This window comes from Azospirillum sp. SYSU D00513 (genome assembly GCF_017356015.1).
GTDB lineage: Bacteria > Pseudomonadota > Alphaproteobacteria > Azospirillales > Azospirillaceae > Azospirillum.
In genome coordinates this window covers 1-45,444 of record NZ_JAFIQV010000050.1, presented here as the reverse complement: position 1 = coordinate 45,444, position 45,444 = coordinate 1, and the positions used below count along the sequence as shown (strand labels likewise).

The following is a 45,444-nucleotide window of genomic DNA, read 5'->3' as shown; positions in this document are numbered from 1 at the left end:
GCAGTTGCGCTTCACTTCGCTCGCCGTGATCAGCTTACGATGGGACTTGCACCCACAAGAGAACGCCCATGCTGGGCGCACAACGAAAACGGGAGCCCGAAGGCTCCCGTTCCGTAACGTCGCCGCACCCGAAACAGCACCCCGGATCAGGTGTCCAGGAAGCTGCGCAGCTTGCGCGACCGCGAGGGGTGCTTCAGCTTGCGCAGGGCCTTGGCCTCGATCTGGCGGATGCGCTCGCGGGTCACGTTGAACTGCTGGCCGACCTCTTCGAGCGTGTGGTCGGTGTTCATGCCGATGCCGAAGCGCATGCGCAGCACGCGCTCCTCGCGCGGAGTCAGCGAGGCCAGGACGCGGGTGGTCGTCTCGCGCAGGTTCGCCTGGATGGCGGCGTCGAGCGGCAGGACCGCGTTCTTGTCCTCGATGAAATCGCCGAGATGGCTGTCTTCCTCGTCGCCGATCGGCGTTTCGAGGGAGATCGGCTCCTTGGCGATCTTCAGGACCTTGCGGACCTTCTCCAGCGGCATCATCAGCCGCTCCGCCAGCTCTTCCGGGGTCGGCTCGCGGCCGATCTCGTGCAGCATCTGGCGGCTGGTGCGGACCAGCTTGTTGATCGTCTCGATCATATGGACCGGGATGCGGATGGTCCGCGCCTGGTCGGCGATCGAGCGGGTGATGGCCTGGCGGATCCACCAGGTCGCGTAGGTCGAGAACTTGTAGCCGCGCCGGTACTCGAACTTGTCCACGGCCTTCATCAGGCCGATGTTGCCCTCCTGGATCAGGTCCAAGAACTGCAGGCCGCGGTTCGTGTACTTCTTGGCGATGGAGATGACGAGGCGCAGGTTGGCCTCAACCATTTCCTTCTTGGCGCGGCTCGCTTCCTTCTCGCCCTTCTGGACGGTGGAGACGATGCGGCGGAACTCGCCGATGGGCAGGCGGGCCTCGTCCGCGACGCCCGACACGCCCTCGCGGGTCTTGCGCACGTCGTCGCCGTACTTCTCGACGAACTTGCCCCAGGTCTTCGGGTTCAGCCCGCCGACGCGCTCAACCCAGTTCGGGTCCAGCTCATGGCCGAAATAATGGTTCAGGAAGTCCTCGCGCTTGACGCGGCAATCCGTCGCCATGCGCAGAAGCTTGCCCTCGAACCCCGTCAGCCGGCGGTTCAGCGCGTAGAGCTGCTCGACGAGCTGCTCGATGCGCTGGTTGTTCAGCCGCACGGTGTTCATCAGCTCGACCATCTCGGTCTTGAGCTTGTCGTACTTCTTGTCGAGCGCCTTGTCGGTGTCCTCGCCGCGCTGGATCGCGGTCAGGCGGGATTCCTGGAGCTTGTGGAGCTTGTCGTAGGTCGCCTTGATGGTCTCGAAGGTCTCGATGACCTGCGGCTTCAGCGCGGCCTCCATGGCCGAGAGCGACAGGCTGTTCTCGCCGTCCTCGTCGCCTTCCTCCTCGCCCTCGCCCTCGGGGCGCGGCGGGGCCGGCTCGTCGCCTTCCGCGGCCGGGGCCTCGGCTTCCGGCGCCGGGGCGCCCTCGGCCAGCTCCGCCGGGATCTCCTCACCGTCCGGGCCGCCGCCGTAGGTGGCGTCCAGGTCGATGATGTCGCGCAGCAGCATCTTCCCTTCCATGAGGGCGTCGTGCCACTCGAGGATGGCGCGGATGGTCAGGGGCGATTCGCAGATCGCCCCGATCATCATCTCGCGGCCGGCCTCGATGCGCTTGGCGATGGCGATCTCGCCCTCGCGGGACAGCAGCTCGACCGAGCCCATCTCGCGCAGGTACATGCGGACCGGATCGTCGGTACGGCCGATGTCGTCGTCGTCCAGGTTGCCGGACGCCCGTCCCTCGCCGTCGGAACTCGCCTCGGCGTTGGCGGCGTCGTCCTGCTCCTCGGATTCGACGACGTTGATGCCCATCTCCGACAGCATGGCCATCGTGTCTTCGATCTGCTCGGACGAAGACGAATCCTGCGGCAGGGCGGCGTTCAGCTCGTCATAGGTGACGTAGCCGCGCTCCTTGCCGCGGGCGATCATCTTCTTGACGGCAAGCCCCATGCCGTCCATGAGCGGACCGTCACCGGATTCCTCGCGGTTATCCGATACTTCAGCGCTGTTCGCAGCTTTCGTGGCCATGCGATCGATGCCCCCGCATTACCCCATAGAAACAAGAATGGAACGATCCGCCGCGGGCCACGCGCCGTTCGTCCTGTTTATGCCGGTTGGTACCGCCCCGAAACCAAGTGCGGTTCGCGTCCCTGCCCCGCCGGCTTCCGCCCAAACCGGATGTCCGTCGACCGGACCTCCCGCTCAGGCATCGTCGAGGTCATCCTCATCCGTCATACCGGTTCCGGATTTGATGACCTCCTGCCGCAGGGCCAAGACCCGCGCGAAGTTCGCTTCGCTGTTATCACGGGCCAAGGCCGCCTCCGCTTCTCTCAATTCAGCCATCACCTGCCGGTGATGCAGGTGCTGCCATGTTTGCCACCACCCTTCCCTGGCCTCCTCGCGGGAGGCGTCCGGACGGGCAAAGCTACCATGGACATAGGTCGACTCGCTTAGCAAGGAACCGACAATGGTGTCAAAGCCAGCGGATGACAAGTGGCGACAAAGCGCGACGGCGTCAAGTCCCGAGTCTTCCCGGGGGGCATTCACCGCGCCTTGGCGGCCCGTTTCCGCGCCATTTCCGCCACTGCGCGCGGCCATGGCACCGCCGCCCAGCGCTTCCAGCACGGCGCCCCGCAGGTCGTCCATATGCGGATCGGCGAAGGGCACCAGCCCCAGCGGCTCGCCCAGCTCGTCGAACAGGTCCGGGTGGTTGACCAGCACGGCTAGCAGCAGCCGCTCGCGCGCCTGGAACAGATGGCCGGGGCTGCGCCGCCGGTGGCCGGCGGGTGGCGCCGTGCGCATGCCCGGCAGGCCGGGGACATGGCGGCGCGGCGGATCGCCCCGGCGCATGCCGGGCTGCCATTGCGGCTGCCAGGGGGTGCGCTGGCGCGGCGGCGGCGCGAAGGCCTCCGACACGCGGCGGCGCATCTCCGTCAGGTAGAAGGACTGGACGTCGCGGTTGGCGATCTCGGCGACGCGGGCCTCCAGCGCCGCCTTCACCGCCGCCTTGGCTTCCGGCGTGTCGGTGTTGCGCCCCTCCGTCTCCATGCGCCAGACGGCCTCCGACAGCGGAATGGCGGCGTCCAGCACCGCCTGCATGGCGCGGGGGCCCTGGACGCGGATGAGGCTGTCGGGATCCTCGCCCTCCGGCATGAAGGCGACGCGCGCCGTGTGGCCGGGCGCCAGGTGCGGCAGGATGCGCTCGACCGCGCGCCAAGCCGCCCGCCGGCCGGCGTTGTCGCCGTCGAAGCACAGGAAAGGTTCCTTCTCCGCCCCCGGCAGCAGCTTCCACAGGGCCTGCACCTGCGTCTCCGTCAGCGCGGTGCCGAGCGGCGCCACCGCCCCCTCGAAGCCGGCCCGGACCAGGGCGATCACGTCCATGTAGCCTTCGGCGACCAGCACCGGCTGGCCGTCGGCCGCCGCCTGCCGCGCCCGCGACAGGCCATAGAGCAGCGTCCCCTTCTGGAAAAGCGGCGTGTCGGCGGTGTTGATGTATTTCGGCCCGTCGCCCTCCAGGATGCGGCCGCCGAAGGCGACGACCTGCCCGCGCCGGTCGGTCACCGGGAACATCACGCGGTTGCGGAAGAAGCTGCGCGACGGCCCGCCCCCGTCCGGCCAGCGCGTGACGCCGGCCGACACCATGTCCTCCTCGGCATGGCCCTGCTTCAGCAGATGCTGGCGCAGGGCGGCGCCATCGGCCGGCGCGTAACCCAGCCGGAAGCGCGCGATCGATTCCGCGTCCAGCCCGCGCCCCAGCAGATACTCCATCCCGGCGCGCCCGGCGCGCCCGTGGAGCTGCTGCTCGAACCAGCGGCAGGTCTCCTCGACGAGGTCGCCCAGCGTCTTGCGCCGCTCGTAGCGCTGCCGGTCCTCCGGCGTCGCCTGCGGCACCGTCAGCCCGGCCTCCGAGGCCAGCGCCTCCACCGCTTCGGGGAAGGCGAGGTTGTCGTGGCGCATCACGAAACTGATGATGTCGCCGTGCGCCCCACAACCGAAGCAATTGCCGGTCAGGATGTTGTCTTCGATCGCGAAGGCATGCTCGCCGGGAACCTCGGCGCAATAAACCTCCTCTTCCCGGTCGGTTTCCTCCACCGACTGGACCACCCAGCGCAGCCGGTCGAAAGACTTCTCCGCAGCTTCGAAACGCTGCCTTGCGGTATCCCCCAGGAAAAGCGCGGCGTTCATCGTCGAAGTGACGAAGTGAACGCGCGAGATGTCGCAGTCTACGGATGCCAACCCCTGGCGGGTGGCTGTCGTGATGCCGTAAGTGACGATCCCGACGCGCAACGCCGCAGCGCGAACCCATTCCAGGTTCTCCCGCTTGGCACTGTGGAGCATGACGGTGCCGTCCTTCGCCACATGCCCGTCAGCCGCGAGATATCCAGCCAAGAAGCCCAGAAGGTAGGCATCACTGGCACCATCAAGTGACGGCAGCCCCTTCATGTGCCCGAAGGCCTTGCCTCCATAAATGCGGAGGTAAGGTTTCCCCGACTCGGTAAGCCTCGAAACCGGCGTGTGGTCCGGGAACCAACCCGCCAACACCCGATCCTTCTCGCCGTGCAGATGGACATGGCCATAATGACCTTTGTCCACCGAACCGTCTCCGAACACGATCCCGTGGGCGACACCAGCCGGATCGAGGGTCCAGTCCTGCCGGGCTTCGGGCAAAACCGCGTCCAGCCGGTGTCCCGGCCGAAGCCCGGTGGTGAGCACATCGCCTTTCACCCCGCGTACGAACCAGCGGTGTCCGCCGGTCGCATGGACGGTCTTCGACAGGCCATTCCGCGAAAGCGTGATCCGGTGGAGCTTCTGGACGCCATAGCTCTTGAACACCGCCGGGACCCACACGCCACCGCGTGTCAGAATGGTTTGGGTGGTGCCGGCGAGAGTGCCAATGGGACGAACACCATCCCTGAGGATCACCCCCGTTTCGGCCGCCAGGCAATGAAAGAACCCCTTCTGGTCGTTGACGTAGAAGGAGGGGGTCTTCTCGTTGTGGAAGGGGCAGGGAGACTTGTACTCGCGGCCCGCGCGGATCAGGCGCATCCGCTTGCCCACCACGTCCGACAGGGCCAGTCGGACGCGCAGCTCGTCCAGGAATTGGGGCGGGAAGGCCATGAATGGGCGTCACCGGTGACGGGATTGGCCGAGTCCTATAGCAGAACGCGGCCGCCCGCGCCACGGCCCCGCCCGCGCTGCCCCCTATTGCCCGGCGCTGCTCCGGGCGAGGTGAGTGCCCTCGTACAGGTCCGAAAGGGCGACACGGAAACCGATACTCTCCAACACCAGCTCTTCCGTGGCGCCGACCCGGAGGGGCTGCTCAGGCCAATGCCCGTCGTTGCCCCGGCGCAGAAGCTCGGCCGCGATCTCGGTCACGCGGAGCACCAAGATCTCACGGACGGTTGGCAGGCTCGTGTAGGCCCAGACGTTTTGCCCCTGAAATTCAAACAGGGTATCTGCCTCGTTGCTCGGAGAAAGGATCTCGATCAGCAGAACCGGATCCGGCACGGCCCGCAACCCTGGCTGGTCCGGCGCGCAGGAAACGCCGAGGTCGGGGATGCGGAAGTTGTTCTCCGCCCGGACGCGCGGCCGGACACCGGGCGTGGTGATGACGCGGCAGCCGTTCCGGAGGGCGGCGAGGTGGTTGCCGATCAGGCGCGCCGCCGTGCTCTGCACGATCCCGTGCGTCATGCTGGCGGGCGCCATGGCGCGCGGCGCGCCGTCGATCAGCTGGTAGCGCGTCCCGTCCTCGACGGAGCCGGCCCATTCCAGGAACTCGGCGACCGTCATACGGGACGGAATCTCCGGCGGGGCGGGCTTGCGGACGGCGACCATGCGCTGAGATCTCCGGTGCGGCGAGCGGCGCGATCATGCACCGGCCATCCTACACCGGTTTCAGGCCCGGCGCGTTGAAAACGGCGCCTCAGCCGCCGGACAGCTGCTGCTTGACCACGCCGCTGACCTTGGCGAAGTCCATCTGGCCGGCGTGGCGGGCCTTCAGCTCGGCCATGACGCGGCCCATGTCCTTGATGCCCGAGGCGCCGGTCTCGGCGACGGCGGCCTGGACCGCCTGGGCGACCTCCTCCTCCGACATCTGCTTGGGCAGGAAGCCCTCGATGACGGTGATCTCCTCGCGCTCCTGCTCGGCCAGCTCCAGCCGGCCGCCCTGCTCGTACAGGGCGATGGAATCGTTGCGCTGCTTGATCATGGTCTGGAGCATCGAGAGGATCTCCGTCTCGTCGACGCCGTCGGTGACGCCGCGCGAGCGCGCCGCGATGTCGCGGTCCTTCAGGGCGGCCAAGATCAGCCGCACGGTGGACAGGGCGCGCTGGTTCTTCGACCGCATCGCCTCTTTCAGGGCCTCGTTGAGCCGCGTGCGCAGCATGGCTTGGTTCCTCATCAGCATTGCCGGGTTTCCCCAGCGCTTTGCCGGATCTCCCGGCGGTGAAAGGGGCATAGTCCGAATTCGCGGCAAATGTCACGCTCTTCCGGCGGCGGCGCGAACCGCGCCCCAGCATCAGCCCATCGCATTCAACAGCCCGACTATGCAAACAGGCCGCTGGAAATCACGTCACCAATCGTCATATACGGTGGACCGGTTCACCCGTCCGTCATCGACCCGACGCTCCGCCCGCAACACCCCTCGTGAATGGGGGCGCCGGACGGGGCACGATGCCGGGCGGCTTTCGTGTGCCCATGCGGAACGTTGGCGCCGTCGCCGTTCCGCGGGATGGTTGGTTCGACGCCGGCGGCGGCTCTTGTGAAGGTTTTCGAGGATGGCTCAAACGACTTCCCCCGAAGCGCGCCCCGCGGGCGACGGCCTGTACACCGGCGTGCTGGTGCTGAACGACGGCACGGTCTTCAAGGGCCGAGGCATCGGTGCCGTGGGGGACTCGGTCGGTGAGGTGTGCTTCAACACCTCCATGACCGGCTATCAGGAAATCCTGACGGACCCGAGCTACGCCGGCCAGATCATCACCTTCACCTTCCCGCATGTGGGCAACGTCGGCGCCAACACCGAGGACATCGAGACGGTGACCCCGGTGGCGCGCGGCCTGATCCTGCGGGCCGACATCACCGACCCCTCCAACTGGCGCGCCACCCGCCATCTGGACGACTGGCTGAAGAGCTACGGCATGGTCGGGCTGACGGGCATCGACACCCGCCGGCTGACCCGCCGCATCCGCGACCTGGGCGCGCCCAACGGCGTCATCGCCCACGCGCCGGACGGCAAGTTCGACATCGACGCGCTGATCGCCAAGGCCAAGGGCTGGGCCGGGCTGGAGGGCATGGACCTCGCCCGCGAGGTGTCGTGCCGCCAGACCTACAGCTGGAACGAGGCCGGCTGGACCATGGGCCAGGGCTACGCCACCCAGGACAAGCCGCAGTTCCATGTCGTGGCGATGGATTTCGGCGCCAAGCGCAACATCCTGCGCTGCCTCGCCGCCGCGGGCTGCAAGGTCACGGTCGTGCCGGGCGACGCCACGGTCGAGGACGTGATGCGCCACAAGCCCGACGGCATCTTCCTGTCGAACGGCCCCGGCGACCCCGCCGCCACCGGCGAATACGCCGTCCCGACCATCAAGGGGCTGATCGACACCGGCCTGCCGATGTTCGGCATCTGCCTCGGCCACCAGATGCTGTCGCTGGCGCTCGGCGCCAAGACGAAGAAGATGCCGCTCGGCCACCGCGGCGCCAACCACCCGGTGAAGGACCTCGCCACCGGCCGCGTGGAGATCACCAGCCAGAACCACGGCTTCGTGGTGATGGAGGAGACCCTGCCCGCCGACGCCGAGGTGACCCACCAGAGCCTGTTCGACGGCACCAACGAGGGCATCCGCCTTAAGGGCAAGCCGGTCTTCTCCGTGCAGTACCACCCCGAAGCCTCGCCCGGCCCGCAGGACAGCCACTATCTGTTCGACCGCTTCGTCGACCTGATGGCCGGCAAGCCGCTGCCGTAAGCGGCGGAGCTTTCATTCGGCCGAGAAAAGGGGAAGCCTCACGGCTTCCCCTTTTTCTTTCTTCCGTGCCTCGAAGGGCTCCTGATTCGGCGCCTCAGAAGGCCAGCGCCGCCAGCGCCCCGATGGCCACCACGATGATCACGGCGGGAATGGCCATGCCGCCCGCCGACCAGCCCTTCTCCGTGACCGACGGCGTCACCGTGTGATGGAAGGCGTTGCGCTGGGCGCTCTCGGCGGCGAAGCCTCCGTTCGGGGCCTTGGGCGACCGGTCGTCGGTCAGCCCCTCGTGCGGCTTCAGCGTGCGGTCGCGGATGTCGAGCGGCGACCCGCTGGCCACCGACGGGTTGGGAACGCCGGAAATCGGTTGATTGCGGTCTTCCATGCTGACCACCTTTGCGTCGTGCCGTTTGATCCTTGCCCTGCCAACACGCCCGGCGGTGCCGAGGTTCCGGCCGACGGGAACGAGGACATCCGCGCCATGCCGCTTCCGCCCCCGCCCTTGCCACCCTGCCCGCTCTGCGGCCGCCCGCTGGTCGCGGGCGCCAGCGTGAACGAGCATCATCTGGTGCCGCGCACCTACGGCGGCCGGGACACGGTCACGCTGCACCGGATCTGCCATTCGAAGATCCACTCGGTCCTGACCGAACAGGAGCTGCGGGACCATTATCACACGATCGAGAGCCTGCGCGCCCAGCCGGAACTCGCGTCCTTCATCCGCTGGGTGGCGCGCAAGCCGCCGGAATTCACCGACGGCCACCATGGCGGCCCGGCGAAAAGACGGAAGAAGCGGTAAGGCGGCAAGGCTCAGGCCAGAAGGTCGTGGTACTGTTCGTGGCGACGGATCCACATGGCGGCGTAGCCGCAGATCGGCACGACCTTCAGCCCCTCCGCCCGCGCCGTCTCCATCACCCCCTCCATCAGCCGTCCGGCGGCCCCGGTGCCGCGCAGGGAGGGCGGCGCCTCCACATGGGGGATGTAGAGGGTCGAGGCGTCGCGCCGGTAGTCGGCGAAGACGATCTTGCCGTCGACCTCCAGCTCGTAGCGGCTCTTGGCCGGATTGTCCTTCACCGCGCTGGACATGGCTTCACCTCCTGTCGCTTCCCCTCCGAGTTCGCCCTTCCAACAGCCCTTCCGCGCGAACGGCACGGGGAACAGGAAGGGGCGGTCAGCCGCGCCGGCTCTTCTCGGGCAGGTACTTGGAAACCTCGCCGCCGCAGGACTGGCTGACGCGGTCGTATTCGGCGACCGTGTCCACCTTGGCCTGGGCGCGGTCGCGCTTCTGGCCGAACTCCTGGAACAGGCGGCGCATCTCGGCCTCGAGAGGCTTGCGGACCGCCGCCAGCACCTGCTCCTGAGAACGGGCGCGCACGGTCCCGATTCGGGCCGCGGCGGCCTCAAGCCGGCGTTCGAGCGTCGGGCCGAACTCCTTCAGCAGCTTTTCGTCCGTGGCGATGTGCTTCATCTCGTGCTCCAGCACCTCGCCATGGATGCAGGATCCCTTGGGCAGCTCGCGCGCCACCAGAACGGTCCGCTCCTGGAAGCCGAAGGTCACGTCCAGGGACTGGAGGGCGCCGCACACGGTCCCGCCGGGCATCGGCTGGAACAGGGCGCCGATCTTCGAGCTTTCGCCGTAGCGGGCCTGTGTCAGGCCCAGGACATGGCCGTGGGCGGATCCGGCCGGCCCCGGCTTGCGTCCGGGCATCCGCGCGAGCTGGGCCAGGGACTTTCCGTCGTCGCGCCGGATCGGCGCCATCTGATAGTCGATGGTCACCTTGGGCCGTCCGAAGCTCGGGCAGGAGGCGCGGCCGCCCGACTGGGCCGCCGCCGGGTCCGGCGCCAGGACGGGCCCGAGCGTGCAAAAGAAGAGCGCATACACGAAAGCTCCCGCCGCGGGACGCGACGGGAGCCATCGGGGAAACGGCACGGAAGGGTCGTTCATGGCGATGATATCGGGGCGCCCGCAACCCGGCGCAAGTGGCCCCCGGGCGCAGGCGGTCCGGCGGTTCAGCCGCAGTTGCCGACCGTGTCCGGGTACAGGAGGCGGGTCTTCAGCGTGCCCTGAATGCCGCGCAGCTCGGCGATCAGCTCCGTCTCGTCCACCTCGCCGTCCACGTCCACGACGACGTAGCCCAGCTCCGGATCGGTCTGGAGATACTGGCCGGCGATGTTCAGGTCGCGCGCCGAGAAGACCTCGTTCAGCTTGCGCAGCACGCCCGGCACGTTCTGGTGCACGTGCAGGAAGCGCTTGCAGCCGCCGTTCACCGGCAGGGCCACCTGCGGGAAGTTCACCGCCCCCATGGTGGAGCCGCTGTCCGAATACTCGATCAGCTTCTGCGCCACCTCGGTGCCGATGTTGGCCTGGGCCTCCATCGTCGAGCCGCCGATGTGCGGGGTGAGGATCGTGTTGGGCAGGCCGCGCAGTTCGCTCATGAACTCCTCGGCGTCGGAGCCCGGCTCGACCGGGAAGACGTCGATCGCGGCACCGATGAGGTGCTTGTCCCGCAGGGCCGATGCCAGGGCCGGGATATCCACCACCTGGCCGCGCGCCGCGTTGATGAGGAAGGAGCCCTTCTTCATGGCGCGGATCTGCGACGGGCCGATCAGGTTGCGGGTCTGCGGCGTGTCCGGAACGTGCAGGGTGACCACGTCGGAGATCGACAGCAGTTCCTCCAGCGAGCCGCAGGGCATCGCGTTGCCGAGCGCCAGCTTCTTCTGCGTGTCGTAGTAGCGGACCTTCATGCCCATGGATTCGGCCAGGATCGACACCTGCGTGCCGATGTGGCCGTAGCCGACGATGCCCAGCGTCTTGCCGCGGATCTCGTAGGAGTCCTTGGCCGACTTCATCCAGCCGCCGCCATGCACGAGGTTCGATTTGTCGAAGATGCCACGCATCAGCATGATGATCTCGCCGATCACCAGCTCCGCCACCGAACGGGTGTTCGAATAGGGCGCGTTGAAGACCGGGATGCCCAGGCGGCGCGCCGCCTTCAGGTCCACCTGGTTGGTGCCGATGCAGAAGCAGCCGACGCTGAACAGGCGCGTGGCGGATTCCAGCACCTTCGCCGTCAGGTGGGTGCGCGACCGGATACCCAGCATGTGGACCGAGCCGATGCGCTCCAGAAGCTCCGCCTCGTCCAGCGCGTGGGGCAGCCGCTCCACCGTGGCGTAGCCGTCGGCGGCCAGCGCCTCGACCGCGTTGTTGTGGATGCCTTCAAGCAGAAGGATCGAAATCTTTTCCTTGGAAAGCGAGAGCTTGGTCAAGGCGGCACCCGTTCGCTGGCGGTGGTCATGCTGTCCGGCCGGAAGCCCGCCCCGGCCTCTGCTCCTCGTTCGGGCGGCCGGATCGGGCTTTGGTCATAAATCGAGCGCGCAAACTAATCCCTACGGCCTTACTTGTCACGTGGCCGAGTGACGCAGGCCGCGCAGCCCTCCGCCCGCGGAGGCGCATGGCCCACCGCGCGTAAAACGTGTATCTGTTACCAAAGCCCATCCGAACGGGACGGGCACGGCGTGGAGAGGAATGTCATGGTGAAACCGAGGCCGGCCGCCTTGAAGGGACTGTTGATCGGCGCCGCATTGGCGGCCCTCCTCACGGGGCGCGAGGCCGGAGCGGCCAGCTTCGATTGCGCCAAGGCGCAGAATCTGGACGAAAAGCTCATCTGCGCGGACTTCGACCTGTCCGATGCCGACGAACGGCTGGCCGATTCCTACCGGCGCGTGCTGAAAGGCGTGGACGAGGCACAGCTCGGCACGGCCGTGCGCGACCGTTTGCGGCGTGAGCAGCGTGGTTGGGTGGCACAGCGGAACCGCCAATGCGGCCTTGCGGAAACGCCGAGACCCAACGCGTCCGCCCGCTCCGCGATGACAACCTGTCTCAAGGAGCGGACCCTGGCCCGCAAGGCCGTGCTCGACCGGCTGCAGGAAGGGTTGCCGGTCAGCGCGCTGGTCGAGAACCGTTCGATCAAGGACCGGCAGGAAAAGGACGGCTACGAGATCGACGTGACCTATCCGGTGCTGGACGCCGGTGTTCGAGGTGCAGCCGCCTTCAACGAAGCCGTGGAAAAGATGGTGAAACCCTCCATCGAAGGTTTCCGCACATCGTCCGCCGAAGCCGAGGCGGAGGAAGACCCCGAATTCCGGACGGAGCAGCTCTCGTCGCTGAGCATCGATCATCAGGTGACGTTTGCGTCGTCGAGGCTTCTGTCGGCACAATTCGACTTTTACGATTTCCCCGCGGGCGCCGCTCACGGCACGCCGCACACGTCCACGCTTCACGTCGATCTCGCCCGCGGCAAGGTCCTGACGGCGGACGACGTCTTCAAGGCGGGGTCCGGCTGGCAGAAGGCGGTTCTCGACCACTGCATCGCCGACCTTCGCCGCCAGGCGAGGGAGACGGATTTCGAGTTCCTCGACGGACCGACGCCGGCCGCCGACGGTGTCGCGACATCCGTCGAGGATCTGGGCATGTGGCGGCTGGAAGCCGACCGCGCCGTCATCCTCTTCGTTCCCTACCAGCTCGCGGCCTATGCCGTCGGTTCGCTGGAGGTGCCGGTGAGCTACGCGCTTCTGCGTCCCTACCTGAAGGCGGACGGCCCGCTTCCGCCGCAACGCTGACTCAATCGAAGGCGTCCCCCATGCCCGAACAGCCCGTTTCCGACGTCACCATCTATCATAACCCACGCTGCGCCAAGTCGCGCCAGACGCTGGAGCTGCTGCGCGCGCGGGGCATCGAGCCGGCGATCGTGGAGTATCTGAAGACCCCGCCAACGGCCGGCGAGTTGGCGGCGGTCGTGGAAAAGCTCGGTGTGGGTCCGCGCGACGTCCTGCGCGGCAAGGAGGCGGCCGAGGCCGGGATCGCGGGGCTGGAGGGCGAGGCCCTGCTGGAGGCCCTGGCCGCCAACCCGGCGGCGCTGGAACGGCCCATCGTCGTGCGCGGCGACCGCGCCCGCATCGGCCGGCCACCCTAGAACGTTCTGGAGATCCTGTAGGGTTTCCCTACTCCGCCGCGCGGTCGAACTGGAGCGCCGCGAGGCGGGCGTAGAGGCCTCCCTGGCGGACGAGGTCGGCGTGGCGGCCGGTGGCTACGATCCGCCCCTTGTCCATCACCACGATGCGGTCGGCGTTCATCACCGTCGACAGCCGGTGGGCGATGATCAGGGTGGTTCGCTGCTTCATGAGCCGCTCCAGCGCGTTCTGAACCATCTGCTCGCTCTCGGCGTCCAGCGCGCTGGTCGCCTCGTCCAGAAGCAGCACCGGCGGGTTGCGCAGGATGGCCCGCGCGATGGCGATGCGCTGGCGCTGGCCGCCGGACAGCCGCACGCCCTTCTCGCCGAGGAAGGTGCCGAAGCCTTCCGGCAGCGCCTCGATGAAGTCGAGCGCATAGGCCGCGCGGGCGGCCTCGCGCACCTCCTCGTCGCTGGCGCCGGGCCGGCCGTAGCGGATGTTCTCCATCGCGTCGGCGGAAAAGATCACCGGGTCCTGGGACACGAGGCCGACGCGGCTGCGAACCGCGACGGGATCGGCCTCGCGGATGTCCACCCCGTCGAGCCGGATGGCCCCGGACTGCGGGTCGTAGAAGCGCAGCAGGAGCTGGAACACCGTGGTCTTGCCGGCGCCCGAGGGGCCGACGAGCGCCACCGTCTCGCCGGGCGCCACGTCGAGCGTGAACTCCTCCAGCGCCGCGTCGTCGGGCCGCGCCGGGTAGAGGAAGCGCACGCCCGCGAAGGAGAGCTCGCCCCGCGCCGGCTCCGGCAGGGCCACCGGCCGCGCCGGCGTGCGGATGTCGGGCTGGCGGGACAGCAGCTCGAACAGCCGTTCCGTGGCTCCGGCGGCGCGCTGGAGATCGCCGATCACCTCGCTGATGGCGCCGACCGAGCCGGCGACGACGACCGAATAGATGACGAAGGCCGACAGCTCGCCCGCCGACAGCCGCCCGGCCAGCACGTCGTGGCCGCCGATCCACAGGATCGTGCCGACCGCGCCGAACACCAGCACGATGACGATCACCGTGAGGATCGCGCGCACCCGCACGCGCCGGACCGCGACGTCGAAGGCCTCCTCGACCCGTCCGCCGAAGCGGGCGCGGTCGATGGCCTCGTGGGTGAAGGCCTGCATGGTGCGGATGCCGCCCAGCGTCTCCTCCACGAAGGAGCCGACCTCGGCCACCTTGTCCTGGCTCTCGCGCGACAGCGCGCGCACCCGCCGGCCGAACAGCACGATCGGCGCGACGACCAGCGGCACCACCAGGAACACCAGCCCCGTCATCTTCGGCGAGGTGTAGAGCAGCATCGCCGAGCCGCCCAGGAACAGCAGGAAATTGCGCAGGGCCACCGAGACGGAGGAGCCGACCACCACCTGGAGCACGGTCGTGTCGGTGGTCAGGCGCGACAGGATCTCGCCGGTCTTGGTCGTCTCGAAGAAGCCCGGCGAGAGGGTCAGCACATGGTCGTAGACGGCGCGGCGGATGTCGGCCACGACCCGCTCGCCGATCCAGCTCACCAGATAGAAGCGCCCGAAGGTGGAGGCCGCCATCAGCACGATCACGGCGAGCAGCACGAGCAGCGCGCGGTCAAGCAGCGCCGCGTCGCCCGCCGCGAAGCCGTGGTCCACCAGCACCCGCATGCCCTGCCCCATGCCCAGCACGGTGGCCGCGGCGACGGTCAGCGCCAGCATCGCCCCGCCGATCTGCAGCCGGTAGGGCTTCAGGAAGGGCCAGAGCTGCGCAAGCGGACGCAGGTCGCGGCGGCGCCCGCCCGCAGCCGCGTCGCCGGCCCCATGGCCGGGTGCCACGGCTTCCGGGCTCGATTCTGCTGTGGAGGAGCTGCGACGCACGGCTGACCTCGGCTTTCGGACAGGCGCCGGGAAAGGCGCCATGGGAAACAAGCCAGCCATATAAAGCGGCGCGGAGCCCCGAACAAGGAAAAGGGTCCCGCTGCGCGGAATGGCCGCGCCGAGGCCGGCCCAAGGACGGCCTCACAGCAGGCCCAGGGCCTCCATCTCCGCGCGCAGCGGGCCGGCGCCGGTGAAGTGGTGGGCGTTCATGCCCAGCGACCGCGCCGCCTCGACGTTGGCCGGGCTGTCGTCGATGAAATAGGTGTCGGACGGGTCCAGCCCGTGCCGGTCGAGCAGGACGCGGAAGATGGCCGGATCCGGCTTGATCAGCTTCACCTCCCCCGACACCACCACATCGTCGAAGAGGGTCAGGAAATCGAAGCGCTTGCGCGACAGCTCCAGCTTCTCCACCGAGAAGTTGGTGATGGCGTAGACGGTGCGCCCCCGCCGCTTCAGCTCCATAAGGATCTCGGGCGTGCCCTCCACCGGGCCGGGCACCATCTCCTCCCAGCGCTCGTGATAGGCGCGGATCAGCTCGGAGCAATAGGGGTGCTCGGCGGCCAGCAAGGCGACCGCCTCCTCCCAGCTCCGCCCGCGGTCCTGCTCCAGGTTCCAGTCCATGGTGCAGACGTTGGCGAGAAAATCCTCCATCAGATCCTCGTCGCCGTCGAACAGGTCGCGGTAGAGGTGGCGCGGATCCCATTGAATCAGCACCTGCCCGATGTCGAAGACGACGATGGATGGCCTGGCGGAAGGCTGGGCGGAAGGCTGGGCGGAAGGCACGGCGTCCGGGGCGGTCATGGCGTGCGCCCTCAGCCCTTGCGGGCCGTGGCGACAAGGCTCTTCATGTCGTCCAGCTTGATGGCGCCGGGCACCAGCTCGTCGCCGATGACGAAGGCCGGCGTGCCGCGGATGCCCAGCTCCTCGGCAAGCTGCTGGTTCTTGGCGATGGCGCCCGTGACCTCGGCGCTCTCCATGTCCTTCTTCAGCCGGTCGGTGTCGAGCCCCACCGACTTGGCCAGCCGCATGATGACGCCCTCGTCGAGCTGGCCGCGCTGGCTCATCAGTGCGTTGTGGAACTCCAGGTACTTGCCCTGGGCGCGCGAGGCCAGCGCCGCCTTCGAGGCAACGACCGAGGCCGGCCCGAGGATCGGGAATTCCTTGAAGACGAAGCGCAGCTTGCCATCGCCCTTGATCAGCTGCTCGACGTCGGCCTGCACCGCCTTGCAGTAGCCGCACTGGTAGTCGAAGAACTCCACCACGGTGACGTCGCCCCTGGGGTTGCCCGCGACCGGAGCGGCCGGATCGTTGATCAGCGCGTCCCGGTTGGCGGCGAGCGACTCCTTCGCGCGTTCGGCCTCGGCGGCCTTCTCGCGCGCCTGAAGCGCGCCGACCGCCTCCAGGATGATCTGCGGGTTCTTCATCAGGTAGTCGCGCACGACCCCCTCGATGGCCTGGCGCTGGGCGTCGTCCATCGCCGGCTGCGCCCCCACGGCCGGAGCGGCCGCCGCCAGGGCCGCGGACAGGAGAAGGGTGGCGGGGCGGAAGCGGGACATGGGGACAACTCTCCGGATCAGGGGAAGGCTACTCTGGACCGCGGCGGCGGCGCGGGCAAGCGCAACCCTCGGCAGCAGGTCGGGTGCGGCGGGAATCACTTGCCGGGGCCGCCGGTCAGGCCGCGGATGTCCTGGGCGCGGATCCAGCCGGGGGAACCGGCGGGCAGCAGCTTTTCCGCCCGCTCGGCCTGGGCGCGCGCCATCGGCTTGTCGCCGCGCGCGAGCGCCTCCTCGGCGGTGGCATAGGCGACCATGCCGTCGTTGCCCTTCAGGCTCCAGGCCCGCGCCATCAGCCGCCACAGGAAGGCGGAGCCCTGCGACTTGGAGGCGACCTGGAGGTTGCGCAACGCCTCGTTGGCCAGGCTCCGGTCGTTCTGCTCCAGCAGGGCATGGGCGAGCGACACGCGGATGGCACCGGCATCCGGCTGAAGCTCGATCGCCTTGCGGTAGGGGGCCACGGCCTGGGTGGCGCGGCCGGTCTGGAGCATCAGGTCGCCCTTCATCTCGTGCAGGAAGGCGTTCCTCGGCTCCTGCGCGATCAGCCCGTCGACGAGCGGCTGGGCCTGCCGAACCTCGCCGCGCCGGAAGAAGGCGTAGGCCCGGCCGTAGCGCGCCTCCGCCGACGGATCGTCGGCGCGGTAGCGGCGCAACGTGCCCAGCGGGTCGAGATAGCCGCGCAGCTTCGCCTGGAGGCGGTGAAGACTCTCGTTCCAGGCGGCCGGGATCGGCCGGTCGGCGGCCCGGGAATTGGCGATGAAGGCACGCACCGTGTTCATGCGCTCGCGCGTCATGGGGTGGGTGCGGCCATAGGCGACGTCCCGCTCCGTCACCAGCGGCTCGTCCGCGCCCAGCTTTTCCAGGAAGGCCAGCATCGGGCGGGCGGAGATGCCCGCCTGGTCCAGATAGGACAGGCCCGCCTGGTCGGCCGAGGATTCCTGGCCGCGCGAGAAGGCCATGAAGTTGCGCTCGGCCATCTGCTGGCCCAGCATGATGCCGGCCCCGGCGGCACCGCCGTTTCCGGCGGCGATGCCGCCGATGATGCCGATGCCCATGCCGATCAGGGAGGAGAGAAAGGCGCTGTCCATGGCCTCGGCGCCGCGCACCAGATGGCCGCCGGCGATGTGGCCGGTCTCGTGGGCGATGACGCCGATCAGCTGGCCCGCGTCCTCGGTGGCGAGCAGAAGGCCGGTGTGCAGGAAGATGTTCTGCCCGCCGGCGACGAAGGCGTTCACCTGCGGGTCGTTGACCAGCACGATGTTCACGGCCTCCGGCGCGATGCCCGCCGCCTCGAACACCGGCCGGGCGAGGTCGCGGATGACATGTTCGGTTTCCGCGTCGCTGAGGAACTGCATCGCACGCTGGCGCTGTGCTGCGGCGGGGGCCGTCCACGACACCGCCAGGACGGCGAGGATGGCGACGACCGAGACCAGCCTGTTGGGCTTGCGCACCGTTTGACCTCCGGGAACCGCGACCGACGGGGCGACCTTCGCCCACCGGCATAGCGTTACCGGCTGAATCTGGCAACGGTTGGGCGCGAATGCCAGGGCACCGCCGGCGGCCCGGCTTGCGGAGCCGGGTGCCGGCCGTCCCGCTTCAGAGCACGGCGTAGCGGCTCGGCCGGTCCGCGTCGCCGGGCTGAAGGAACAGGATGACCGCCGACACCGACGTTCCCTCCGCGCAGGGCAGGAACAGCCGCTCCAGCGTGCCGCGCGGACCGGCCAGACCCGGCTCCTGCTTGCCGGAGCGGAAAAAGCCGGGAATGGACGGACCCGCGCCGGGGAAGCCCGAGCCGGAAACAGAGCCATGGGGCACGACGGAGTGGATGGGGCGGCGCCGCGATTGGACCTCATCCAGATAGCGCACCAGCGACACGTATTCCTGCCGGCCGAGCACGCTGATCGCCGAGGCGCCGGCGACGTTGCCGCCGAAACACCGTTGCGCCACTTCGCCCACGAAATGGAAGCTGAATTCCTGCGCCCGGAAATCGGTCCGGACCAGCGCGACGCGGTCGAGCCAGGGGTCCAGCGCCTTGAAGCCGACCTCCTCGAAGCTCGGCAGGGGCCGGCCGGCGCGGCGCCTCTCCCACAGGGCGAGCAGACGCGACGCATCCTCGGACGGCCAGTTCCCCGCATCCTTGGTCATGAGCGACATGACGGACATGCATTCCTCCCGGAAGGCTATTCTTGAACTGTCGCGGACCCATGGATGGTTGCAGAAACAATCAGCTGATTAAACAATGCGAAGGTCCGAATCCCCTAACCGCTTCGGCCTATGCGGCTTGAAGGCGGGGAAAGACAAAGCCGCGGACGGGCGCCTGTGATCCGGAACAGACGCCGTGCTCGTAAAGTCGGGAACAAGCCAGGAGGGTGCCATGACCAGCTTTGCCGCGATCGTTCTCGTCTGCCTGTCCGGGGTGGAGGCATCCGCCTGCACACGGGAAACCGCTGTCGAGGTGCGGGTGGTGGAGGTGGCGAACGAGCTGGGCTGCACCTCCGGCTGGCAGGAGATCTTCGCCCGCGCGCCACAGGCAGGGCATGTGGGCAAGTCCACTTACCTGAAGACCTTGTGCGAACGCATCCGCCCGCAAGCGATTCCGGGGGCGGAGGATGCCGCGCGGCCAGCACGCTGACGGCGGGGCACGCGCGCAAAAAAGAACCGCTCCGTTGGTGAGACCGGAGCGGTTGGGAGGCTTAACCGGAACAACTGTGAAGCAAGGGGATGTTAGCGCGGTTCGGCGGCGGGCGGGAATGAGACGTTAGTACCGGCACGATGCCCCGCTCCCCGTCCCCCGACGTCATCCGTCTCACACCAGCCAGAGTGAATTTTCCAATTCCGCCACGCTCCGTTCACCGGTGTAGCCGGTCGCCGTGAAGCTGAAGGTCGCGGTCTGGCCCATGGACAGCCGCCCGTTCGCACCCCCGTCGTCGATGTCGTAGACATAGCCTCCGGGGCCGCCGGTCGTGCCGCCGATCTGTGCGCCCCAGATGCCGTCGATCCGATGATCGCTGTGCAGGAAGAAGTCCCAGTCGGTGATGTCCTCGTTCGCCGTCACCGTGACCTCGCCGCGGAAGCCGCCCCACCAGCTGCCGGTCACGTCGATGTCCACCGACACCTCCTCACCGGGCGGCGGAGGTGGGGGCGGGGGCGGGGGTGGAGGGGGTGGCGGAGGGGGTGGCGGAGGCGGCGGGGATGTCGCCGTCCCCTCCTCGGCGACCGACAGGGTCGGCAGGATCTGTGCCGCCGTCTGCACGCCGTTGTAGCCGGTCGTGGCGTTGAAGATGATGTTGAAGGACTGGCCGGCATAGAGCGTTTCGTTCCAGTCCACGCCTTCGATGGTGTAGCTGTTTGTGCCGTTCTGGCTCGTCTGGCCGGTCAGTTCGGCGTTCCAGACGCCGTCGACCGTCGCCGCGCTGCGCAGGACGACGTCCCAGTCGGACACGGTTTCGGTCGCGGTGACGGTGATCTGGCCCTGGAAGCCGCCCCACCAGGTCTGCGTCACCTGAAGGGACGTCGTGATCGGGTCTCCATCAGGCGGAGGCGGAGGCGGAGGCGGGGGTGGTGGCGGCGGAGGCGGCGGCGTGCCGCCGGTCTCCAGATCGACCTCCAGCCGGTTCACGGTCAGCGATCCCTGGCCGGCCGTGACCTCCGCGCCGACCTCGACGGCCATGAGATAGTGGTCGGCGTTCAGGATGCCCTGCGCCGTGAGGTCGTCCAGGATGGTGTCCAGGTCGATCGTGCCGGCGAGTTCATTCTGGCTGTACTGGTAGACGGTGTATTCCCAGGTGACCCCACCATTGCCGTGCTCGTCCTTGTGCCGGATGATGCCGGAGCCATTCGTGTCCTGGAAGCTGCCGGTGGTCGAGCCGGCGGGTGCGAAATAGCCGGAATGGACCCAGACCATCACCTCGTCGGTGATGGCGCTGCTTCCGCCCGCCGGATCCTGGCTGATCCAGAAGCTGAAGGACACATTGTAGAGCCGCTGGTTGCCAGTGATGGCGAAGTCGTAGGTGATGTCGAGATCCTCGATCCCGCCGAGCCGCGTGGGAAAATCAGCGGTCGAGGACGGCGCGGAGTTCCAGGGGCTGGCGCCGTGGATCAGTTCCGGATAGGCCCGGACCGGATAGTTGTTCCAGGTCAGCGGCCGGCTCGAATCATATGGCCAGTTCCAGCTGATGACCGTTCCGTTGGGGAAGCTGTTCTCGTCCCCGGTGATCGTCTGCGTGTAATCCCGGCCGTTCACGTAGGAACCGGGGTTCCAGACATTGTTCGACGCAACCCAGCTGTTGTTGCGGAAGACCCCGGTCGGACTGGTGACTGTAAACGCCAAGGCGCCCCCTCCCCTTTATGGAATTTTCGGTGCACGACGGACACCGGAAACAAGGAGCAAGGGGGGATGGGCACTGATTCGCACCCGAGTCATCGGGGTTAGAGTAAAGGTTCCATGGACTTTCCTTCACCGGAGGATCGGCGGAGGCTTTTCCACCTTTCGAAGGGGTAGGTCTGACCACCGGGAAGGGTGCGGATGTTTGAACCGGGTGTTTCCGGAGCGGGGACCGGAAGGCCTCGGCGGCGTCCGTCAGGCCCGGTCGAGCGGAGAAACGAAAACCGTCCGGGGGATGGAACCCGGACGGTCAAGAGCGGCAAGCCGGGCCGTTCGGCGGCTTGCAAGGTGAAGCGGCGTTCCGCGGCTTGCCGTCAGGAGGCCCGCTGGGTCGTGCGCTCCATCGCTTCCAACGACTGGCGCACATGGGCCAGTCCGTTGTCCCAATCGTCGCTGATCAAATCGCGCGGCGACCGGTTGCGGAATGCCGGATTGGGCTGGTGCAACCAGGCCTTGCCGCGCCCACGGCCCCCGAACAGCTTTTCGGCGGTGTGTACGATGTCCGCCGGGATATCATCAATCCGCATCTAGACCTCCCTTGAGTCTTCACTCAAACGGTTGAGTTCTTTTCGCGGGAAGATAACACAATGGCGCCTTAGTGCCGCCTGCGGCGAAGACTTACAGCTTCATAGATAGGAGCATCGGCCAAGCGGCTAGCCGTTCCGCCGAGTGATATGGATTTGGGCAGAGTGCACGAAAAGCAACCACCCAGGCGATCATGCCTGGGCGGCCAAGTTTGCAACTGAAATGCCCCAAGTGAAGCGTAACGATGGTATCGCGCGCTTGCGTGACCGGAAATAAGACGATGGTACCGCCGGACCGGGACAGGCACGGGCGCTTCGCGGGCTCGGCTGGTCAGCCGTCAGGGCCTCAGGGCCGGGGAAACGCGCGTTGGCGCCGCTCCCGCAGGTCATCGAGGTGCCGCCGCAGCGCCCCCCTAAATCCCGGATTCGTGGCGTCCGCCAGATAGCCTTCCAGGATGGAGATGAAGCGGTCCAGCCTCTGTGGGGAAAGCTGGCTGTCCTGTATCGTTCCGTCGCTCTGGAGCATGCTCGTTGAACCCTCCGGCCTGATGCCGCCCGATGGTGGCCCTCCGTCGTTCGCCTGAACGCCGATACCGGATGAACGCTTCAGCCTCCGGTCTCATTCCATGCCTGTCGCCGCTCACCCCGGATCCGGAAAGGGTTCCTGCCGCTTCCATGCACAATTTTTCGTGAGGCGGTCAGGACGTTTCCGTTCGCCGCGTGTTCTCCCCCACACATTGCGAAACCCTGGCCTGTAATGGAGACACCGTCATGTTAACACGCACCCTTCTCATCCTGGGCACCTGCGCGGCCCTGTCGGCCTGTGGCAGCATGGGCGGCAGCGACACGACCAGCTCGACCAGCGGCGCCGGCACCTACGGAACGACCGGGACCTACGGCACGTCCGGCACCTATGGCAGCAGCGGCACCGGGTCCTCGGGCACCATGGGCACCCGTCAGGGGAACATGGCCGACAGCCAGCGGGCGGACGACCAGGTTCTGACGCCCAACACGCCGGCCGACACCATCCACAATTCGGACACGCGCGTCGACACCAACCGCGGTGGCTACAGCGGCACCATGGGCGGCAACGGCGGCTCCGGCGGCAGCCAGTAAGATATTGAATGGCGCCCGCCCGCACGGAATGTCCGGATGGGCGCCGCACCAAATGACGGGCAAAAAGAAACCGCCCCGGCATGGCGGCCGGAGCGGCGTAAGTTCAACGTTCGGGATGCTTTAACCCGAACATCTTATGACGGAAATTTGCCTAAAGGTTGAGGCAAATTGCGGTTATTGCGCCGGTCGCGGCGGGGCCGATAGGGGCGGAGCCATTCCGAGGTCGCAGTGGTCCCGACAGCGGCACGCGGGTATGAATGGACCGTCTGAAACCAGCCCGAACAAACGCGATGCCTCCCCATAGCTTCCCTCCCCTGAAAGTCTCCAAGCGCGGGGCGATCCCGCCCTTCTTCGTCATGGAAGTCATGCGCGCCGCCGCCGAGCGCGAGGCCGCCGGGCTGGAGGTGCTGCACATGGAGGTGGGGCAGCCCTCCAGCGGCGCGCCGAAGGGCGTGCTGGAGGCAGCACACGCGGGGCTGGACTCGGACGTGCTGGGCTACACCGCGGCTCTCGGCATCCCGCCCCTGCGCGCCGCCATCGCGCGCTGGTACCGCGACCGCTACAGCGTCGATGTGCCGGAACGGCAGGTGGTGGTCACCACCGGCTCCTCGGGCGCGTTCCAGCTCGGCTTCCTGGCCGCCTTCGATCCGGGCGACCGGGTCGCCATGGCCTCCCCCAGCTACCCGGCCTACCGCCACACGCTGACCGCCATCGGGGTCGAGCCGGTGGAGCTGCCGACCGGGCCGGAGCACCGGTTCCAGCCGACCATCGAACTGCTGGAGGCGCTGGAAGAGCCCATCCAGGGGCTGATCGTCGCCAGCCCCGCCAACCCGACCGGCACGATGCTGAGCCGGGCGGAGCTGACCGAGCTGTCGGACTGGTGCGCGGCCAATGGCGTCCGGCTGGTGTCGGACGAGATCTACCACGGCCTGACCTATGGGCAGGAGGCCGTCACCGCCGCGGAGATCAATCCGGGCGCGCTGGTGGTCAACAGCTTTTCCAAATACTTCTCGATGACCGGCTGGCGGCTCGGCTGGATGGTGGTGCCGGAGGATCTGATGCGCTCGGTCGAGAGCCTGGCGCAGAATCTCTTCATCTCGGCCCCGTCGCTGAGCCAGGCCGCCGCCGTGGCCGCCTTCGACTGCGTGGAAGAGTTGGAGGGCCACATCGCCCGCTACGCCCGCAACCGCAAGCTCCTGCTGGAAGAGTTGCCCAAGGCCGGCTTCGACAAGCTCGCCCCGGCCGACGGCGCCTTCTACATCTACGCCGACGTGTCGGCCATGACCGACGACAGCGAAGCCTTCTGCCGGCGCATTCTGGCGGAGACGGGCATCGCCTGCACCCCCGGCATCGATTTCGACCCGGCGCGCGGCCATCATTTCGTCCGCTTCAGCTTCGCCGGTTCGGAGGAAACCATCGCCGAAGTGGCCCGCCGGCTGATCGCCTGGAAGAGGTAAAAGGAAAGGGCGGCACCGGAACGGCGCCGCCCTTTCCTGATCAACTCTGTATCGACGTCCTCAATCGGCCAGCGTCAGGCCCATCTCCCAAAAGTCCGCTTCCAGGCGGCAGGCCTGGCGGAAGATGGTGAGGAGTTGGGGGAAGCGGGCCTCGGTCATGCTGCGGGCGGCGAGCTGGTCGATGTTGGCGCGGGCGGCGGCGCTCACCTCCTGATAAGCGGCACCGGCGTATTCGCCGATCCAGACCCGGTAGGGGTTGCTCTCGGCCATGGCGCCGGGCAGCGCCGCGACGCGCCGGGCGATCTCGCCGTAGCCGATCACGCAGGGCGCCAGCGCCACATGCAGGTCCAGCAGGTCGCCGCGCAGGCCCGTCTCCAGCACATAGCGCGTGTAGGCCATGGTGGCCTTGGATTCGGGCGCCCGCTCCAGCTCCTCGGGGCTCAGCCCCCAGCCCTCGCAGAGCCCGACATGCAGGTCCATCTCGACATCCAGGATGGCCTTCAGCCCGGCGTGGGCGGCGCGCATGTCGGCGAGCGACTGGCCCTTGTAGACGGCCAGCGCATAGGCGCGGGCGAAATGGATCAGGAACAGGTAGTCCTGCACCAGATAATGCCGGAAGGCGGCCTGCGGCAGCGTGCCGTCCGCCATCCCGCGCACGAAGGCGTGGTCGGTGTAGGCCGTCCACTCCCGCTCCCCGGCGCCGATCAGCCGCCCGATCAGCCCGCTCCCCTGCTCCGCCGCCATGGTTCTCTCCCGAAACCGTTTTTTACGTCATCGGCTATGCCGTCGGACAGCAAGTTACGGAAGGCAAACCACTCCTCCGTCATCCCCGCGAAAGCGGGGATCCAGACGCCCGCAAAGCGATCCCTTGAGACGTTCCTGGACACCCGCTCTCGCGCTATGGGATGTACATATCTCTAAAGCAGTTTATTCATGGCAAACAACCACTTACCCGTCACCCCCCGCGAAAGCCGGGGTCCAGGATTCTTCCACAGCGTTCGCTCTGAGGCGTTCTGGATCCCCGCTTTCGCGGGGATGACGGGAAGGGGCTGCTTACAGCACGTTACTGCTTGTCGAGATATATTCACTCCGTAGCGCGTTCCCGGGGGTGACGGGTTCGTGACTGCTTTGCCGTTGCGTGCAGCCCTGGCCTTCTTTGGGTGCGGCATCCCGCCTGCAAGGGCGGGTCTGCTCAGTAAGCGTATTCCTTGAACACCGGATCGACGCTGCCCTGCCAGGGACCGTTGAACTTGGCCAGCATCTCGTCGGCCTGGGTCTGGCCGGACTCGGCGATGACCGTCAGCGTGTCGAGGAAGTGGCTCTCGTCGTCGCCCCAGTTGTCGTTGCGGGCGCGGCGCTTCAGGCCGGCGCGGGCGATGGACAGAACCTCCAGCGCCACCTCGCGCACGGTGCGGTCGCGGAACGGCGCGCGCAGGCCGTGGCGGGGCACCCCATTGCGCAGGCTGGCGCGCTCTTCCGTCGTCCAGTCCTTGACGAGATCCCAGGCGGCGTCCAGCGCCCCGCCGTCGTAGAGCAGTCCGGTCCACAGCGCCGGCAGGGCGCAGAGGCGCCGCCAGGAGCCGCCGTCGGCCCCGCGCATCTCCAGGTACTTCTTCAGCCGCACCTCGGGGAAGGCCGTGGTCAGGTGGTCGGCCCAGTCGGTGATCAGCGGCCGCTCGCCCGGCCGGGCCGGCAGCTTGCCGTCCAGGAAATCGCGGAAGGACTGGCCGGACGCGTCGATGTAGGTGCCGTCGCGGTAGACGAAGTACATCGGCACGTCGAGCATGTAGTCCACGTAGCGCTCGAACCCGAAGCCGTCCTCGAACACGAAGGGCAGGTCGCCCGTGCGGTCGGGGTCGGTGTCGGTCCAGATGTGGCTGCGGAAGCTCTGGAAGCCGTTCGGCTTGCCTTCCGTGAAGGGCGAGTTGGCGAAGAGCGCGGTCGCGATGGGCTGGAGCGCCAGGCTGACCCGGAACTTCTTCACCATGTCCGCCTCGGACCCGAAATCCAGGTTCACCTGGACGGTGCAGGTCCGAGTCATCATGTCGAGGCCGAGAGTGCCGCGCTTGGGCATGTAGTCCCGCATGATGCGGTAGCGGCCCTTGGGCATCCAGGGGATCTCGTCGCGGGTCCATTTCGGCTGGAAGCCGAGGCCCATCATGGCGATGCCCAGCTCGTTGCCGATCTCCTTCACCTGATGCAGGTGGCGGTGCACCTCGGCGCAGGTCTGGTGCAGGGTTTCCAGCGGCGCGCCCGACAGCTCCACCTGCCCGCCCGGCTCCAGCGTGATGTTCGCCATGCCCTGGGTCAGCGCGATGATCCGGCCGTTCTCCTCGACCGGGGTCCAGTCGAAGCGTTTCAGGCGCGTCAGCAGCTCGCCGATGCCGTCCGGCCCCTCGTAGGGCAGGGTCCGAAGGTCGGAGACGCGGTAGGCGAATTTCTCGTGCTCGGTCCCGATGCGCCAATCCGCAGACGGCTTGCAGCCGGATTCGAGGTAGGTGACGAGCTGACGGCGGTCGGTGATCGGTTCACCGCGCGAAGTCGGGGGTGCGGACATGATGGCTCCCGCGGATCAGGAATCGGACGGCCCGGCCGCGGGTCGGGCGGATGAGCGGAAGGGCGGGCGCGTATCCTGGCTCCCCGCCGTCCAGTCCCCCGCGTGCGCCTGCCACAGGGCGAGCGCCGCGACCACGGCCGTGTCGGCCCGGAGGATGCGGGGCCCCAGACCGACGGGCACAACAAAGGATAGTTTACTAAATTCGTCAAGTTCCGACTTGTCGAAGCCCCCCTCCGGCCCGACCAGGAAGGCGGCCGGCCCGGCGCCGCGATCCCGCACGGCTTCCGCGATGGGGCGTACGCTTCCAGCCTCGGCGCACAGGTACAGCGTACGTTCCTCCGGCCAGCCGGCCAGCGCCTTCGCCAAGGTCACCGGTTCGGACAGCTCCGGCACGGTCAGCCGTTCGCACTGCTCGGCCGCCTCGATCGCGTTGGCGCGCAGCCGGTCCAGGTTGACGCGGCTGGGATCGGTGCGGCGGGTGAAGACCGGCCAGATGCGCGAGGCACCCAGTTCGCTCGCCTTCTCGGCCACGGAATCGATGCGCGCGCGCTTGATCGGCGCGAAGAGCAGCCAGAGGTCGGGTCCGTCCTCCTGCGGCCGGCGCCGCTCCTCCACGGCCAGCGAGCACCAGCCCTTGCCGAACCCGTCGATGGCCGCCAGCCATTCCCCGTCGCGGCCGTTGAACACGGCGACCAGATCGCCCTTGTCCAGCCGCAGCACGTGGCGCAGGAAATGCGCCCGCTCATGGTCCAGCCCGACGCTCTGCCCCTCGGCCAGCGGGCTTTCGACATAGAGGCGTGTCCTGGGGTTCCGGCTGGTCTGTGCTGCTGACATCGGGCTTCTCCGCTTTGCGCGCGGCACTATAGCGGCAAGTGGCCGCCTGCGGAATGCGCCCGGCGGCGGCCCCGGCGCCTTGCCCCTGCCCCCTCCGACCGCTACCTTCCGCGCCAGTTCGCACCCGATCCCGGAACGGTTTCCGCCCATGGACAGCCAGCCCTCATCCATCGTGCCGCCCGGCGCGCCCGGCTACACCGACATCCATTCAGGGGACTGGATCGACCGATTCGTCCCGGCGGCGGCGCGTCCCTACCTGCGGCTGGCCCGGCTCGACCGCCCGATCGGGACATGGCTGCTGCTCTTCCCCTGCTGGTGGAGCATCGCACTGGCCGGCGGCCTGCCGCCGGATCTTTGGCTGATGGCGCTGTTCGGGCTGGGTGCCGTGGTCATGCGCGGGGCCGGCTGCACGGTCAACGACATCCTCGACCGCAAGTTCGACGCCATGGTCGAGCGCACGCGGTCCCGGCCGATCCCCTCGGGCCAGGTGTCCGTGCGCCAGGCGCTGGCCTTCCTGCTGTTTCAGCTTCTGGTCGGGCTGGCGATCCTGCTGCAGCTCAACCTCGCCAGCGTGGCGCTCGGCGCCCTGTCGCTGGTGCTGGTCTTCACCTATCCCCTGATGAAGCGGATCACCTGGTGGCCGCAGGCCTTCCTGGGGCTGACCTTCAACTGGGGAGCGCTGCTGGGCTGGACCGCCGTGCGCGGTGATCTGGGCTGGCCGGCCCTGGCGCTCTATGTCACCGGCATCGCCTGGACGCTCGGCTACGACACCATCTACGCCCACCAGGACAAGGAGGACGACGCCCGGATCGGGGTGAAGTCCACCGCACTCCGCCTGGGTGCGGCGAGCCGCGCCTGGGTCGGCGGCTTCTACGCGCTGACGGCGGCGGGTCTGGCGGTCACGGGCTGGCTCACAGGACTGGGCGCCTGGTTCTACGCGGGCCTCGCCCTGGCGGCCCTGCAACTCGCCTGGCAGACGGCGGACTGGAAGCCGGACGACCAGGCCGACTGCCTGAGAAAGTTCAAGTCCAACCGGCTGTTCGGCTGGATCCTGCTGGGCGCGGTGCTGGCGGGGCACCTGTAGGGGCGGAGTGCCCCAGCCTTACAGAAGCATTCGTATTCGGAAATCCATCACTTAGCCGTCATCCCCGCGAAAGCGGGGATCCAGGCTTCGCACCCACGCGAAATCACCAACAGTTCTGGATTCCCGCTTGCGCGGGAATGACGGGGAAGTGCTTTGGTCTTGATGGAGCGTTTGGGAGCACAATACGGCGACAGGCCACCCCCAAATCCTCAATCCCGCGCGGCGACCTGTGCCAGGTCGCGGGCGCCCGGCTTGCGGGCCGGGGCTTCGGCCACGCGGTCGCGCTTGGGCGCCGGGGTCTTGGCTGCGCCTTCCGCCGGCTTGCGGCGGGGGGCGACGCTGACGGCCTTCGCCTTGTCCTTGGCGGCGGCCCTCGCGGCGGCGGCCTTGTCCGCCGGCAGCGAGGCGTTGACGATGGCCGGCTTCTTGGCCGGGGCCGGCTTGCCGGGCTTCACCCAGCCGGCGCGGGTCGAGGCCTGGACCAGCTCCTGGCGGGCGGCCTCGCGCCGGGCGGCGCGGCCGGTCGGGGCGACGGAGAAGCTCCGGCGTTCCGGAGCCGCTTCCTCGGCCAGGTCGCTGGCGGCGACCTCGATCACGCGGCCGCGCGGCTCCTCGCCGGCGGGCAGGATGAAGCCGTAGGTCGGGTAGAGGCTCTGGCCGAGCTGGCGGGTCGGCTCGTGCCAGACGCGCACCTCGGACCAGTCGTTGCGCGGCGACACGTCCACCACCCGCATGCCCCGGCGCAGCCCGTGGCCATCGATCCAGGAATGGTCCACCTCGATGGTGCGGCGGTCGATGACCGCGCTGACCAGCGAGACATGGCCACGGCGCATGTGGCTGACGCGTTTGAAGACGAGGACGGAGCCGAGCGAGGGGCGGTTGTCGCGCTCATAACGGCCGGCGGAACGGGCCCACCACATCCAGGCATCGCCCTGGATTGAGAAATCGGATATGGACCGGACCGTCCGGACGCAGTCCTGTGCCAGGGCTTGCGGAGCCAACATAGGGCTAAAGGCGAGGAATGCTGCCAATGACAGGCCAATCGCATATCCCTTCGGCCGCATGCTAACCCCTGTCTCATCGTTATCACGGTCAAGGCTGGGTACCACGGCATATCAGGGATGTCTACACCGCATGACATAAATAAGCCGTGTCAAGACCGAAAATTTTCGCCACAAAACGGCAATAAAAGGGAACATCCGATGAACATCACGCCCGCCGCCGCCTTCGTGCGCGAGAACACGGCGGTCACCGCGACGGCTCTTCTGCCGGAACTGCGGCTTCATCTGGCGACGGAAGTCACGCCGCTGTGGGAAGCGACCGAGGAGACTCTTCAGGCGACGAATGTGCCCCCGCCTTATTGGGCCTTTGCTTGGCCCGGCGGGCAGGCGGTGGCACGGCTGTTGCTGGACCGGCCGGAGCTGGTGGCGGGCAAGAGCGTGCTCGACTTCGCGGCCGGCACCGGGCTTGTGGGCATCGCTGCCGCCATGGCCGGGGCCGCCAGCGTGCGCTCCTGCGACATCGATCCCTTCTCGCTCGCCGCCATCCGGCTGAACGCGGAGCTGAATGGGGTGGCTCTGGAGGCGACGGACGAGGATCTGGTGGATCGCCCGCTGCCCGGAGTCGAGGTCGTGCTGGCCGGCGACGTCTGCTACGAGCGCCCGATGGCCGAGCGGGTCACCCGCTGGCTGCGCGGCGTCGCCGCGGAGGGCACGCTGGTGCTGCTGGGCGATCCGGGCCGCAGCTACGTGCCGACCTCCGGGCTGGAGCGCGTCGGCGCCTACGCCGTGCCGACCTCGCTGGAGCTGGAGGACCGGACGCTGCGCGACACCACGATCTGGCGCCTGCTGCCGGAATAGGCCGGACCAAACCGGCGGGCTCCCCGTTATGCATCGGCATCACTGACGCGAATCTTGGAAGGATCCCGCATGAGCGCCGAACGCATCACCGACGAACGGGTCAGGATCGTCGCCGAGGCCCTGGGCGATGTCGCCGTCTTCGACAAGCACCAGATCGGCGAGGTCGTGACCATCACCCTGCGCGGCCTGCTGGAGGACGTGCGCAGCTTCGACCCGATCTCGGTCGACGAGATCCTGCAGAAGATGGCCCGCCGCGCGCTGGAAACCTACGAGCGGGAGCAGTGAGTGCGGCCGTGAGGCTTCCTCTTGACGGCGGGCCGTGGCTGCCGATGCTAGGCGCCCCTGCCGACTGACCAGACGGATCCCCGATGCCCTACACCTCGTTGCGCGATTTCATGGACCGGCTGGAAAAGGCGGGACGGCTGGTGGTGGTGAAGGAGCCGGTCTCCACCGCGCTGGAAATGACCGAGATCCAGACCCGCCTGCTGGCCGAGGGCGGCCCGGCCGTGCTGTTCGAGAACGTGATCAAGGCCGACGGCACGCGGTCGGAGATGCCGGTGCTGGTCAACCTGTTCGGCACGGTCGAGCGCGTCGCCTGGGGCATGGACCGCGAGCCGCACCAGCTCCGCGCCGTGGGCGAGACGCTGGCCTTCCTGAAGCAGCCGGAACCGCCCGGCGGCTTCCGCGAGGCCCTGGAGATGATCCCGCTCGTCAAGACGGTCCTGTCCATGAAGCCGAAGACCGTCGGCTCCGCCCCCTGCCAGGAGGTGGTGCTTAAGGGCGACGAGGTGGATCTCGGCCGCCTGCCGGTCCAGGGCTGCTGGCCGGGCGAGCCGGCGCCGCTGATCACCTGGCCGCTGGTGGTGACCAAGGGGCCGACCGGCAAGCGCGAGGACGACTTCAATCTCGGCATCTACCGCATGCAGGTGCTGGGCCGGAACAAGACCATCATGCGCTGGCTGAAGCACCGCGGCGGCGCGCAGCACCACCGCCGCTGGGGTGCCAGCGGCAAGCGCGAGCCCCTGCCCTGCGCGGTCGTGCTCGGCGCCGACCCCGGCACCATCCTAGCCGCCGTCACCCCGGTGCCGGACACCCTGTCGGAATACCAGTTCGCCGGGCTGCTGCGCGGCAAGAAGGTGGAGCTGGTGGACTGCAAGACCGTGCCGCTGAAGGTGCCGGCCCAGGCGGAGATCATTCTGGAAGGCCATGTGAGCCTGGAGGAATACGCAGACGAGGGCCCATACGGCGACCACACCGGCTATTACAACTCGGTCGAGCCCTTCCCGGTCTTCACCGTCACCTGCATGACGATGCGGCGCAACCCGATCTATCTTTCGACATTCACCGGCCGCCCGCCCGACGAGCCGTCGGTGCTGGGCGAGGGGCTGAACGAGGTGTTCATCCCGCTGCTGACCCAGCAGTTTCCGGAGATCGTGGATTTCTGGCTGCCGCCGGAGGGATGCTCCTACCGCATCGCGGTGGTCAGCATGAAGAAGGCCTATCCCGGCCATGCCAAGCGCGTGATGATGGGCGTCTGGTCCTTCCTGCGCCAGTTCATGTACACGAAATGGATCATCGTCGTGGACGACGACATCGACGCGCGTGACTGGAAGGACGTGATGTGGGCCATCTCCACCCGCATGGACCCGGCGCGCGACATCACCGTCGTCGAGGGCACGCCCATCGACTATCTGGACTTCGCCAGCCCGGAGTCGGGCCTCGGCGGCAAGGTCGGGCTGGACGCCACCAACAAGTGGCCGCCGGAGACCAAGCGCGAATGGGGCGAGAAGATCCGCATGGACCAGTCCGTCGTGGACGAGGTCACCCGCAAATGGGCCAGCTACGGCCTGCCAGGCAGCGGCAAGCCGATCTGGAAATAAGTCCCGGCCGGAAACGAATCCGACCGGACATACGTCTTGGAGATTTTCATGCAGCACCAGCCCGCCAAGCCCATCAGCACCGTCCGGCTGGAGTTCCGTCAGGGCAGCACCGCCGCGCAGAACCTGTCGGCGGTGGAGCGGGTCGGGCCGTGCCTGTTCGTGGCCTCGGACGAGGGGGCCGGGATCGAGCGGCTGGTGACGCAGGACGGCGCGCTCTACGGCGGGCATCACGGTTTTTCGCTGGCCGACGCCTTCGACCTGCCGGCCGGGGCGGAGGGCGAGGTGGACGTCGAGGGCATGATGGAGGATGACGGCTGGCTGTGGGTGGTCGGCTCGCACAGCCTCGCCCGCCGCAAGCCGAAGCCAGAGCATGACGAAAAAGAGGCGCTGGAACGCCTGACCGAGGTGCGGCGCGACGCCAACCGCTACCTGCTGGGCCGCATCCCGCTGGTGGAAGGCCAGGACGGCCTGCCGGCCCTGGCGGCGGAGGACGGCGAGCGCCGGGCGGGCTGCCTGAAGTTCAAGGACAGCGGCAACGCCCTGACCAAGGCGCTGAGGCGCGACGAGCATCTCGGCCGCTTCCTGGACGTCCCGGCCAAGGAGAACGGCTTCGACATCGAGGGCATCGCCGTGCGCGGCGGGCGCGTCTTTCTCGGCCTGCGCGGGCCGGTGCTGCGCGGCTGGGCCTGCATCCTCGAACTGGAGGTGGAGGCCGGCAAGAAGGGCCAACTGAAGCTGCGCCGCATCGGGCCGGACGGCGAGCGCTTCCGCAAGCATTTCATCGACCTGGACGGGCTGGGCATCCGCGAACTGACCTTCGACGGCGCCGACCTCGTGATCCTCGCCGGCCCGACCATGGACCTGGACGGGCCGGTGACCGTCTGGCGCTGGGCGGACGCCCTGGACGTCAAGCACGAGCGTGTCATTCCGCGCGACCGGCTGAGCCGCGTCATCGACCTGCCCTTCGGCCATGGCACCGACCACGCGGAGGGCATCACCCGCGTCGAGCGCGCGGGCGCCGCCCCCCTGCTGATGGTCGTCTACGACAGCCCGGCGCCGGAACGGGTCAACGGGGCCGTCGTGTTGGCCGACCTCTTCGTCCTGCCATCGCGCTACGACCCGGCGAACGCAACGCTGGCCTGACGCGGGCGGACGGGGCCACGGGCGAAAAGGCCTTTTCGGGAGGGCCGCCGCGCCTGTAGCCTCCCCGCTTCCGCACGCAGCCCACCGGTGCTCATGTCCGCCCTGCCCAGCAAGCCGCCCGTCTGGCTCCTCGTCGCCGCCACGGCGACCGGTCCCCTGGCGCTCAACATGTTCGTTCCGAGCATGCCGCGCCTGCCGGCCGTCTTCGACACCGGCTACGCGATGGTGCAGCTCACCCTGTCGCTGTTCCTGATCGGGGTGGCGGTGGGGCAGCTCGCCTATGGGCCGCTGTCGGACCGGTTCGGGCGGCGGCCGGTGCTGCTCGGCGGGGTGGCGCTCTACGTCGTGGCGAGCCTCGCCTGCGCGCTGGCGCCGAGCATCGGCTTCCTGGTCGCCGGGCGCGTCGCGCAGGCGCTGGGCGGCTGTGCCGGCATGGTCATCGGGCGGGCGGTGGTGCGCGACGCCTGGGGCCGGGACGAGGCGACGCGCGTGCTGGCGATGGTCATCGCCGGCATGGCGGTGGCCCCCATGCTGGGGCCCGCGCTGGGCGGCGTGCTGGACGACTGGATCGGCTGGCGGGCCGGCTTCGTCTTCACCGTGGGCTTCGGGCTGCTGGTGCTGCTGGCGGGGTTCCGCTCCCTGCCGGAGACGAACCGGCAGCCGGTCCCGATCCCGAGCCCGGCCGCCCTCTGGGGCATCTACCGAACGCTGCTGGGCAAGCCGGTCTTCCTCGGCTTCGCCCTGGTCGCGGCGCTGAACACCGCGGGATTCTTCGCCTTCCTGGCCGGCGCGCCCTTCATCATGGTGGACATGCTCGGCCGGTCGGCCAGCGAATACGGAATCGTCTTCATCCTGCTGTCGGTCGGCTACATGGCCGGCAACCTGCTGGTCTCGCGGCTGGCCGGGCGCTGGCGCGGGGAGAGGCTGATGCTGATCGGGCTCGTCCTGTCGCTGACCGGCCCGGCGGTGATGCTGGCGCTGCTGCTGGCCGGCGTCTTCACGCCGCTCGCCCTGTTCCTGCCGGCCACGGTGATGTGCCTGGGCAACGGGCTGGTCATGCCGACCTCCATGTCCGCCGCCATCGGGGTGGAGCCGCGCCTGGCCGGCACCGCCTCGGGGCTGCTGGGCTTCTGCCAGATGGGGATGGGGGCGGCGGTCTCCGCGACCGTCGGCGCGATGAAGGACGGGGAGCCCTTCGTGATGGCCGTCGCGATGGTCCTCATCAACACGCTGGCCTTCGCCGCCTACCGCTTCGCGCGCCGGGGCGCCATGCGGCCGGTGCCGGCCGAAAGTGCCGCCTGACCTCGTCCCCCCTTCCGCTTCTGCGCCGCGCCCCCATTTGCTAGACAAGAAAAAGACCCACCGGAGAGCCGAATGTCCGAGCAGCTGAACCTTCTGGAAGACCTCATCCGCAAGGCGCGCGCCGCCGGCGCCGATGCCGCCGACGCCGTTCTGTTCGACAGCGCGTCCGTGTCGCTGTCGCAGCGGCTGGGCAAGCCGGAGAAGCTGGAGCGTTCGGAATCGGGCGATCTGGGCTTGCGCGTCTTCGTCGGGCGCCGGCAGGCCATCGTCTCCTCCACCGACCGCAGCGCCGAGGCGCTGGGCGCGCTGGTGGAACGCGCCGTCGCCATGGCGCGGGTGGTGCCGGAAGACCCCTTCGCCGGCCTGGCCGACCCCGAGCAACTCTCCCGCAGCCACCCCGACCTCGACATCTGCGATCCGTCGGAGCCCGCGACCGACCGTCTGATCGAGCAGGCGCGCGAGGCCGAGGAGGCGGCGCTCGCCGTCGAGGGCGTGACCAATTCCGAAGGTGCGGACGCCGGCTGGAGCCGCTCCACGGTCGCCATCGCCGCCTCCAACGGCTTCGCGGGAAGCTACGGCGTGTCGCGCCAGTCGCTTTCGGTGTCGGTGCTCGCCGGCACGGGCACGGGCATGGAGCGCGACTACGACTATGACAGCAAGGTCTACGGCTCCGACCTGCGCGCCGCGGCGGAGATCGGGCGCGAGGCCGGCGAGCGCGCCGTGCGCCGCCTGAACCCGCGCAAGGTGAAGAGCACCCGGGTTCCGGTCGTGTTCGATCCCCGCGTCTCGCGCGGGCTGCTCGGCCACCTGCTGGGCGCCATCAGCGGCCCGTCCATCGCGCGCGGCACCAGCTTCCTCAAGGACAAGATGGGCCAGGTGATCTTCCCCGAGGCGATCACGATCATCGACGACCCGCACGTGAAGCGCGGCCTGCGGTCCCGCCCCTTCGACGCGGAGGGCGTGGAGGTCACGCGCCACACCATCATCGACGGGGGCCGGCTGACCACCTGGCTGCTCGACCTGCGCTCGGCCCGCCAGCTCGGCCTGACCACGACGGGCCACGCCTCGCGCGGCACCTCCGGCCCGCCCAGCCCGTCGCCGGCCAACGTCTACATGGCTGCTGGCAAGCGCAGCCGCGCCGACATACTGGCGGAGATCAAGGACGGCTTCTACGTCACCGACCTGATGGGCATGGGCGTCAACGGCGTGACCGGCGACTACAGCCGGGGTGCGGGCGGCTTCTGGATCGAGAACGGGCAAATCACCTACCCGGTCAACGAGATGACCATCGCCGGGAACCTCAAGGAGATGTTCCTGAACATGGAGGCGGCGGACGACCTGGAGCTGCGATTCGGCATGGACGCCCCGACCGTCCGCATCGACGGGCTGACCATCGCGGGCGTGTAACGAAGTGTGGAAGGGGCGCCGGGCGGCGCCCCTTCCGGCCGAGTCAGCGCACCACGCCGCTGACGACCTCGGCCACCGTGCGGTGCACGGCGTCGAGGATCAGCATGTCGGTGCCGACCAGGATGCATTCCCAACCGTTGCGGCAGGCCGGCACCTGCTGGACCAGCACGACCGGGGCCGGCTGGTAGACGACCTCCGGCGGCAGGGCGTGGCCCGGCCGGATCTTCTTCGCGATGCCCGGCGGCAGCGCCGCCGGCCGCAACGGCTGCGCCTGGAAGTAGTTGACGATCACCTCGCGCTGGACCGGCTCTGGACGGCGGGCGTCGTCGTGGCCACCATGGCCCTTGCCGCCATGATCCCTGCCCTGTCCCTTCTCACCATGCCCATGCTTCTCGGGCTTGCCATGCCCTTGGCCCTGCCCGTGTTCCTTGCCATGCCCGTTGCCATGGTCGCTGCCCTTTTCGGCGAGCGCGGGGGTGGCGAGCAGCGTGCACAGAAGCGCTGCGATCAGATGACGGCCTGCGGCCATGGTGCTTTCTCCTTCTCTCCTGCCCTGCCGGGCTTCCGGCCCAGGGCCGGCCTATCCGAAATTTCGGATCAGCCGCCGGTTTAGCGGAAATCCGGGCCGGGGTCGCGCGACATGCCGTGCCCTCGCCGTGGCAAGGGTAAGGCCGGCAGCCGTGCCCCCGCCGCAAAGCCTTACCTTCGCCCCCGCGCGCCATGCTAAGCTGCCGCCGGATGTGTGGGCGGAATGGTGGAATGGCGGAATGCGCCCCGCCTGCCCGCCCCGCCGCCAGACCGTGCCGACGGCACTCACAACCGTATCCGTGTCCCGACCCTGATGCTTCTCTCGCTTTACCGCGGCCTGACCCAGATCGGCGGGCCGGCGGTTCGCCTCTATCTCGACCGCCGCCGGGCCGCCGGCAAGGAAGACAGCGCCCGCAAGGCGGAGCGGTTCGGCACGGCCTCCCGGCCGCGCCCGGCCGGCCCTCTGCTGTGGGTCCATGCGGCGAGCGTGGGAGAGGCGAACTCCGTCCTCGTGCTGATCCGCCGCCTGCTGGAGGAGACGCCGGGCCTGACGGTGCTGATGACGACCGTCACCGTGACCTCGGCGGAATTGATGGCCCGCCGCCTGCCGGCCGGCGCCATCCATCAGTATGTGCCCGTGGACCTGCCGGACGCCGTCGCCCGCTTCCTCGACCATTGGCGCCCCGACGCCGTTCTGTGGACCGAATCGGAGATCTGGCCGAACCTTCTGGGCGAGATCGGCGCGCGCGGCATCCCCGCCGCCCTGATCAACGCCCGCATGTCCGAGCGCTCCTTCGCCCGCTGGCGCCATGTGCAGGGGCTGGCCGGGCGCCTGCTCTCCACCTTCCGGGTGGTGCTGGCGCAGAGCGAAGGCGACGCGGAACGGCTGCGCCGGCTCGGCGCGCCGGGCGTCGTCAGCGTCGGCAACCTGAAATTCTCCGCCGAGCCGCAGCCGGCCCCGGCCGCGGCGCTGGCGGAGTTGAGGGATGCTTGCGCCGGGCGCCCTGTCTGGCTCCACGCCAGCACCCACCCGGGCGAGGAGGAGATCGCCGCCGCCGTGCACGGCTCGGTCGCCGCCCGCCTGCCCGGTCTCCTCACCTTCATCGTGCCGCGCCATCCCCACCGCGGGGAGGCCATCGCGCGGGCCATGCGGGACCGAGGCCTGACCGCCGCCCGCCGTGCCGGCGATGGCTTGCCGGCGCCAGACACCGATGTCTATGTCGCCGACACCATGGGCGAGCTGGGGCTGTTCTGCCGGCTGGCGCCGGCCGTCTGCATGGGCGGTTCGCTGGTGCCGCATGGCGGCCAGAACCCGGTGGAGGCAGCACAGCTCGGCTGCGCGGTCCTGTACGGCCCGCACATGTGGAACTTCGCGGAGATCACCCGTCAGCTCGAGGCGGCGGGCGGCGCCCTGCCCGTGGCCGACGGCGGCCAGCTCGCCGACGCGCTCTTCCGCCTGCTGACCGACGGGGAAGCCCGCGCCCGCGTGGTGGCCGGAGCGGCCCGCGTGACGGAGGAAAACCGGCGCGTGGTGGACCGGGCGCTCGGCGTGCTGGCGCCGCTGCTGGGCGAGGCCGGCATCCGGCCGTCCGCGTGAGGTAGATTCATGAGATCGACGGCATGAGGACGCCCGGCTTCTGGTATGGTACGCCGGACACGGCCAGCCGGTTGATCGCCCGGTCACTCGCCCCGTTCGGCGCGCTCTACGGCCTTGCCGGGCGGCTGCGCATGGCGGCGGCGACGCCTTACCGGGCGGATATCCCGGTGGTCTGCGTCGGCAACCTCGTGGCCGGAGGGGCCGGCAAGACGCCCGTGGCTCTGGCGCTGCTGGAGGCGCTGAAGGCGCGCGGGATCGCGGCCCACGCCCTGACGCGCGGCCATGGCGGGACGGAAAGGGGACCGCTGCGCGTCGATCCGGCCCGCCACGGCCCCGTGGAGGTGGGGGACGAGGCGCTGCTGCTGGCCGCCGCGGCGCCTTGCTGGGTCGCCCGCGACCGCGCCGCCGGCGCCCGCGCCGCGGCGGCGCAGGGCGCGCCGGCCTTGGTGATGGACGATGGCTTCCAGAATCCCGGCCTCGCCAAGGACCTGTCGCTGATCGTCGTGGATGGTGCCGCCGGTTTCGGCAACGGCCTCCTGATACCGGCCGGCCCCTTGCGGGAGCCCGTCGCGTGGGGGCTCGCCCGCGCCGACGCCATGGTGGTGGTGGGCGAGGACAGGACGGGCGTCGCCGGTCTGGCCGGCAGCCTTCCCGTCCTGCACGCCCGTCTTGAGCCGGACGGCGCGGGCGATCTCGCCGGTCGCCCGGTGCTCGCCTTCGCCGGGATCGGCCGGCCGGAGAAGTTCTTCGCCACGCTGGAGGCGGCCGGCGCCCGCATCGTCGAGCGCGCCGCCTTCGCCGACCATCACCCTTACCGCGCAGGGGAGATCGCGCGCCTGCTGGAGCGGGCCGGGGATCTGGGGGCGCTGCCCGTCACCACGGCCAAGGACGCCGTCCGGCTGGACCTGGAGGCCCGCGCGCGGGTGCGCGTCCTGCCGGTCCGCGCCGTCTGGCGGAACACAGGAGCGCTCGACGCGCTTCTCGACCGGCTCATGGTTCTCTGAAACCGTTCCTGCGGGAACCCTTAGGCGCCGAAGCCTTTGCCGAGGCGCGAAAAGCAGGCTGCAAGCCGTTCAAGGGCTGTGGACGGCGGACGGCCGGGCTGTCATAGTGCCGCCCGCGTTACAGACCGGGGTTCCGTAGGATCCGACCGGCCGGGCCGGCGGGCAGAGCACCGCGAGAAACACCGCGAGACATGATGAGCGAAAAGATCTCCCTGATCACCTGGATGGCGAACATCCACATCCGCTACATGACCTGGCGCATGGGCGAGAAGGTCGGCGTGGACCGCTTCGGCAACGTCTATTACCGGAGCAAGACCGTCAAGCCGGGCCGGCGGGAGCGCCGCTGGGTGATGTACAACGGCGAGCCGGAAGCGTCGAAGGTGCCGCCGGAATGGCACGGTTGGCTGCACCACATGACCAAGGATCCCCTCCCGGAGGGAAGCAGCCCCTTCCACAAGCCCTGGCAGCTCGAGCACATGCCCAACCCGTCGGGTTCGGCGCAGGCCTACCGGCCGCCCGGCCATGTGCTCGCCGGCGGGCAGCGCGTCCGCGCCACCGGCGATTACGAGCCCTGGACGCCGGGCTGACCGGCCCGGCACTCGCATTAGGAACCGTCAATGCGCCGCAATGTGATCGAAACCGTTCTGGGCGGCGTCGTCCTCGCCGTCGCCGCCTTCTTCCTCGTCTTCGCCTACCGGAGTGCCGATCTGCGCCGGGTCGACGGCTATGAGGTGACCGCGAGCTTCAGCAGCATTTCCGGGCTGCAGAGCGGGGCGGACGTGCGAATCAGCGGCGTGAAGGTGGGCTCCGTCACCGGCCTGACGCTGGACGACAAGACCTACCAGGCTGTGGTCCACCTCTCGGTCGATCCGGCCATCAAGCTGCCGAAGGACACCGCCGCGATCGTGGCGTCCGAGAGCCTGCTGGGCGGCAAGTATCTCCAGCTGGAACCGGGTGGCGATCCCGACATGATCGAGCCGAACGGCCGGATCGAGTACACCCAGAGCACCCCCGGCCTCGAACAGCTGCTGGGCCAGGTGATCTTCTCGCTTCAGGGCAACAAGGGCGGCGACCAGCCCCCCGCGGCCGAACCGCCGCGGATGTGACGCCGGCAGGACAACGGTGAATGCGGACAGGGGCCTTCGGGCCCCTGTTTTCGTTTCCGGCCCACTGTCAGCCAGACATTCGTTTGCGATCCGGAATGACCGAGCACCCGTTCCGCTACCGAAAGGACCAGCCATGACCGACGACTCCGGCGGGAACGCTGCCGGGCAGCGCTGGGAAGCGGCCGGATACCGGCACCACGCTGGCTTCGTGCCGGAACTGGGCATGCCGGTTCTGGAGCTTCTGGCGCCGAAGCCGGGCGAGCGCATCCTCGACCTCGGATGCGGCGACGGCACGCTGACGGAGCGGCTGGCCGCATCGGGCGCGGCGGTGACGGGCGCGGATTCGAGCCCGGACCTCCTGGCGGCCGCCAGGGCGCGCGGCCTCGACGTCCGGCTGATGGACGGCCATGCCCTGTCCTTCGACGCGGAGTTCGACGCCGTCTTCTCCAACGCCGCCCTGCACTGGATGAAGGACCCGGACACCGTCATCGCCGGCGTCGCCCGCGCGCTGAAGCCCGGCGGGCGCTTCGTGGGCGAGTTCGGCGGGGCCGGCAACGTGGGCCGGATCGTCGCGGCGCTGAAAGACGCGCTCGCCCGGCGCGGCCTTGACGGCGCCGCCGCGAACCCCTGGTACTTTCCAACCGCCGAGGAGTACCGGGGCCGGCTGGAGGCGGCGGGCTTCACGGTCGCCACGATCCACCTGATCCCCCGCCCCACCCCCCTGCCGACCGACATGGCCGGCTGGCTCGGCACCTTCGCGCAGAGCTTCCTGAACCCCGTGCGGGAGGCGGAACGCGCCGCGCTGCTGGCCGAGCTGCTCGACCGTCTGGCGCCGGAGCTGCGGGACGCGGGGGGACGCTGGACCGACGATTACGTCCGGCTGCGCTTTGCCGCCGTGAAGCCATACTGATCGTTCCTGATACAGAATGACCAAGCGGCCGGTCCAGCTGCCCAGGCGGCAGTGGACGGACAGGCGCTTCCGGTATATCAGGACGGCGGCGAAGCCGAGGCTTCGCCGCCCCAGGCCGACAGCATGGAAGCGACGGGACGTGACGACGATCAGGCAACCCACTTTCAGGAACGGCTGCACGGCCCTTGCGGCGGCCCTTCTGCTCCTCCCGGCCCTCGCCGGGGCGGCGCCGGTGCCGGAGCAGATGGTGGAACGCCCCGCCGCCAAGCTCCAGGGTCTGGACAAGGTCACCGCCCGCACCTCCACCTTCTCGCTGGCGGTCGGCGACACCAAGCTGTTCGGCAGCCTGCGCGTCACCCTGCGCGCCTGCCGGGAGAACCCGCCGATCGAGACGCCGGAATCGGCGGCCTTCCTGGAGGTCGTGGAAACCCAGCAGGACGAGGAGGCGAAGCCCGTCTTCCGCGGCTGGATGTTCGCCTCCAGCCCCGCCCTGTCGGCGATGGAACACCCCGTCTACGACGTGTGGGTCCTGTCCTGCGAGGGCGGGAACGACGCGCCCCCCGCCGCACCGGCGCCGCAGTGATCCGCTGACCCTTACCCTCGCGCCAGCAGCGCCTCCACGGCGGCCCCCTGGTCGAGGCCGGCGAAGACCGCCGGACGCGCGATAGCGGCGGCGAGGCGGCGGCGGTAAAGGACGCGCGGGATCTCCACCGCGCCGAACTGGCTCAGATGGTCGGTGACGAACTGGGTGTCGAGCAGGCTGTAGCCGCCGGCCAGCAGCCGCGCCACGAGATGCACCAGCGCCACCTTGCTAGCGTCGGTCTCCCGGCTGAACATGCTCTCCCCGAAGAAGGCGCCGCCCAGCGACACGCCGTAGAGCCCGCCGACCATGCGGCCGTCGCGCCAGCATTCCACGCTGTGGGCATGCCCAGCCTGGGCCAATTCGGTGTAGAGGCGCAGGATGTCGGCGTTGATCCAGGTCTTCGGCCGGTCGGCGGTGGGCTCCGCGCAGGCTTCCATCACCGCGCGGAAGGCGGTGTCGAACCGGACCTCGAAGACTCCGCGGCGGACGGTCTTACGCAGCTTGCGGGGCACGTGGAACCCGTCGAGCGGCAGGACGCCGCGCATCTCCGGGTCGAACCAGTACAACTCCGCTGCCTCGGCGCTGTCGGCCATGGGAAAGACGCCGGCGGCGTAGGCGCGCAGGAGAAGGGATGCGGACAGTTCGATCATGCCGCCATCATAGCGGCTTCCCCGCGACGGCGACACGGGACCATGCTAAGGATCAAGGAACCCAAAGGGAGCACAGCGGGAGGATGGGCGCATGAGAGCGATCTTCGGACCGGCGGCGGCCCTGGCCGTCTGCCTCGCGGCGGCAGCCGCCGCATTTCCCGCCCGCGCACAGGAAGCGGCGGAGCCCGGCGCCTTCGACTATTACCTGCTGAGCCTCTCCTGGTCGCCGGCCCACTGCGCCGAGGCCGGCGAGAGGGCCGACCCGACCCAATGCGGCGTCGGACGCCGCTTCGGCTTCATCGTGCACGGGCTGTGGCCGCAGCATGTGGGCGGCGGCTATCCGGCCAATTGCGCCACCGACCGCACGGTCCCCGACAGCGTCGTGGAGAGCACTCTTCCCGTCATGCCGAGCGCCCGCCTGATCCGCCACCAGTGGCGCAAGCACGGAAGCTGCTCCGGGCTGCCGGTGGCCGACTATTTCGCGAAGACCCGCGCGGCCCATGGGGCGCTGAAGGTGCCCGAGCCGCTGAACGGCTCGAACGTGGGCCGGGATCTTCCCGCGCGGGAGGTGGAGCGGCTGTTCGTCGAGGCCAACCCCGGCCTGACCCCGGACCGGATCGCGCTGGTCTGCCGCAAGAAGGCCCTGACCGAGGTGCGCCTGTGCCTCGGCAAGGACCTTGCCTTCACCGACTGCGGCCGCAAGGTCGAGGACCGATGCGGACGGGACGCGATGCTCAAGGCATCACGATAGCGACATCACGATAAGGGACATCACGGTAAGGGCATCACAATAGGAACGTCGGGGCAGGAAGGCCTATTCCCCGGCGGCCCCTGCGGCGGAGCCGGGCCGCACCCGGTTCACCCGTGCCTTCAGCTCCGGCGGGGTGTAGGGCTTCGGCAGCATCTCGTAGCCGCGCCCGGCGGCTTCGTCGCCGCCCACGGCGTGGCCCGCGAAGCCCGAGGTCAGCAGGACGGCGATTCCCGGCCGCATCCGCTGCGCCTGCTGGGCGAGTTCGGCGCCGTTCATGCCAGGCGGCATGACGATGTCGCTGAACAGGAGGTCGATCGGGTCGCCCCCCTGCAGGATGCCCAGCGCCTCGTTCGCGTTGGCGGCTTCGCTGACGCTGTGACCCCAGTCAGCCAGCAGCGCCGAGGCGGCCATCCGGATCATGGGGTCGTCCTCGACCAGCAGGATGGACAGCGGCCCGCTTGTACCCTGGCTCGTTTCGGGTTTGGAATGATCCATGCGCAGCACGCGCGTGGCCGGCAGCCGCACGGTGACGGTGGTGCCCTGGCCAAGCGCGCTGCGCAGCGTCAGCGTGCCCCCGTGCAGTTCGACGAGCCGGCGGGTCAGGGGCAGGCCAAGGCCCGTGCCCTCCATTTCATGGTTCATCGGAGTTTCGACCCGGACATAGGCCTGGAGCACGCGCTCCACGTCCTTTTCCGGGATGCCGACCCCGTTGTCGGCGACCTCGATCAGCAGCGTGCCGTCCCCATCCAACCGACCGGACACCCGCACTTCGCCGCCGGCCTGGGTGTATTTCACGGCGTTGGAGATCAGGTTCAGCAGGATCTGCCGGATCCGCTTCTCGTCGCCGCGCAGGAAGCGGGCTTCCGGTGCGACGGCACCGGACAGCCGCACGCCGGCACGGCCCGAGCGGGGCGTCAGCATGCGCTGGGCGAAGGCGACGGCGGCCTCCAGGTCCAGCATGTCCTCCTGCACGGTGAGCTGTCCGGCTTCGGCGCGCGCGTGATCCAGGATCTCGTTGATCAGCTCCAGCAGATGCTGGCCCGAGTCGCGGATGTTCAGCGCGAAATCCCGGTAGAGATCGACCCCGACGGGTCCTTGGGTTTCCTTGGCGATCAGGTCGGCGAAGCCGATCACCGCGTTCAGCGGTGTGCGCAGCTCGTGGCTCAGCCCCGCCAGGAAGGCCCCCTTGGCCTGGTTGGCGCTTTCCGCCGCCGCGCGGGCGGCATCGGCCTCCTCCTTCGCTCGCCGCAGATCGGCGGTGAGCCGGGACACGTCGGAGATGTCCGTCAGCGTGACCAGACGGAACAGGCGGCCCTGCGGGTCGGCGACCTGCGAGGCCGCCGCGAGGACCGCGCGCTCCTGGCCGTCCTTGCGGCGGACCCGCCCTTCGACGAAGCCCTGCCGCAGGTTGCCGGACAGGAAATCGCGCCACTGTTCGGCCGCGCCCTGCCCGCCTTCCTCCCCGTCGGGCGACAGTTCCAGGATGTCGCGACCCAGAAGGTCCTCTTCGGTGCGGCCGAAGAGCGTACAGCAGGCGCCGTTCACCCGCACGAAGCGCCGGTCGGGGCCGAGCAGGGCGATAGCGGTCTGGGCTTGGTCCAGCAGGACCGACATGAAAGCCGCGTTCGCGCGGTCCTGCTCGGCGCCACGGCGCGCGATGTGCTGAAGGAACCCCACCAGCAGCGCGGTGGCCGGGAACACCGCCGCCAGCACCGCGACCCGTTCGAGGTTGACCGGCGTGTAGGAGAGGACCTGCCCCGTCGTGGAGAAGAACCAGGCGGCATGGCCCAGCCCGATCAGCGCGCTGGCCAGCGCGGGGGCGATGCCGCCCAGGAACCCGGACAGCACGACCGTCATCAGCGAGATCACGGCCGGATTCGGCACCGGGTTCCCGGCGAGTTCGAGCAGGACGAGGAGCGCGACCACGGCGGCCGTGCAGGGGACGCCGCTCCACCGCACCCAGGGACGCTCGGCAAATAGAGCAACGCGCGAGGATAATGGATTTGAGGAAAAAACCACGCTACGCCTGCTCACATATCAGTAAAGTTGCCGCACACGACACAACAACCAAGACCAAGGCGATGTTGCCTCGCCTTCCTGGCAGATCCTTCGTCCATGGCGGCAGGAACACACGCAGGAACGACTGGCCCCGTTGCTGGAACCCTGCAGCGTTTCCGGCGCGGGAGGCACGCTTCCGGCCGGGGACGGTACGGTTGCATAGTCCGGCGCCCGAGACAACCAATCGGGATAGGGGGCGATCCTAGTGGACCGCACCCCTCCCACACCACCCGGCATGCGGGTCCGCACCGGGCGGTTCGAGGAGTTGAG

At 68.9% G+C, this 45,444-nt stretch carries 44 protein-coding genes; 21 read left to right on the top strand and 23 right to left on the bottom strand.

Annotated elements, in window-relative coordinates; all coding sequences use genetic code 11:
* Positions 1-146 precede the first annotated feature (146 nt).
* The 4 genes from rpoD to JUB11_RS27320 form a co-directional block, all read right to left on the bottom strand.
* Positions 147-2,123 (bottom strand): RNA polymerase sigma factor RpoD, encoded by a 1,977-nt coding sequence (rpoD, locus tag JUB11_RS27335; RefSeq protein ID WP_207461961.1) that lies wholly within the window; start codon positions 2,121-2,123, stop codon positions 147-149.
* 174 nt (positions 2,124-2,297) lie between these two features.
* Entirely contained in the window at positions 2,298-5,213 is a 2,916-nt protein-coding gene (gene dnaG / locus JUB11_RS27330; RefSeq protein ID WP_207461960.1) for a DNA primase, read from the bottom strand.
* A gap of 84 nt (positions 5,214-5,297) precedes the next feature.
* Positions 5,298-5,930 carry a Uma2 family endonuclease gene (locus tag JUB11_RS27325; RefSeq protein WP_207461959.1) on the bottom strand — a complete coding sequence of 211 codons (633 nt, stop codon included), beginning with the start codon at positions 5,928-5,930 and terminating at the stop codon, positions 5,298-5,300.
* Between the two features lie 88 nt (positions 5,931-6,018).
* Positions 6,019-6,480 carry a GatB/YqeY domain-containing protein gene (locus JUB11_RS27320; RefSeq protein WP_207461964.1) on the bottom strand — a complete coding sequence of 154 codons (462 nt, stop codon included), beginning with the start codon at positions 6,478-6,480 and terminating at the stop codon, positions 6,019-6,021.
* Positions 6,481-6,871: 391 nt separating this feature from the next.
* On the opposite strand from JUB11_RS27320, the gene carA reads away from it, so the two are divergent.
* Positions 6,872-8,056 (top strand): glutamine-hydrolyzing carbamoyl-phosphate synthase small subunit, encoded by a 1,185-nt coding sequence (gene carA / locus JUB11_RS27315; RefSeq protein WP_207461958.1) that lies wholly within the window; start codon positions 6,872-6,874, stop codon positions 8,054-8,056.
* 94 nt (positions 8,057-8,150) lie between these two features.
* Here the strand turns inward: carA and JUB11_RS27310 are convergent, their stop codons facing one another.
* Complete coding sequence (locus JUB11_RS27310; protein WP_207461957.1) at positions 8,151-8,438, bottom strand: hypothetical protein; 288 nt, start codon at positions 8,436-8,438, stop codon at positions 8,151-8,153.
* A 96-nt stretch (positions 8,439-8,534) separates the two neighbouring features.
* Between JUB11_RS27310 and JUB11_RS27305 the strand changes: the two genes are divergently transcribed.
* Positions 8,535-8,849, top strand: a complete 315-nt coding sequence (locus JUB11_RS27305) for an HNH endonuclease (RefSeq protein ID WP_207461956.1) — start codon at positions 8,535-8,537, stop codon at positions 8,847-8,849.
* 11 nt (positions 8,850-8,860) lie between these two features.
* Here the strand turns inward: JUB11_RS27305 and JUB11_RS27300 are convergent, their stop codons facing one another.
* The 3 genes from JUB11_RS27300 to serA all read right to left on the bottom strand — a co-directional run bounded on the left by JUB11_RS27300 (position 8,861) and on the right by serA (position 11,317).
* Entirely contained in the window at positions 8,861-9,136 is a 276-nt protein-coding gene (locus tag JUB11_RS27300) for a GNAT family N-acetyltransferase (RefSeq protein WP_207461955.1), read from the bottom strand.
* Between the two features lie 85 nt (positions 9,137-9,221).
* Positions 9,222-9,932, bottom strand: a complete 711-nt coding sequence (locus tag JUB11_RS27295) for a hypothetical protein (RefSeq protein ID WP_207461954.1) — start codon at positions 9,930-9,932, stop codon at positions 9,222-9,224.
* A 128-nt stretch (positions 9,933-10,060) separates the two neighbouring features.
* Positions 10,061-11,317 (bottom strand): phosphoglycerate dehydrogenase, encoded by a 1,257-nt coding sequence (gene serA / locus JUB11_RS27290; protein ID WP_207461953.1) that lies wholly within the window; start codon positions 11,315-11,317, stop codon positions 10,061-10,063.
* A 147-nt stretch (positions 11,318-11,464) separates the two neighbouring features.
* Here serA and JUB11_RS27285 point away from each other — a divergent pair, with 147 nt between their 5' ends.
* Positions 11,465-12,670 (top strand): lysozyme inhibitor LprI family protein, encoded by a 1,206-nt coding sequence (locus JUB11_RS27285; RefSeq protein WP_207461952.1) that lies wholly within the window; start codon positions 11,465-11,467, stop codon positions 12,668-12,670.
* A 20-nt stretch (positions 12,671-12,690) separates the two neighbouring features.
* Positions 12,691-13,023 carry an arsenate reductase (glutaredoxin) gene (arsC, locus tag JUB11_RS27280; protein WP_207461951.1) on the top strand — a complete coding sequence of 111 codons (333 nt, stop codon included), beginning with the start codon at positions 12,691-12,693 and terminating at the stop codon, positions 13,021-13,023.
* A 28-nt stretch (positions 13,024-13,051) separates the two neighbouring features.
* Here arsC and JUB11_RS27275 read toward each other — a convergent pair whose 3' ends face one another.
* The 5 genes from JUB11_RS27275 to JUB11_RS33000 all read right to left on the bottom strand — a co-directional run bounded on the left by JUB11_RS27275 (position 13,052) and on the right by JUB11_RS33000 (position 18,603).
* Positions 13,052-14,845, bottom strand: a complete 1,794-nt coding sequence (locus JUB11_RS27275) for an ABC transporter transmembrane domain-containing protein (RefSeq protein WP_348771520.1) — start codon at positions 14,843-14,845, stop codon at positions 13,052-13,054.
* Between the two features lie 183 nt (positions 14,846-15,028).
* Positions 15,029-15,688, bottom strand: a complete 660-nt coding sequence (locus JUB11_RS27270) for an HAD family phosphatase (protein ID WP_207461949.1) — start codon at positions 15,686-15,688, stop codon at positions 15,029-15,031.
* An 11-nt stretch (positions 15,689-15,699) separates the two neighbouring features.
* Complete coding sequence (locus JUB11_RS27265; protein ID WP_207461948.1) at positions 15,700-16,443, bottom strand: DsbA family protein; 744 nt, start codon at positions 16,441-16,443, stop codon at positions 15,700-15,702.
* A 95-nt stretch (positions 16,444-16,538) separates the two neighbouring features.
* Complete coding sequence (locus JUB11_RS27260) at positions 16,539-17,891, bottom strand: M48 family metalloprotease (protein WP_348771519.1); 1,353 nt, start codon at positions 17,889-17,891, stop codon at positions 16,539-16,541.
* Positions 17,892-18,036: 145 nt separating this feature from the next.
* On the bottom strand, positions 18,037-18,603 hold the full coding sequence (locus JUB11_RS33000) for a hypothetical protein (RefSeq protein WP_247887360.1): 567 nt from the start codon (positions 18,601-18,603) through the stop codon (positions 18,037-18,039).
* Between the two features lie 211 nt (positions 18,604-18,814).
* Here JUB11_RS33000 and JUB11_RS27255 point away from each other — a divergent pair, with 211 nt between their 5' ends.
* Positions 18,815-19,072, top strand: a complete 258-nt coding sequence (locus tag JUB11_RS27255) for a hypothetical protein (protein ID WP_207461946.1) — start codon at positions 18,815-18,817, stop codon at positions 19,070-19,072.
* 174 nt (positions 19,073-19,246) lie between these two features.
* On the opposite strand, the gene JUB11_RS27250 is transcribed toward JUB11_RS27255, so the two are convergent.
* The 3 genes from JUB11_RS27250 to JUB11_RS27240 form a co-directional block, all read right to left on the bottom strand.
* Positions 19,247-20,770 (bottom strand): cellulose binding domain-containing protein, encoded by a 1,524-nt coding sequence (locus tag JUB11_RS27250; protein ID WP_207461945.1) that lies wholly within the window; start codon positions 20,768-20,770, stop codon positions 19,247-19,249.
* Positions 20,771-21,138: 368 nt separating this feature from the next.
* Entirely contained in the window at positions 21,139-21,351 is a 213-nt protein-coding gene (locus tag JUB11_RS27245; RefSeq protein ID WP_207461944.1) for an MbcA/ParS/Xre antitoxin family protein, read from the bottom strand.
* A 343-nt stretch (positions 21,352-21,694) separates the two neighbouring features.
* The gene (locus tag JUB11_RS27240) at positions 21,695-21,874 is read right to left on the bottom strand and encodes a hypothetical protein (RefSeq protein WP_207461943.1); all 180 of its coding nucleotides are present in this window, start codon (positions 21,872-21,874) and stop codon (positions 21,695-21,697) included.
* A gap of 245 nt (positions 21,875-22,119) precedes the next feature.
* On the opposite strand from JUB11_RS27240, the gene JUB11_RS27235 reads away from it, so the two are divergent.
* Positions 22,120-22,464: a hypothetical protein gene (locus JUB11_RS27235; RefSeq protein ID WP_207461942.1), complete on the top strand. Its 345-nt coding sequence runs from the start codon at positions 22,120-22,122 to the stop codon at positions 22,462-22,464.
* Between the two features lie 290 nt (positions 22,465-22,754).
* Positions 22,755-23,921, top strand: coding sequence for a pyridoxal phosphate-dependent aminotransferase (locus tag JUB11_RS27230; RefSeq protein WP_207461941.1), 1,167 nt, complete (start codon positions 22,755-22,757; stop codon positions 23,919-23,921).
* A 60-nt stretch (positions 23,922-23,981) separates the two neighbouring features.
* Here JUB11_RS27230 and tenA read toward each other — a convergent pair whose 3' ends face one another.
* The 3 genes from tenA to JUB11_RS27215 form a co-directional block, all read right to left on the bottom strand.
* Positions 23,982-24,665, bottom strand: a complete 684-nt coding sequence (tenA, locus tag JUB11_RS27225) for a thiaminase II (RefSeq protein WP_207461940.1) — start codon at positions 24,663-24,665, stop codon at positions 23,982-23,984.
* Positions 24,666-25,113: 448 nt separating this feature from the next.
* A complete protein-coding gene (locus JUB11_RS27220) occupies positions 25,114-26,478 on the bottom strand; it encodes a glutamate--cysteine ligase (RefSeq protein ID WP_207461939.1) in 1,365 nt (454 codons plus the stop codon).
* Between the two features lie 15 nt (positions 26,479-26,493).
* Entirely contained in the window at positions 26,494-27,312 is an 819-nt protein-coding gene (locus tag JUB11_RS27215) for a 16S rRNA (uracil(1498)-N(3))-methyltransferase (RefSeq protein ID WP_207461938.1), read from the bottom strand.
* 148 nt (positions 27,313-27,460) lie between these two features.
* On the opposite strand from JUB11_RS27215, the gene ubiA reads away from it, so the two are divergent.
* Positions 27,461-28,396, top strand: a complete 936-nt coding sequence (gene ubiA / locus JUB11_RS27210; protein ID WP_207461937.1) for a 4-hydroxybenzoate octaprenyltransferase — start codon at positions 27,461-27,463, stop codon at positions 28,394-28,396.
* A gap of 209 nt (positions 28,397-28,605) precedes the next feature.
* On the opposite strand, the gene JUB11_RS27205 is transcribed toward ubiA, so the two are convergent.
* On the bottom strand, positions 28,606-29,400 hold the full coding sequence (locus tag JUB11_RS27205) for a CHAP domain-containing protein (RefSeq protein ID WP_348771518.1): 795 nt from the start codon (positions 29,398-29,400) through the stop codon (positions 28,606-28,608).
* Positions 29,401-29,598: 198 nt separating this feature from the next.
* Here JUB11_RS27205 and JUB11_RS27200 point away from each other — a divergent pair, with 198 nt between their 5' ends.
* The 6 genes from JUB11_RS27200 (at position 29,599) to JUB11_RS27175 (ending at position 35,987) form a co-directional block, all read left to right on the top strand.
* The gene (locus JUB11_RS27200; RefSeq protein ID WP_207461935.1) at positions 29,599-30,255 is read left to right on the top strand and encodes a 50S ribosomal protein L11 methyltransferase; all 657 of its coding nucleotides are present in this window, start codon (positions 29,599-29,601) and stop codon (positions 30,253-30,255) included.
* 69 nt (positions 30,256-30,324) lie between these two features.
* Entirely contained in the window at positions 30,325-30,540 is a 216-nt protein-coding gene (locus tag JUB11_RS27195) for a hypothetical protein (RefSeq protein ID WP_207461934.1), read from the top strand.
* 83 nt (positions 30,541-30,623) lie between these two features.
* Positions 30,624-32,135 carry a UbiD family decarboxylase gene (locus JUB11_RS27190; protein WP_207461933.1) on the top strand — a complete coding sequence of 504 codons (1,512 nt, stop codon included), beginning with the start codon at positions 30,624-30,626 and terminating at the stop codon, positions 32,133-32,135.
* 48 nt (positions 32,136-32,183) lie between these two features.
* Positions 32,184-33,278 carry a DUF3616 domain-containing protein gene (locus JUB11_RS27185; RefSeq protein ID WP_207461932.1) on the top strand — a complete coding sequence of 365 codons (1,095 nt, stop codon included), beginning with the start codon at positions 32,184-32,186 and terminating at the stop codon, positions 33,276-33,278.
* Between the two features lie 93 nt (positions 33,279-33,371).
* Positions 33,372-34,580 carry a multidrug effflux MFS transporter gene (locus tag JUB11_RS27180; RefSeq protein ID WP_247887362.1) on the top strand — a complete coding sequence of 403 codons (1,209 nt, stop codon included), beginning with the start codon at positions 33,372-33,374 and terminating at the stop codon, positions 34,578-34,580.
* Between the two features lie 72 nt (positions 34,581-34,652).
* The gene (locus tag JUB11_RS27175; protein ID WP_207461930.1) at positions 34,653-35,987 is read left to right on the top strand and encodes a metallopeptidase TldD-related protein; all 1,335 of its coding nucleotides are present in this window, start codon (positions 34,653-34,655) and stop codon (positions 35,985-35,987) included.
* Positions 35,988-36,030: 43 nt separating this feature from the next.
* Here JUB11_RS27175 and JUB11_RS27170 read toward each other — a convergent pair whose 3' ends face one another.
* On the bottom strand, positions 36,031-36,516 hold the full coding sequence (locus JUB11_RS27170) for a hypothetical protein (protein ID WP_207461929.1): 486 nt from the start codon (positions 36,514-36,516) through the stop codon (positions 36,031-36,033).
* Positions 36,517-36,828: 312 nt separating this feature from the next.
* Here JUB11_RS27170 and JUB11_RS27165 point away from each other — a divergent pair, with 312 nt between their 5' ends.
* The 6 genes from JUB11_RS27165 to JUB11_RS27140 all read left to right on the top strand — a co-directional run bounded on the left by JUB11_RS27165 (position 36,829) and on the right by JUB11_RS27140 (position 41,715).
* A complete protein-coding gene (locus tag JUB11_RS27165; RefSeq protein ID WP_207461928.1) occupies positions 36,829-38,112 on the top strand; it encodes a 3-deoxy-D-manno-octulosonic acid transferase in 1,284 nt (427 codons plus the stop codon).
* A gap of 23 nt (positions 38,113-38,135) precedes the next feature.
* Positions 38,136-39,116 carry a tetraacyldisaccharide 4'-kinase gene (gene lpxK / locus JUB11_RS27160; protein ID WP_207461927.1) on the top strand — a complete coding sequence of 327 codons (981 nt, stop codon included), beginning with the start codon at positions 38,136-38,138 and terminating at the stop codon, positions 39,114-39,116.
* 194 nt (positions 39,117-39,310) lie between these two features.
* The gene (locus JUB11_RS27155) at positions 39,311-39,703 is read left to right on the top strand and encodes an NADH:ubiquinone oxidoreductase subunit NDUFA12 (protein ID WP_207461963.1); all 393 of its coding nucleotides are present in this window, start codon (positions 39,311-39,313) and stop codon (positions 39,701-39,703) included.
* Positions 39,704-39,733: 30 nt separating this feature from the next.
* Positions 39,734-40,222, top strand: a complete 489-nt coding sequence (gene mlaD, locus JUB11_RS27150; RefSeq protein WP_207461926.1) for an outer membrane lipid asymmetry maintenance protein MlaD — start codon at positions 39,734-39,736, stop codon at positions 40,220-40,222.
* Between the two features lie 133 nt (positions 40,223-40,355).
* Positions 40,356-41,132: a class I SAM-dependent methyltransferase gene (locus tag JUB11_RS27145; protein WP_207461925.1), complete on the top strand. Its 777-nt coding sequence runs from the start codon at positions 40,356-40,358 to the stop codon at positions 41,130-41,132.
* Positions 41,133-41,271: 139 nt separating this feature from the next.
* Positions 41,272-41,715 carry a DUF2155 domain-containing protein gene (locus JUB11_RS27140; protein WP_348771517.1) on the top strand — a complete coding sequence of 148 codons (444 nt, stop codon included), beginning with the start codon at positions 41,272-41,274 and terminating at the stop codon, positions 41,713-41,715.
* A gap of 11 nt (positions 41,716-41,726) precedes the next feature.
* On the opposite strand, the gene aat is transcribed toward JUB11_RS27140, so the two are convergent.
* Positions 41,727-42,365, bottom strand: coding sequence for a leucyl/phenylalanyl-tRNA--protein transferase (aat, locus tag JUB11_RS27135; RefSeq protein WP_207461924.1), 639 nt, complete (start codon positions 42,363-42,365; stop codon positions 41,727-41,729).
* A gap of 91 nt (positions 42,366-42,456) precedes the next feature.
* Here aat and JUB11_RS27130 point away from each other — a divergent pair, with 91 nt between their 5' ends.
* Positions 42,457-43,116, top strand: coding sequence for a ribonuclease T2 (locus JUB11_RS27130; RefSeq protein WP_207461923.1), 660 nt, complete (start codon positions 42,457-42,459; stop codon positions 43,114-43,116).
* A 63-nt stretch (positions 43,117-43,179) separates the two neighbouring features.
* On the opposite strand, the gene JUB11_RS27125 is transcribed toward JUB11_RS27130, so the two are convergent.
* Positions 43,180-45,075: a PAS domain-containing hybrid sensor histidine kinase/response regulator gene (locus JUB11_RS27125; RefSeq protein ID WP_207461922.1), complete on the bottom strand. Its 1,896-nt coding sequence runs from the start codon at positions 45,073-45,075 to the stop codon at positions 43,180-43,182.
* Between the last annotated feature and the right edge of the window lie 369 nt (positions 45,076-45,444).

Bases quoted from the DNA above. Each gene is read 5' to 3' on its own strand.
- rpoD (WP_207461961.1), bottom strand. From the start codon at position 2,123: ATGGCCACGAAAGCTGCGAACAGCGCTGAAGTATCGGATAACCGCGAG.
- dnaG (WP_207461960.1), bottom strand. From the start codon at position 5,213: ATGGCCTTCCCGCCCCAATTCCTGGACGAGCTGCGCGTCCGACTGGCC.
- JUB11_RS27325 (WP_207461959.1), bottom strand. From the start codon at position 5,930: ATGGTCGCCGTCCGCAAGCCCGCCCCGCCGGAGATTCCGTCCCGTATG.
- JUB11_RS27320 (WP_207461964.1), bottom strand. From the start codon at position 6,480: ATGCTGCGCACGCGGCTCAACGAGGCCCTGAAAGAGGCGATGCGGTCG.
- carA (WP_207461958.1), top strand. From the start codon at position 6,872: ATGGCTCAAACGACTTCCCCCGAAGCGCGCCCCGCGGGCGACGGCCTG.
- JUB11_RS27310 (WP_207461957.1), bottom strand. From the start codon at position 8,438: ATGGAAGACCGCAATCAACCGATTTCCGGCGTTCCCAACCCGTCGGTG.
- JUB11_RS27305 (WP_207461956.1), top strand. From the start codon at position 8,535: ATGCCGCTTCCGCCCCCGCCCTTGCCACCCTGCCCGCTCTGCGGCCGC.
- JUB11_RS27300 (WP_207461955.1), bottom strand. From the start codon at position 9,136: ATGTCCAGCGCGGTGAAGGACAATCCGGCCAAGAGCCGCTACGAGCTG.
- arsC (WP_207461951.1), top strand. From the start codon at position 12,691: ATGCCCGAACAGCCCGTTTCCGACGTCACCATCTATCATAACCCACGC.
- JUB11_RS27270 (WP_207461949.1), bottom strand. From the start codon at position 15,688: ATGACCGCCCCGGACGCCGTGCCTTCCGCCCAGCCTTCCGCCCAGCCT.
- JUB11_RS27265 (WP_207461948.1), bottom strand. From the start codon at position 16,443: ATGTCCCGCTTCCGCCCCGCCACCCTTCTCCTGTCCGCGGCCCTGGCG.
- JUB11_RS33000 (WP_247887360.1), bottom strand. From the start codon at position 18,603: ATGTCCGTCATGTCGCTCATGACCAAGGATGCGGGGAACTGGCCGTCC.
- JUB11_RS27255 (WP_207461946.1), top strand. From the start codon at position 18,815: ATGACCAGCTTTGCCGCGATCGTTCTCGTCTGCCTGTCCGGGGTGGAG.
- JUB11_RS27245 (WP_207461944.1), bottom strand. From the start codon at position 21,351: ATGCGGATTGATGATATCCCGGCGGACATCGTACACACCGCCGAAAAG.
- JUB11_RS27240 (WP_207461943.1), bottom strand. From the start codon at position 21,874: ATGCTCCAGAGCGACGGAACGATACAGGACAGCCAGCTTTCCCCACAG.
- JUB11_RS27235 (WP_207461942.1), top strand. From the start codon at position 22,120: ATGTTAACACGCACCCTTCTCATCCTGGGCACCTGCGCGGCCCTGTCG.
- JUB11_RS27230 (WP_207461941.1), top strand. From the start codon at position 22,755: ATGCCTCCCCATAGCTTCCCTCCCCTGAAAGTCTCCAAGCGCGGGGCG.
- tenA (WP_207461940.1), bottom strand. From the start codon at position 24,665: ATGGCGGCGGAGCAGGGGAGCGGGCTGATCGGGCGGCTGATCGGCGCC.
- JUB11_RS27220 (WP_207461939.1), bottom strand. From the start codon at position 26,478: ATGTCCGCACCCCCGACTTCGCGCGGTGAACCGATCACCGACCGCCGT.
- JUB11_RS27215 (WP_207461938.1), bottom strand. From the start codon at position 27,312: ATGTCAGCAGCACAGACCAGCCGGAACCCCAGGACACGCCTCTATGTC.
- ubiA (WP_207461937.1), top strand. From the start codon at position 27,461: ATGGACAGCCAGCCCTCATCCATCGTGCCGCCCGGCGCGCCCGGCTAC.
- JUB11_RS27205 (WP_348771518.1), bottom strand. From the start codon at position 29,400: ATGTTGGCTCCGCAAGCCCTGGCACAGGACTGCGTCCGGACGGTCCGG.
- JUB11_RS27200 (WP_207461935.1), top strand. From the start codon at position 29,599: ATGAACATCACGCCCGCCGCCGCCTTCGTGCGCGAGAACACGGCGGTC.
- JUB11_RS27195 (WP_207461934.1), top strand. From the start codon at position 30,325: ATGAGCGCCGAACGCATCACCGACGAACGGGTCAGGATCGTCGCCGAG.
- JUB11_RS27190 (WP_207461933.1), top strand. From the start codon at position 30,624: ATGCCCTACACCTCGTTGCGCGATTTCATGGACCGGCTGGAAAAGGCG.
- JUB11_RS27185 (WP_207461932.1), top strand. From the start codon at position 32,184: ATGCAGCACCAGCCCGCCAAGCCCATCAGCACCGTCCGGCTGGAGTTC.
- JUB11_RS27180 (WP_247887362.1), top strand. From the start codon at position 33,372: ATGTCCGCCCTGCCCAGCAAGCCGCCCGTCTGGCTCCTCGTCGCCGCC.
- JUB11_RS27175 (WP_207461930.1), top strand. From the start codon at position 34,653: ATGTCCGAGCAGCTGAACCTTCTGGAAGACCTCATCCGCAAGGCGCGC.
- JUB11_RS27170 (WP_207461929.1), bottom strand. From the start codon at position 36,516: ATGGCCGCAGGCCGTCATCTGATCGCAGCGCTTCTGTGCACGCTGCTC.
- JUB11_RS27165 (WP_207461928.1), top strand. From the start codon at position 36,829: ATGCTTCTCTCGCTTTACCGCGGCCTGACCCAGATCGGCGGGCCGGCG.
- lpxK (WP_207461927.1), top strand. From the start codon at position 38,136: ATGAGGACGCCCGGCTTCTGGTATGGTACGCCGGACACGGCCAGCCGG.
- JUB11_RS27155 (WP_207461963.1), top strand. From the start codon at position 39,311: ATGAGCGAAAAGATCTCCCTGATCACCTGGATGGCGAACATCCACATC.
- mlaD (WP_207461926.1), top strand. From the start codon at position 39,734: ATGCGCCGCAATGTGATCGAAACCGTTCTGGGCGGCGTCGTCCTCGCC.
- JUB11_RS27145 (WP_207461925.1), top strand. From the start codon at position 40,356: ATGACCGACGACTCCGGCGGGAACGCTGCCGGGCAGCGCTGGGAAGCG.
- aat (WP_207461924.1), bottom strand. From the start codon at position 42,365: ATGATCGAACTGTCCGCATCCCTTCTCCTGCGCGCCTACGCCGCCGGC.
- JUB11_RS27130 (WP_207461923.1), top strand. From the start codon at position 42,457: ATGAGAGCGATCTTCGGACCGGCGGCGGCCCTGGCCGTCTGCCTCGCG.